Source organism: Janthinobacterium sp. GW821-FHT03A03, assembly GCF_059421435.1.
This window is the reverse complement of record NZ_JBWKUZ010000004.1, coordinates 115344-173014: the sequence shown is the minus strand read 5'-3', so window position 1 is coordinate 173014 and position 57671 is coordinate 115344. Positions and strand designations below refer to the sequence as shown.

Sequence of the window (57671 nt, the reverse complement as noted above, 5' to 3'; positions counted from 1 at the left end):
GCCTGCAAACGCTGCTGGTACGCAATCCAGAAGCCGCTTCCGGCAGGCATGGCTATGCGCGCGAAATGGCGATTGTCGGCTTGTTGATGCTGATTGCTGCGCATACGCTGCGTATCGTCGTTTTACTCTATCAGCCGGTGGCCTTCAATTCCGCATGGATGTCCCAGATCAATATAGTGGCTGTCTATCTGGTACCGCTGGCCGGAACCTTGTTGTTTTTTCCTGCCTTGCTGCTGCTGTATTTCGAGCGTATCAAGCATCAGCTGCTGCTGTCCTTGGAAGCCAAGCAGGAAGCGCTGGAAAACCAGATGCGATTCGTGGAGATGTTTTCGCACGAATACCGTACGCCGTTGGCTGTCATCCGGACCAATCTGGATATTTTGCAAAGTAAACAGCAGGCCAGCGGCCTACATTTCGCTTCCAACCTCGGGAAAATGCAGCGCGCGGTATTGCGACTCGTTGAATTGGCGGAAACTGCGCTGCAGAGGGATCAGCATAGCGAGGGAAAAGACGATATCCTTCGCGAGCCCATCCTGATGCGGGATTTTCTTCAAACTATCATTGATGAGGCCGCTGATTTCTGGAGCGAACGGGCGCCGCGACTCGGGCTTAAATGCCCGCACTCCATCGTCTTTGATGGGGATCGCAAGTTGCTCAAGACTGCAATGCTCAATGTCCTTGATAATGCGATCAAATACGGGGCTAAACAGGGGACCGTCAGTGTTCAGTTGAGGAAAAACAATGGTACATTGCTCATTACGGTGGACGACGATGGCCCGGGTATTCCAAAACATGAGCTGGACCTGGTGTATGGCAAGTATTTTCGTGGCAGTCGCACCGCTTCCGTCGCCGGCAGCGGCGTCGGCCTGTATCTGGTGCGGCGTATCATCGCTCAACATGCCGGCAGCATATTTCTCAGCAACCGTCCCGACGGAGGCACTTCAGCGACAATCACCTTGCCTTTGCCTATAGAGGAGGCGCATAGCGGTGCAATTGAAAATTAATGTGTTATTGGTCGAAGATGATGACGATTTGCGCGACAGCGTGGTGGAATGGCTGGAACTGAACGGCATGCATATCACCGCTGTGCGCAACGCGGCTGAGTTTTATCAGGCTTTGCCAAAATGTGATTTTCAGATCGCCGTCATCGACGTTGGGCTGCCGGATCAGGAAGGGTATGTGCTGGCCGAGTATGTGCGGGCCAATACCAATATGGGAGTCGTCATTTTGACTGCCCGCAGCGCGATAGAAGACAGGCTCAAAGGGTATAAATCTGGCGCAGACCAGTATCTGGTCAAGCCGGTCGATTGCCGTGAACTGTCAGCCGTGATTGTCAGTATCGCGCGGCGCGTACAGAATACTGCCGTCGACGTACCGGACATCCCGGAGCGGTGGACGATTTTTGTCACGCAGTGGGAACTCCATTTTTCCCACGATGTGCAGGTGGCGCTGAGCCTGAAGGAATTGATGTTTCTCGAATTGCTGGCGAGCAAGCCCGGTCTGCCAGTACAGAAAAAGACTATTTTAACCAAGCTGTATCAGCGCGATGACTACCATAGCGGCCGTTCGCTGGATTCATTGGTGCGTCGCTTGCGTGCAAAAATCGTATCACGGACCGGCGTCGATATCCCGATCCGAACCGTGCATTCAGTCGGCTATTGCTTCGCCGGCGAGATTGCTCTTGCTGAGGGCGACTCCCTTCAATGTTCCGTCGTGCCAGCCTAGATACTGCAGACACTTATTGCGCGATCGCAAGAAAATATTGCACCACCCGTGTCGATCATGGCGTCTGTCCCAGGCTGGCTAGGCGGGCCAGCGTCGCTTGCGCATGCATGGTTTGGGCCAGCGAGGCGGCGCTCATGCCGCGGCTGTCCACGGCGTCGATGCGGGCGCCGTGTTGCAGCAGCAATTCCAGGATGGCCAGGCGGTTGAACATGGCGGCCATCATCAACGGCGTCTTGCCGTCCGGGCTGGCGCCTTCCACGTTGGCGCCATGCTGGAGCAGCAATTCGGCGATGTCCAGGTAGCCCTTGTAGGCCACGCTGGCCAGCGGCGTCTGGCCCTGGTCGTTGGGCACGTTGGCGTCGGCGCCTGCTGCGAGCAGCAGGCGTGACGTTTCCAGGTGCCCGTGGTAGCTGGCCAGCATGATCAGGCTGTCGCCTTTTTCGTTGCGGAAGTTGACTGGCACGCCCTGGGCAAGCATGGCGCCCAGCTGCTGCGTATCACCCTCACGCACCAGGGCAAACAGGCCCTGGATGAATTCCAGCGTTTCGGCATCCATCGCTGCCGGGATTTTCCGTGCTTCGGTGTTCATCGTTTTCTTTCCGCCGGGGTAGTCCAGGCTTGCAGTCTACTATGCGGCCGGCGCCAGTGCCTTTTGCCGCGCTGCCAGCGCCGCGCCGAGGAAGAGGGCGATGGCCGAGGCACGGGGGGCGGGGTCTGGCCCGGCATTCGTACACGATCTTAGCTTTGGCTATCTCTATTTGCGGTAGGTTGCGCGTTATCAAATGCAGATACGGCAGACTGACTGTCATGCTCGAGACGTGAAAAGTGGTGGAGATGTGGGACATGGTTTGGACATCGACATGGCTGAGGTCGTGTCTGAATGGCGGACCTCGTATATTGAATATGCCGCATCTCCGTCAGATAACGAGGACGTGGTAGCGGCCAGGCGGCGTGATGCTGATCAGACCGAGTGCCTTTGAACACGTGGGTCAGATAGGTACCTTTGCCTGTTTCATTTTATTAGTCCGAACGGTACCTTGGGCCACCGCGATGTTACGAAAGCCTGTATAGCGTCGATTTTGGCCTCATCGCGCGCCGTGCCGATATCCACCAGGCATTCCTCTCGCTTGCCTGCATACTCATCTGCTGGAGATACATTCAGCGGTTTTGTTAGGCGTTCTTAGTCGTCTCGGCCTTGAGCCATCCCGATAGCTGCACCGAGTATTTGTCTAGTCCGCTAACTGATCGCCGCTCCGCATAGGAGGGCTCAGTGGTTTCCGATCGCAGGTAGCGTCGGACGGTATTGCGCGAGATATCCAGTCGCCTAGCGATTTCTCGTATTGGGATCTGGTCACGAAGGTGCCAGCGTCGAATGAAGCCGAGTAGAGCCACGTCGATCACTCCGATCTCCTGCTGATAAGACAGGTAGAATTGTGCTACTAACGTGGGTCGGATTCCGTTGCAAATTCGTGGGGAAGGTGGGGCAATTTTCAATGCAACTTAACACTCATATGTCAGGATGTAGGTAATGTCCGTGACCCAGACGCGAATTGGCTCTTGTACATTAAACTGCCGCTGCAGATGATTCGGAGCCACCAGCAACGGCGCGCCGCCACGTTTGTACTCGCGCCTGGCGTAACCCGCCTGAGAACGAATCCCAGCCGAGCGCATCAGGCGATTAACGCGATTGATGCCGCATTGTTCGCCCAGCTCTCGCAGATCGTCGCAGACCTAGTGGTAACCGTACACGCTGCCGCTTTCCAGCCAAGATTCCTTGATGGATACCAGCAGGCGCTTGTCTTCCTTGGCACGTTTGCTTTCAGGATTCAGACGCCAAGCATAAAAACCGCTCGGATGAGCCTCAAGCACTTTGCAAAGCCGTCGCACCGGGATTTGCAACGAATTGGCCTTGTAACTCAATAATTAAGGTGTACCTTACGCGGGCGTCTTGGCAAAGTACACTGCGGCCTTTTTCAAGATGTCGCGCTCTTCCGTGACGCGCCTGAGCTCGGTTTTCAGGCGCCGCACGTCGTCGGTCTGGACATCCACTGCCTTGCGCTCTTCCTCTGGGACGCCATAGCGTTTCACCCAGGCGTACAGGCTATGGATGCTCACGCCAAGCCGCACTGCGACCTCGCTAACCGGTTGCCCGCGCTGCGCCACTTGCTGGACCGCAGCAATCTTGAATTCCTCTACGTATCGTTTCCGCTCATACTTTCTCCTTGTGCCCGTAATTATGGCTCAGGAGTGTCTACGATTGTCGTGGCGATTCAGTTAGCCATCCTAGTTTTAAGCAGAAATTTTATGAGGGTGATAAAAAATCAGGCTTTTCCATGCAATATGCAGGACGGAGGCTGTGGACGATGGCACCGCCACCATCACTTTGAAGTCAGACACCGTCCAGGTTTCTAATGTTGATATGATAACTGAGCTCGGTTGGTAGCTGCGTGCGCTGACTTGCGAATTCAATCGGTCAACGCAACAAACTGCTCAAATTCTTGAACTGGTGTCTGGCAGAATACCCTGGTCCCTAACACGATCCATCGGTCTTCCATCTTTCTCGAACCTTGGATCGGGAGAAACTAAGCTACAGGCGGCTATGCACTTTTCAAATCAAACATATATCTTGTTCTTCTATGGATTGATTGTAATTGATGCCAGTGAGTAGGTTGATTGGATTTTTATTGCTCCAATCCGATTGAGCTGAGATTCAATAATCCTGTTTTCGGGGGCTATGTTTATGTAAAAATGTGGAGGTCTGATGGATTTTATTTCTTTGAGCGGCTTATGTTTTTTGTATATCATATCAATGACCTGCGGAAGAATTGATGCATCGTTAAGAAGAGATATTCCTAGACAATTGCTTTCCATAACATAGGAGCTTCCAACATAGAGTCCATCAACTTTTATCAGATACCAGGCCCTGTACGGGTGATTTTTCACAAACTTAATATGTTGGTCAAACGTTGGTATGGAGACGTTGCTTATGTTGTGTTCTCGATTCTTGAGCAATTGAAATAAAATCTCAATTTGTTTTTCGCTGCCAATAATTTTCTCAAGCTTAATAGTTTCTATCGCTTTATTATTCATAATAATCAATCAGTTCTCGTCAGGTAGAAAAAGTTATCATCTTCGTCGATTTTTATGAACCCATATCTTTCAAATATCCTTAGGCTTGCCTTGTTTTCCTTTTTTATTGTGGCTGTTAATTTAATAGTGTTGGATGTTCTATATTTTTCAATGGAGTTCGCAAGAAAATCATACGCTAAGTTTTTTCCGCGCATACTTGGATTGAGGTTGATTGAGACTTCTGCGCCACTCATTTTTTTGTCGGTATCAAACCTGCAGATACCTACTTTTCCTTCGTTGACTATTCCTATGTAAATTTTTCTTAATTGATTGGTTAAGCTGCTTTCAAACCATTTTTTATGTTCCTCTAAAGTCACGACATTGTTGCTTATGAACATCTGGCAGCTAACGGGGTCATTTCTCCATGTGAAAACATCTAAGGAATCATTTATATCAGCATCTTTAATTTTCATTTCGATATAACCTTACTTTTGCATATAGTTCATTGTCGCGGATGAAGGAATTTGAAAATTCAATTTTGTAATAGCCAAAATTTATGTAGGCATTTTTATAGCTAGCCCCATCAACCATTCTTATTCTGTCAAAAAGCTCCTTTATTGAATATTCACTCTTCAATTCATTGTCTTCATAAGTTAGTCGACTGAATGGAACTATGTTGCCATATTGCTCTTTAGGTTTGATGTTTTCTTGGCAAATTTTAATAATGAGCTTTTCAACGCAAACAGAAATTCTTGAAAAAATTTCTGAAATGGTGCCATCAAGAGATACTTCGATGGAATCATAAATAGGGCCGCCATCAAGAATTTCTGTCATTCTTAATGCACATACAGGTGAATTCTCTATTCCTCTTAAAATCAAATTTTGAACTGGACTGCCGCCCCTTCCATAAGGTAATGGAGCTGTGTGAAATACTATACATTCATATCGTTCATATATTTCGGAATCAACTTTCCAGTTCCAATGCGGGAAAAAAATGTATCGTGGATTGATTTTTTTCAAAAATTCCAGATTGAGCTGGTCTTTGGTGTGAATTTCAATTATATTTAAACTTGCATATTCCGCAGTCTTAGGGTGTTCTTTAAACCAGTCTTTAGAAGACGCTACTACATAGTTAATCATCTTTCTATCTTTCGTATGATTTCAAAAGCTTCAGCGTAGTGCAGCCCAACTTGGTTGCCCCTATGTTTGGCTAAATTTTCAAGCCCCTCGAATGAACGTGTGTGAGGGGAGTCACGCATTTCCATTTGGTATTCTTCCAATGCTGCTAATTTCTTTTTCCACGTATTTTTAATATCAACATAAAGATTCGGATAAAACAAATCTGTTATTGATCTGTGGCCATAATCTGTAGCAGAAGCAATTTCGAAAGTCCGAATCTCTTGCCAAACTTCATTAGGTTGAGGTCGAAATGCAGTCAGGGTTGCTTGACTTACAACGCGATGGTCAACATTTAAGTCTGCTGAGCTATGTGTATAAACTATTGTCGGTTTAATAGTGTTTTTTGCTTTTTCAATTACTTTTGCAACTGCTAATAGTGGCACTGTATCCATTGCATTGTCTGGAAAACTTCCGCCTTCTATCCAGGTTAAGCCGAGTATTTTTCCTGCATTAATCGAAGCTTGAGTGCGAATCTTAATTTCTTCTTCATTTTCACCACCCCTCGCACCAACGCCATCTGTCATTGACACTGCATATACAATATCTCCATTCTCAACGTGCCTAGCAATTGTTCCCCCTAATCCCAATGCTTCGTCGTCGGTGTGGGCAATCACTACCAATACTGTATGCCTGTTCATGGTGCTGCTTAATTGTGTATTTCTATTCATTCTTGGTTTACTTTTCTAATCAACTAATGAAGCACCTAAGCAGATAGGTGCTAAAATCAAGAGCAATTTTATGCTGCATGAAGCTTCGTGTCACGTATGATGATAAAAAGATGTCTTTTTGAAATTTTCCACTGCTGGTCTCTGTGTAAGCTTGGCACGAATTAAGCGTTAATTCAGAATAATTTACGTTAGCTGAAAAAGACTAAACACTAAAAAAGTGACAAAAAATGGCACATGGGTTTTCGGTAGCCTACCAATTGATTTACTTGATTCCTTTAGTCACGTAACTACTGAGCGGAAATGATCTCCCGTTTGGCGCTGTAAGATAACTCCGTGTCAATGTAACAGCTAAGCCCCTGATTTTTCAGGGGCTTTTTTGACTGGCAAGTGTCAACAGTCTATAGCAGAGCCAAGTATGTCTTCTTCTGTTTAAGGGTACGTCAACATGATACCTGAATGCAGTGACGATTTAAAATCTGTCCGGATAGGGGACGTAGTCTGTTGACGGCACAAGAAGCGCGGACCCAGCGTGAAGAGGACGCGTGGCGAGCCCTGCGACGACGATCGATGTAGTTTCCGCTTCCGATGGCCAGCAGCAGAGGATGTATTGCTTTATGGTAAAGGGTATTTCATACCAGTGGTGTGACGGGGTCCGTGTAATGCTGCAATGAGCATTGCACCTGCCGCGTAGCGCGGATGTAACGGCGTCGTGCCGCGGCGGCAACGGTCACTATGGTGGCCTGCCGCAGGCTGGCTGTAGTTTGGGGGCAGGTGGCCGTAGCGAGAATATGTTCTATCGTGCAATGCAAGACATCAGCTGGTTGTGCGTCCGAATCGTCGCAAGCCCTGGCTGCTCCCACGGTCGCGGTGCAGCCTGTCCCTACGTTGGACCGCGTACCCTGAATACTGTCGGCAAGTTCGACAACCGCTTTAACTTCATGCGCGGCATTTTTTCCGATAACGTTGACCGCCTGGGGCGCCATTCGAAAAGCATCTTGATTGCGCACCTGCCAATCATGCGCCACGGGGTTTCCATGAGCTGAAATACCTGACAAAAATAGTCAGAAGAAATGTTTCTTTATTGAATTTTCATAAAGCCCACATTATCATATGTGTAAGAAACGCATTCGCCGCCTGAGCACACCTGACGAAACCAGCCGCGCGCGGCCACTTGCGCCCGCCGCTGCGGTTTTGTCCGGCGTGGCAAGGCTGTGTGCGCGTCGCGGGGGGGATGGATGTGCCGGCATTCCATATTGCTGGCAGCAATGCCATTGCTGTTCAGGTTCTGATGCCTGGACTCTGCCGTCCACGATGCTGAATGCATGGGTAAGAGATCGTCCGCCAGACCAGATTGTCTATTGCCCTGAAATCATTATTCTTGACGGGAGACAGGCATGGCGTGGTGGAAGTCGCGGGAAAAGACGAGCGTGGCGGCGACGGGAAAGCGTTCGCGGCTGTTATTGCAGGCGCTGGAGCCGCGGCTGATGTTCGATGGCGCTGCCATGCACAGCGCGCTGGTGGCGCAGCATGCCGACGTGCCCCATCCGGCGCCCGAACGCATGATGGAAGCGGCCGCCGGCGAACGGGCCCAGGAACGCCATGCCGCTGCCGGGACGGCGCCGCCGGCCAGGCAGGTGGTGTTCATCATGTCCGATATCGCCAACTACCAGAGCCTGACGGGCCAGCTGCCGCAGGGCGCGGACGTCGTCGTGCTCGATGGCGGCAAGGATGGCCTGGCGCAGATGGCGCAGTGGGCGGCGCAGCACCACGGCTATGCGGCCATGCACATCGTGTCGCACGGCGAGGCGGCCAACCTGATGCTGGGCAGCACAGCGCTCACCGCCGATAATTTGCAGGGCCGCCAAGCGGAACTGGCCGCGCTGGGCGCGGCCCTCAGGCCGGGCGGCGATATCCTGTTGTATGGATGCAACATCGGCGCCGGCAGCGGCGGCGCTGCCTTCATCGGGCGCCTGGCGGAACTGAGCCATGCCGACGTGGCCGCCTCGGCCGACGCCACCGGCACGGCCCGCCTGGGCGGCAACTGGTCGCTGGAGCGCCAGGCCGGCAGCGTCGAGGCGCAGGCCCTGCAGCTCGACTATCAGGGCCTGCTGGCGCGTCCCGTCAACGGCGTCACCAGTTTCAACTCTTTTCCGGGGGGAATACTTACCAATGGCAGCGCCGATGGCCCGGGGCTGACCGCATTGAATATTGAAGGCTGGGATTTCACCTTGCGCGGGGCCAGCGCCATGGATTGCTATATCGCCGCCGACACCTTGACTTACCAGACGATGCTGATCAGCGGCACGAGCAACAATGGCGTAGCACTCGACTACATGATGGTCAAGCCTGGCGATGGCAGCGTGTTCCGGCTCGATTCCGTGGACCTGGCGGTTGCCGGGCTAACGACGGGCACTGTCGGAACCTTGCAGCTGATCGGCTTTTACAATGGCGCGCCGGTGTCCGGCGCCATCTACAGCCTGACGGTGACGGATGCCTACATTGGCGGGCAACTCGTGACCTTCAACCTGTCGGCGAATAGCGCCTTCCAGGCCATCGATTCCTTCCGCGTGCAGACGGACGGCAGCTACCAGGTCACGGGCGCATTTGGCATTGACAATATCAGCGCCAGCAACTTTCGCATGCCTAACGTGGCGCCCTACCTGGCGCCTGGCGGCGGCAGTGCGGCCTACCGTGCCGGCAACGGCAATGCGGTGGCCGTCGATGGCGGCATCATGGTCGGCGACAACGACAACGCCACGCTGGCCAGCGCCAGGGTGGCGATCACGGGCAATTTCCGTTCGGGCGAGGACTTGCTTGCTTTTAACAACAGCAACGCTAGCATGTACGGCAATATTTCTGCCAGCTATAACAGCAGCACGGGCATACTGAGCCTGACTTCCTCGGGGGCAACGGCGACCCTGGCGCAGTGGCAGGCGGCCCTGCGCGCCGTCACCTACCAGGATACCTCGCTCGCTCCCTACACGGCGACGCGCACCGTCAGCTTCACGGTCAATGACGGCAGCGCTGACAGCTTCAGCACCAGCACCAGCGTCACGCTGAGCGCCGATGCGGCCCCCGTGATCGGCAACTTGCATGGCGACAATCCCACGTTCACGGAAAAGGGCGGCGCCGTGCTGCTCGATAGCGGCATGGCAGCCACCGTCGTCGATAGCGACACGGTCAATTTCAACGGCGGCAACCTGACCGTGCATATCAGCGCCTATGGCCGCAGCGGCGATATCCTGGGCATCGATACGGGCGGCACGGTGGCGCTGAGCAGCGGCACCAGCGCGGGCAGCGTGGTGTCGGTCGGCGGCGTGGCCATCGGCGTGATTGCCGTCAACGGCGACGGCATCAACGGCCGCGACCTGTGCATCACCTTCAATGGCAACGCCACGAGCGCGCGTACCGCCATCCTGTTGCAGGCGCTCAGCTACAACAGCAGCAGCAATGATCCCGGCGCCAGCCGCACGGTCAACGTCAGCGTCAATGACGGCAAGGGCGCCAGCGGCTCGGCCGACGTCAGCGTCAGCATCCGCGCGGTCAACGATGCGCCCGCGGCCAGCGCCACGGCGCTGGCGCCCGTATTTACGGCTGGCGGCGCGGCCGTGCCCGTATTCAGCGGCGCCGGCGTCAGCACCGTGGAGGCGGGCCAGGGCGTCCTCGCGCTGACGCTGAGCGTGTCCGGCCTGCGCGATGGCGCCAGCGAAATCCTGCTTGTCGATGGCAGCAGCATCGCCCTGGTCAACGGCAATGTGGTGACGACGGCAGGCAACGGCGCCACGGTGACGGTCGCCGTCAGCGGCGCCACGGCCACCGTCACCATCAGCAGCAGCGGCATGTCGGCCGCCGCCGCCGCTGCCTTGATCAACGGCGTCAGCTATCGCGATACGGCGTCCGCGCCCACGTTCGGCGCCCGCGTCGTGACGCTGACGTCCGTCATGGACAACGGCGGCACGGCCTATGGCGGCAGCGACACGACAGTCCTGTCGCTCAGCGCCAGCGTCAGCGTCCAGGGCGTGCCCGTGGTTAGCACCAGCGGCGGCAGCGCAGCGTTCACGGCAGGCGACAACACGGCTTCCACGCCGGTCACGGTGGACGGCGGGCTGACCGTGTCGGACCCGGACAGCGCCACACTGGCCAGCGCGACGGTTGCCATCACGGGCAACTTTCATGCGGCAGAGGACGTGCTGGGATTCACGGCGGGCGGCGCCTTCGGCAATATCAGCGGCAGCTATAACAGCGGCACCGGCGTGCTCACGCTCACCTCGGCCGGCGCCAGCGCCACCCTGGCGCAGTGGCAGGCGGCCCTGCGCTCGGTTACCTATACCGATAGCGCGGTCACGCCGAATGGCGCGACGCGCACCATCACGTTCCAGCTGAACGACGGCGCCAGCAGCGGCGCGGCGGCCAGCCGCGCGGTGACGGTGACGGCGGTGGACCAGACGCCCATCGCCACGGCCTCCGGCGGCGCCGCCGCGTTCATCGCTGCCAACAATGGCCTGTCCGCGCCGGTGGCCGTCGACAGCGGCATGCTGTTGTCCGACCTCGACAATACCACCTTCGCCAGCGCCACCGTGTGGATCGCGCAGAACTTCCGCAGCGGGCAGGACAGCCTGGCTTTCGTCAATACCAGCGCCAGCACCTTCGGCAATATCGTCGCGTCCTACAATGGCGGCACCGGCGTGCTGACCCTTGCGTCCTCGGGCGCCACGGCGACGGTGGCGCAATGGCAGGCGGCCCTGCGGGCCGTGACGTACAGCAACAGCGCCGTCACCCCCGACACGGCCGTGCGCGCCGTCAGCTTCGTCGTCAACGACGGCACGAAAAGCAGCGCGCCGGCGCAGCGCGCGGTGAGCGTCGCCGCCACCGCGCAGACGCCCGTCGTGACGGTGGGCGGCGGCAGCACGGCCTTCACGGCGGGCGACAATGCCGCGTCCATGCCGGTGCGCGTCGACGGCGGCCTGACCTTGTCCGACCTCGACAGCACGACCCTGGCCAGCGCCAGGGTGGCCATCACCGGCAATTTCAGGGCCGGCGAGGACATCCTGGCGTTTGCCAATGACAATGCTGTCACCTATGGCAACATCAGCGCCAGCTATGACGCCGCCAGCGGCGTGCTCACCCTCACGTCCGGCGGCGCCAGCGCCACCGTGGCGCAATGGCAGGCAGCCCTGCGCGCCGTGACCTACGTGGACAGCGCCGTCACGCCGCAGACGGCCACGCGCGGCATCAGCTTCCAGGTCAATGATGGCGCGGGCGACAGCAACAGCGTGACGCGCTCCGTGACGGTGGCCGCCGTCGACCAGACGCCGCTGCTGCAGGCCGGCGGCGGCAGCGGCAGCTTCCAGGTCGGCGGCGCGCCGGTGGCCGTCGATGGCGCCATCGTCGTGTCCGACCGCGACAGCGCGACCCTGGCCAGCGCCACGGTCAGCCTGACGGGCAATTTCCATGCGGGAGGAGACGTGCTGGGGTTCACGGCGGGCGGCGCCTTCGGCAATATCAGCGGCAGCTACAACGGCAGCACGGGCGTGCTGACGCTTACCTCGGCGGGCGCCAGCGCGACCCTGGCGCAATGGCAGGCCGCGCTGCGTTCCATCACCTACGCCGAGCTCGCCGCCACGCCGAACACGGCCACCCGCACGATCGCGTTTGCCGTCAACGACGGCAGCAAGACGAGCGCCGTCGCCACGTACGCCATCGCCTTGCAGCTGCCGCCCCCGGCCGTGGCCGGCCTGGACGCCGCCAGCGATACGGGCGCCAGCGGCACCGATGGCGTCACCAGCAATGCGCGGCCCGTGGTGCGCGGCACCGCGGTGGCGCATGCGCTCATCACCATCCTTGTCGATGGCGTGGCCGTGGACACCACCGTGGCCGATGCGGGCGGCGCCTGGAGCTATGCCTTTGCCGCCGCGCTGGGCGACGGCACGCACGGCATCGCGGCGACCGCGACGAGCGGCGGCGTGAGCAGCCTGCCGTCGGCCGTGCTGACGCTGCTGATCGACAGCGTCGCCCCGGCCGCGCCGCTTGACCTGGCGGTGTCGCATGGCGGCAGCGCGAACCGGCCCGTCTTCAACGGCAGCGCCGAGGCGGGCAGCGTGGTTACCGTTTTCATCGACGGCGTGGCGGCCGGCACGGCAAGCGCCGATGCCGGCGGCCGCTGGACCTTCCAGGCCGGCGCGACCCTGGCCGATGGCCAGCACAGCGTGACGACGGTCGCCACTGACCTGGCGGGCAATGCCGGCGCGCCGTCCGCCACGCTGGGCTTCAAGGTGGGGCCGCCGGCCGCGCCGGGCAATGTCGTGCTGGCGCCCGGCGCCGACACGGGCGCCAGCGCCAACGACGGCATCACGCGCCAGAGCCGGCCCGCGCTGGCGGGGCTGGCCGAGGCGGGCAGCGGCATCACCGTGTACATCGACGGCGTGGCCGTGGGGACGACGACGGCCGATGCCGCGGGCGCCTGGCAGCTGACGCCCGTGTCCGGTCTTGCCGACGGCGCGCACACGGTGCGGGTGGTCGCCGCCAATGCCGATGGCGCCAGTGCGCCGTCGGCGGCGCTGATCCTGACCATCGACACGGCGGCGCCTGCCGCGCCCGGCACGCCGGCCATCGTCGGCGGACGTCCGGGCTTGCCGCTGCTGTCGGGCAGCGCGGAAGCGGGCAGCACGGTCATCGTGCACGTCGACGGCGTGGCCATCGGCAGCACCACGGCCGACGCGGGCGGGGCGTGGACCTATCAGGTGGCGTCCAGCCTGGCCGATGGCCGGCACACGGTGCAGGCGCTGGCCACCGATATCGCCGGCAACCGCGGCGCACTCTCGGGCGGCCTGGCCTTCGACGTCGATGCCCGGCCGCCCGGCGCCCCTTCGCTGGCCCTGGCGGCCGGCGCCGACACTGGCAGCAGCGCCACGGACGGCGTCACGCGCGACGCCATGCCGGCCATTGCGGGCACGGCGCAGGCCGGCAGCACGGTCAGCGTGTCCGTCGACGGCCAATTGGTCGGCAGCGTGACGGCCGGCGCCGACGGCGCATGGCGCTACCGCCTGTCGGCGCCGCTGGCCGACGGCCGGCACAGCGTGACGGCCGTGGCCAGCAATGCGAACGGTCCCGGGGCGCCGTCGGCGGCCTTGACCCTGACCGTCGATACGGCGGCGCCGCGGCTGCTGGCCATCACGGCGCGCGATACGCCCGTCCATGGCGCCAGCACCCTGCGCTATGAATTGCAGTTCTCGGAAGCGGTGATCCTGGCGGCCGATGCGCTGGACGTCGTCGCCAGCGGCGGCGCGCAGGGCCGCATCGATTCCATCGTGCAGACGGGGGAGGGACGCTATCTGGTGCAGCTGGCAGTGAGCGGCGAGGGGACGCTGGCCTTGCGCGTGCGCCAGGGCGCGGCGTCCGACCTGGCCGGCAATGTGCTGGCAAATGGCGCCAGCGGCAGCGCCTATCAGCTGGCGCCGGCCCCGCCGCCCCTGCTGCCGGAGACGCCGTCCGCGGCATTGGCCAGGCCTGCCCCGGAAGCGGCCATGGCGGTGGCGCCCGATACGGCGCCGGTGGTCTTGCAGACCGTTGCCGCCCTGGCGCCGGAGGCTTGGCCGGCGCCGCCGGGCGGCGTGCGGCTGCTCGTGCCGGCGCCGTCGTGGGGGCAGGACGCGTTTGCCGGCGGCGGCATGGCCGACGCCTTTCCCGCCACGGGCGGCGCCCGTCTCGCGGCGCGCGACCTGGCGGACCTCGGCACCCGGCCCCTGCGGCCGGGCCAGTCCTTCGAGCTGCGCCTGCCGCCTGCGCTGGCGGGCGCGGCGTCTGTCGCGCTGCAGACGGCCGATGGCCGCGCCTTGCCGGCGTGGCTGCATTTTGATCCGCAAACGGGCCGCATCAGCGGCAAGGCGCCGGCCGGCTGGGACGGCGAACTGGCGCTGCAAGTGGTGGCGCGCGACGCGACGGGCCAGGTCAGCGTGACGCGGCTGCAGCTGAAGGCGGACGCCAAGGCGCCGGCCCGGCCGGAGCAGGAGGGCGCCAAGGACGCCGCCGCGCCGGCCAAGGCGGCGCTCGACGAGCAGCTGCGCCAGCTTGGCCAGCAGGCGTTCGAGCAGCAGGTGGCGGCGTGGCTGGCGGCCGAGGACATGGCGTGAGGCGGCAAGGGACGACCATGGAAATGAAGAATTCGATGACTATTCAGGAAATGTGCATGCAAAAGAAAGAGCAACCCATCCCTGGCGCCGCCCGCTACAGCCTGGCGGCGCTGGTATCGGCCCTGGTCCTGAGCGGCTGCGCCGTGGCGCCGGCGCCGCTGAGTGAAGGAGCGCGGCGCGCTACCCTGGGCGACGACCGCCAGGCCATGTTCGGCGCGCAGCCCGCGCTGAGCGGGCCGGTCAGCCTGCAGGAAGCGATGGCCCGCGCGCTGAAGTACAACCTCGATTACCGGGTCAAGCTGATGGAAGAGGCGCTGGCGCAGCGCCAGCTGGACCTGTCGCACCTGGACATGCTGCCCAAGCTGGCCGCCGGCGCCGGATTCACGGCGCGCAGCCGCGAGCTGGCCTCGTCGTCGCAGAACGTGGCCACGGGCACGCAGTCGCTGGTGCCGTCCGTGTCGACGGAAAAGCAGCAGCATACCGCCGACCTGAGCCTGAGCTGGAACGTGCTCGACTTTGGCGTCAGTTATTACAACGCGCAGCAGCAATCCGACCGCGTGCTGATCTTGCAGCAGCGCAAGCGCAAAGTGACGCAGCAATTGATGCTGCAGGTGCGCGAAGCGTGGTGGCAGGCCGTCGGCGCGCAGCAGCTGCAGGGCCGCATCGACGCCTTGCTGAAGGAGGCGGAACTGGGGCTGGCCGATGCGCGCCAGGTCGAGCAGCAAAAGCTGCGCTCGCCGCTGGAAACCTTGCAGTACCGGCGCCAGCTGCTCGACGTCATCCGCCAGATGGGCATCGTGCGCAATACGCTGGCGCAAGCCAAGCCGCGCCTGGCCGCCATCATGAATCTGCCCACGGGCGCGGATTTTCAGGTGGCCGTCCCGGCCGGCATGCCGGTGCCCAGCCTGGGACTGGCGCTCGAGAAGATGGAAGAAATGGCGCTGCTGAACCGCCCCGAGCTGGGCGAAGCGCGCTATGTGGAGCGCATCGGCGCCCTGGAAACGCGCAAGGCCGTGGCGAAGCTGCTGCCGGGCCTGGAATTGAGCGTCGGCGAACGCTACGACAGCAATAAATTTCTGGTGAATAACTCCTGGAGCGACGCGGGGCTGCGCGTCAGCTGGAACCTGCTGAACCTGTTCAATGCCGGCACCATCAAGCGCTCCGCGCAGGCGCAGCTGGACCTGGCCAAGGCGCAGCGCCTGGCCTTGAACATGGCGGTACTGACCCAGGTGCACGTGGCTTATCTGGACCTGCAGGGCCGCAGCCGCCAGTTTGCGCTGGAAAAGGAGTTGAACGAGGTCGAACAGAGCATTTTTGAACAGAACCGCAACGCCAGCGCCAGCGGCGCGCAAGGCCGCCTGCCGGCCATCCTGTCCGATGCCAATGCCGTGTTTTCCTCGCTGCGCCTGTACCAGAGCTATGGCGACTTGCAGAATGCATATGGACAGATGGGGGCCAGCATGGGCCTCGACCCCTTGCCGGAAAGCGCCGCCAGCGACGAGCTGGCCGTCCTGACGGATGCGTTCCAGGGCGCCGAAACGCAATGGCAGGGCAGAGTGGGCGGGGGCAGCCGGTGAAGCGGACGATGCTGAAAGTGCTGCCGCTGGCCGGCCTGGTTGCGGCGGGTGCGTTCGCCGCGCCGTCGCCGGCGCCGGCCAGCGGCGGCGACGGTCGCGTGCGCGTGCAATTGATGGCGCGGCAAGCCGTGACCCTGTCCGGCGAGGTGGCGGCCAGGATCGCCGCCTTGCCCGTGGCCGAAGGGGCCAGTTTCAAGCGCGGCCAGGTGCTGGTGCAATTCGATTGCGGCACCTACCGCGCCCAGCTGAACAAGGCGCAGGCGACGCTGGAAGCGGCCAACCGGCTGGCCGAGGTGCATAGCCAGCTGGCCAGGCTCAATTCGGCGGGCACGCTGGAAGTGACGCAGGCGCAAGGGCGGGCCAAGGAAGCGGCCGCCGAGGCGAACTATATGCAGGCCGTCGTGGGCAAGTGCGCGATCGCCGCGCCGTTCGCGGGACGCGTCGCGCGGCGCGCGGCGGCCGTGCACCAGTTCGTCAATCCCGGCACTCCCGTGCTCGACATCGTCGATGCGGGGCCGCTGGAACTGCGCATGCTGGTGCCGTCGAAATGGATAGGCACCCTGAAGGCGGGCAGCCGCTTCACGGTTGCCGTCGACGAGCTGGGCACGAGCGTGCCGGCGCGCATAGAGCGGCTGGGCGCGCAAATCGACCCCGTCAGCCAGTCCATCCTGGCCGTCGGCGTGATCGACGGGACGGGCGCCAGCCTGCTGCCGGGCATGAGCGGCTGGGCCAGCTTCAAATAGGGATGCGCATGGGGCAAACGGAGAGTAGCCGCGGCCTGGCCGGCCTGGTCGCCCTGATGCGGCGTGCCCGCGCGGCGCCGGATGCGGCCCAGCTGGGTTTTGTGATGGTCAATGAAAGCCAGCAGCTGCTGGCGTACCGCCAGGCGGCCCTGTGGCGCGAGGGCGTGCAGCGCCACGTGGCCGCCTTGTCGGGCCTGTCGGAAACCGATCCCACGGCACCCTATGTGCAGTGGCTGGGGCGCTTGTTCCGCCACCTGGACGGGGCCGCGGGAATGGGCGAGGGGCGGGTGCTCGATGCGGCCGCGCTGCCGCCAGCGCTGGCCGCCGACTGGGCGTCCTGGCTGCCGGCGGAAGTCCTGTGGCTGCGCCTGGACGGCCAGGGCGCCTTGCTGCTGGCGCGCGCCGAACCGTGGAGCGCCTATGAACAGAAGCTGGCGCAGGAACTCGCGCATTGCTACGGCCATGCGCTGGCCCGGTTTGCGCCGCGCCGCAATGCGCGCGAGCTGGCCTTGACATGGCTCAAGCCGGGGCCGCGCCGGCGCAAGCTGCTGCTGGCCATGCTGCTGGCGGCCTGCGTGCCGGTGCGGCTGAGCGTGCTCGCGCGTGCCGAGGTGGTGCCGCGCGAGCCGCTGCTGCTGCGCGCGCCCTTGTCCGGCGTGATCGACAGCATTGCCGTCGAGCCCAATGCGCGCGTGGCCAAGGGAACGCTGCTGTTCTCGCTCGACGCCACCCAGCTTGCCGGGCAGTTTGCGCTGGCCAGCCGCGAACGCGAGACGGCGCAGGAGGGCTACCGCGTGAGTGCCCAGCTGGCCGTGACCGATGACAAGGGCAAGCTGGCGATGGCGCAGGAACGCGCGCGCCTGGAGGAAAAAAGCATCGTTGCCGACTACAGCGGACGCGAACTGCGGCGCCTGCAGGTGACGGCGCCGGCGGCCGGCGTGGTGGTCTTCTCCGACCGCAACGACTGGCAGGGCAAGGCGGTGGCGGTGGGCGAAAAGGTGATGACCCTGGCCGACCCGGCGCAGGTGGAGCTGGCCGCCTGGCTGCCGGCCGCCGAGGCGATCGAGGTGGCCCCCGGCGCGCGCATCACCCTGTATCCGAACGGCGCGCCGATGCTCTCGCACGAGGCGCAAGTGACCCGCGTCGCCTACAAGGCCGAGGCGGTGGAGGGCGGCTTGCTGGCCTACCGGCTGCAGGCGCGCTTCGCCGCGGGCGCCACGCCGCGCCTGGGGCAGATGGGCACGGCCAAGGTGTATGGCGACTGGGTGCCGCTGATCTACTACATCGTGCGCCGGCCGCTGACGGCCGCGCGCCAGTGGCTGGGATGGTAGGCGCGGCGGGAGCGGCGCGGGAGGGGGCCTTGCCGCCGCTGCGCCAGGAACTGACCCTGCACGCGGGCGTCGCGCAGGCGGACGGCTCGCCCAGCTGGACCCTGCACGACCCCAGCGTCAACCGTTTTTACCAGCTGGGCTGGGCCAGTTTCGAAGTGATCCAGCGCTGGCGCCTGGGCAGCGTGGCGCGCGTGCTCGATGCCGTCCATGCCACCACCACGCTGCAGCTGACGGCCGATGACGTCGATGCCGTGCTGGCCTTCCTGTCGCGCCACCAGCTGCTGGTGGCGGCGACGGCCGAACAGAGCGACGGGCTGTGGCAGGCGCGCCGCGCCAGCCGTCCCAGCGGCGCCATGTGGCTGCTGAAGAACTACCTGTTCTTCCGCATCCCCCTGCTGCGCCCGGAAGCGTTGCTGCAGCGCCTGCTCCCATGGTGCGGCTGGCTGTTCCAGCCGCGCTTCTGGTGGGCCATGGGCGGCGTGCTGCTGCTGGCGCTGGCACTGCTGTCGCGCCGCTGGGACGAGTTTACACATACGTTTTCCGCGTATGCGGGCTTGAGCGCGGCCATCGGCATCGGCGCTTCGCTGAGCCTGGCCAAGATCGCGCACGAACTGGGTCATGCGCTGGCGGCGCGCCGTTTCGGCTGCCGCGTGCCCGCCATGGGCGTGGCCTTCCTCGTCATGATGCCGGTGCTGTACACGGACACGAATGAAGCGTGGAAGCTGCGTTCGCGCCGCCAGCGCATGCTGATCGGCGGCGCCGGCATGCTGGCCGAGCTGCTGTTGGCGGTCTGGGCCACGCTGCTGTGGTGCGTGCTGCCGGACGGCCCCGTGCGCGCCGGCGCCTTCCTGCTCGCCTCGACCACGTGGCTGGCCACGCTGGCCGTGAATGCCAGCCCCTTCATGCGCTTCGACGGCTATTTCCTGCTGGCCGACTACGTGGGCATCCCGAACCTGCACGGGCGCGCGTTTGCGCTGGCCGTGTGGCGGCTGCGCCAGTGCCTGCTGGGACTGGACGATCCGGCGCCCGAGTACTTTGCACCCGCCACCGGGCGCCGGCTGATCATGTTTGCCTGGGCCACCTGGCTGTACCGCCTGGTGCTGTTCCTGTCCATCGCCCTGCTCGTGTACCACCTGTTCTTCAAGGCGCTGGGCCTGATGTTGCTGTTCGTCGAGCTGGGCTGGTTCATCGTCCGCCCCGTCGCCGGTGAACTGCGCGTCTGGTGGCGGCGCCGCGCGGAACTGGCATGGTGCCGCGAAACGCGGCGCAGCGCCGTCATGCTGGCGGCGCTGCTGGCGCTGGTGCTGCTGCCGTGGCGCGGCGAACAGGCCGCGCCTGCCGTGCTGGGCGCGCTGCAGTCGCAGGGCCTGTATGCGCCGGCCGCGGCCGAGGTGGAACTGGTGCTGGTGCGCGAGGGGCAGATGGTGGCGGCGGGGCAAGCGCTGGCGCGGCTGCGCTCGCCCACGCTGCAGCTGCAGCTGGCGCAGGCCGAGGTGCGCGAGCGCCAGCTGGGCTGGCAAGTGGCGCAGCAGGCGTTTCACAGTGAATGGCAGCAGCAGGGCAATGTATTGCAGCGGCAATGGCAGGCGGCGCAGGAACAGCTGGCCAGCCTGCGCCAGCAGCAGGGCCGCCTGGCCGTGCAGGCGCCGTTCGCCGGACGCGTGACGGGCAGCAGCGACGCGCTCAAGCCGGGCACGGTCGTCGCCGAAGGCGAGCACCTGCTGGACGTTATCGCGCCGGCGGGCGCCAGGGGTGAAGCTTATGTGGGGGAAGAGGGCCTGGCCGGCCTGCAGCCGGGGCAGGCGGCGCGCTTCGTCGCCGATGGCGGCCAGCATGGCGTCGTGCGCTGCCGCATCGGCGCCATCGACGGATTGAACCTGCCCGTGCTCGAGCAGCCTTTGCTGGCCTCGACCTATGGCGGCCCCATCGCCGTGGAAGCGCGCGAGCGGGGCCTGGTGCCGCAGTCGGCCATTTTCCGCGTGCGCCTGGACGCCTGCGACAGCGCCCGCGCGCCGCTGCGCGAAATGGCTGGCGTGGCGCGGCTGCAGGGCGAACGGCACAGTTTGCTTGAACTGGGCCTGTCGCGGCTGGCGGCCGTCGTGCGGCGGGAAGGGGGCTTGTAGCGCGCGCGGCCGATGGCTTCGCCGCCATCGGCCGTCGCGCGGCGCTTAGGCCAGCTCGGTGATGAACTGTTCGCGCGCGGGGCGTACTTTTTTCAGGTCCACCAGCCAGTCGCCCGCGCCGGCGCGGTAGCCGAGCGGCAGCATGACGACGGAGCGCAGGCCTTTTTCGCGCAGGCCCAGGATCTCGTCGACCTTGGCCGGGTCAAAGCCTTCCATCGGCGTCGAATCGACTTTTTCCTGCGCCGCGGCGATCAGCGCCGTGCCCACGCCGATATACGCCTGGCGCGCCGCGTGCTGGTAGTTCGTTTCCGCGTCGCGCTGCGGATACGTGGCCAGGATCTGCTGACGGTACGCTTCCCAGCCTTCGTTCTTGAAGCCGCGCACGGTGTTGACCAGGTCAAAGCGGGCGTTGATGCGTTCGGCCGTGTAATTGTCCCAGGCGGCAAACACCAGCAGGTGCGAGGCGTCCGTCACTTGCGACTGGTTCCACGCGTGCGGCTTGATCTGCTCGCGCAGGGCCGGATTCGTCACGACGAACACTTCATACGGGTGCAGTCCGCTGGAGCTGGCCGTCAGGCGCACGGCTTCCAGGATGCGCTCGACCTTCTCTTGCGGCACCGTTTTCGCCGGGTCCATCTTCTTGGTGGCGTAGCGCCATTGCAGTGTTTCGAGCAAATCGGACATGTGAATCCCTTTCAGAGTGAATAGTTCAGATTGAAAATGATAGCGGATTCAGCCATTTCAAGTGCGGCGCCGCAAAGAGAGTTGTATAGATGAGCTGTCGCGTGCCGTTTACAACTCCACCATGGCCAGCTCCGTGTCCGGATAGCGCGCGCCTTGCACGCTGGCGGGCGCGATGGCGGCGCCGATGGCTGCCAGCTCGGCGTCGCTCAGGGCAAGTTGCGCGGCGGCGACGTTTTCTTCCAGGTGGGCCAGGCTGCGGGCGCCGGGAATGGGCACGATGGCGTCGCCCTGGGCCAGCAGCCAGGCCAGGGCCAGCTGGGCCGCCGTGGCGCCGCGCGCGGCCGCCAGGCGCTGCAATTCGGCAACGAGATGCCCGTTGGCCGCCATCGCGGCAGGCTGGAAGCGGGGCAGGCTGTGGCGGTAGTCACCTGGCGCCAGTGCGGCGCTGGAAGTGAGCTGGCCCGTCAGGAATCCCCGTCCAAGCGGGCTGTACGGCACGAAACCGATGCCCAGCGCGCGGCAGGCGGGCAGCACGTCCGCTTCCACGCCGCGGCTCCACAGCGAGTATTCGGACTGCACGGCCGCAATCGGGTGCACGGCGTGGGCGCGGCGCAGGGTGGCGGCCGACACTTCCGACAGCCCCAGGTGGCGCACCTTGCCCGCCCGCACCAGTTCCGCCATGGCGCCCACCACGTCTTCGATGGGCACGGCCGGATCCACGCGGTGCTGGTACAGCAGGTCGATGCACTCGATGCCGAGCCGGGACAGCGATCCTTCCACGGCCCGAACGATGTGCCCGGGGCGGCTGTCCACGCCGGCCATGCGTGCCACGCCCTGGCCGTGCGGCAAGATCTTGAAGCCGAACTTGGTAGCGACGGCGACTTTGCCGCGCAGCTGTTTCAGGGCGCGGCCTACCAAGTCCTCGTTGGCGTAGGGGCCGTAGACTTCGGCCGTGTCGATCAGGGTCACGCCCAGCTCCACGGCCCGGTGCAGCACGCGCAGCGAGGTGGCTTCGTCGGCGCCGCCGTAGGCAAAGCTCATGCCCATGCAGCCCAGGCCGATGGGGGCGACGCGCAAGCCGGAGTGGCCCAGTGTTCTGTGTTCCATTGTCATTTCCTTTCAAAAAAAGATGCAAGGAGTATGGATGAAGCAACAGCATGCGATAAGATGGCTAATCCTGCATGCATTACTGAATATGGCTCATGAATTTTCCTCGACTATGGCTGATCTGAACGAATTGACGGCCTTTGCCGCCGTCGCCCGCCTGCGCAGCTTTCGCAAGGCGGCCCTTGAGCGGGGCGTGTCCGCCTCCGCCCTCAGCCACGCGCTGCGCGCGCTGGAAGAGCGCCTGGGCGTGCGCCTGCTGAACCGCACCACGCGCAGCGTCACGCCGACGCAGGCGGGCCAGCAGCTGCTGGCGCGGCTGGAGCCGGCCATGCGCGAGATCGGCGACGCCTTGCGCGACCTGAGCACCCTGCAGGATGAACCGGCCGGCAGGCTGCGCCTGAACGTGCCCCGTCCCGCCGCCCGGCTGCTGCTGGCGCCCATGCTGGCCGGTTTTGTGGCGCGCCATCCGCGCGTGCAGGTGGAAGTGGTCACCGACGACGGCATGATCGACATCGTGCGCGACGGCTACGACGCCGGCATCCGCTTCGGCGAGCAGGTGGCGGCGGACATGATCGCCGTGCCGGTGGGCGCGCCGCAGCCGTTCGTGGTGGTGGCGTCGCCCGCCTACCTGGCGACGCACGGCGCACCCGCCGCGCCGCGCGAGCTGCTGGCGCATGCCTGCATAGGCCGGCGCTTTCCCAGCGGCCGCCAGTATGCGTGGGAGTTCGAACAGGATGGGGAAGCCGTCAGCATCGCCGTTGCCGGCCCGCTGGTGTTTGACGACGATGAACTGATGCTGCGCGCGGCCCGCGACGGCGCGGGGCTGGCCTACGTGTACGCGGCCGACGCGCGCGCCGACATCGCCGCCGGCCGCCTGGCGTGCGTGCTGGAGGACTGGTGTCCGCGGCCGTCGCGCTATTTTCTGTATTATCCGGGCCGGCGGCAGATGCCCGCGGCGCTGCGCGCCTTTGTCGACATGCTGCGCGCCGGCGGCCCTGGCTAGCCGGCGGCCGGCGGCGCGCCGTGCTCGACCGGCCACTTGACGGTAAACACGCTGCCGCCGGCCTTGCCGCGCGTGCAGGCCGCGCTGCCGCCGTGCGCGCGCGCGATGGCTTCCACCACGGCCAGGCCCAGGCCGCTGCCCGCATGCTGGTCGCCGCCGTCGCTGTCGCCGCGGCGGAACGCTTCGAACACGTGCGGCGCCAGTTCTTCCGCAATGCCGGGACCCGCATCCTCGACGCTCAGGCAGTACTGGCCGGCCTGCGCGCGGGTGCGCACGCGCAGCAGGCCAGGGCGGGCATAGCGGCGCGCGTTGTCGAGCAGGGCCAGCACGATTTGCCGGATGCGCGCCGCGTCGCAGCAGACGGGATGGTCGGACAGGTGCAATTGCAGCGTAAAACCGGCCGCTTCCATTTCCTGCGCCAGCAGGCGGCCCACTTCCTCGATTTCCAGGGTCAGGTCCGTCCACGCCATGCGCAGCTGCATGTGGCCGCTGTCGGCCAGGCTCAGGGTGCGCAAGTCCTCGATCAGGCGGCCCAGGTCCTCGACTTGCGACAGCAGGCTGGAAAACGGCACTTCCTCGGGCTTGAAGACGCCGTCGACGACGCCCTGCAAGGTGCCGCGCAGGATGGTCACGGGCGTGCGCAGTTCGTGCGCGATGGCCGCATTCCACGTTTCGCTTTCCTTGGCCGCCCGCTGCAGGCGTTCGGCCATGCTGTTGAAGTCATCGACCAGCATGGCCGTCTCGCCCAGGGTGCGGTCGCCGGCGAAGGCGCGCGCCGACAGGTCGCCATGCGCCACGCGGCGCACGCTGTCCATCACGGAATTGATCGGCTTCAAGATGCGCGAGGCCAGCTTGATGGCGAAAAAGGCCGCCAGCCCCAGGCCGAAGATGGTGATGGCGAAGATCCACAGCCACTCGACGGTACTGGGCGACCAGTCGTCGGGTTCCGACAGCATGCCGGGATCGATCTTGAAGGCGACGGCGAAAAAGATCCACGAGCCGATCCAGATGATCAGGATGCTGCACACCATCAGCACGCACATCGACAGGATGATCTGCCGGTTCAGTCCTGTGAAGCGCATCAGTCGCTCTCGAGGCGGTAACCGACGCCGCGCAGGCTGGCCGGCATGTTCATGACGCCCGCTTCCTCGAGCTTCTTGCGCAGCTTGCTGACATGGCTGTCTACCGTGCGTTCCAGAGAATTGCTTTCAGGCATGCACGACTCCAGCAATTCCAGGCGGCTGCAGACGCGCCGCGGCGTGCGCGCCAGGTGCGCCAGCAGGCGGAATTCCGTCAAGGTCAGGCTCAGGGGCACGGGCGCGCCTTCGCGCAGCACGCTGGCCACATACGTTTCCTGGTCGATGTCGATGGGGCCGCAGCGCAGCCGCTGGCCGCCGACGGGGTGGTGGCGCACGCGCGAGCGGCGCAGCACGGCGGCCACGCGGGCCACCACTTCGGCTGGGTTGAACGGCTTGATGATGTAGTCGTCGGCGCCCACGCGCAGGGCGGCCAGCTTGTCGGCATCCTGGTCGCGCGCCGTGAGCATGATGACGGGCGTCTCGCCGCGCCGCCGCACTTCCGCCAGCACGGCCCAGCCGTCGAGACGCGGCATCTGCACGTCGAGCAGCAGCAGGTCCGGCGCCAGCGCCAGGTGCTGCTGCAGCGCTTCCTGGCCGTCCAGGGCAAAGGCGGTGCGGTAGCCGTCGCGCTCCAGGTAGCCGGCCAGGATGCGGGCGATCTGCGGTTCATCCTCGGCGATCAGGATCAGGGCGGCGGGCGGGGTGGTGGCAAGAAAGGACGGTTGGCTGGCGCTGTGATGATAGTTCATGCAAATAGTCTAGCATTCTTCTTTCCCTCCATCGAATCTCCACATTTCTTTAACGAAATGTCCACCTTGGCCTTCTATGCTGCGCTTATCTGTCGACCGGACCGCCGGTTGGGATCTGCCATAGAAAAGACCATGCATCCGAACTACCTCTCCAAGAAAAACATGTTGATCGCCGCGGCGCTGCTTGGCCTAGCCGCCTGTTCCAAACCCGCGCCGCAAGAAGGCGCCGCGCCGCCGGCCGCCGTCACGGTGCTCAAGCTGCAGACGGCCGCCGTGGTGCTCAGCGACGAGCTGCCCGGCCGCGTGGCCGCCTTCCGCACGGCCGACATCCGCCCGCAGGTGGGCGGCATCGTGCTGCGCCGGCAGTTCGAGCAGGGCGCCGACGTAAAAGCGGGGCAGAAGCTGTTCCAGCTCAATCCGGCGCCGTTCCAGGCGGAAGTCGATTCTGCCGCCGCCGCCCTGCAGCACGCGGTGGCCACGGCGAACCGCGCCAGCAGCCAGGCGGACAGGTTAAAACCGCTGGTGGAAGCGGACGCCATCAGCCGCCAGGCGTATGACGACGCCGTGGCCCAGCGCGAGCAGGCCGCCGCCACCGTGGCGCAGGCGCGCGCCAGCCTGGCGCGCCGGCGCCTGGACCTGGCTTTTGCCAGCATCGAGGCGCCCATTGCCGGGCGCATCGGCTCCGAACTGGTGACCGAGGGCGCGCTGGTGGGCCTGGCCGATGCGGCGCCGATGGCGCGCATCCAGCAGATCGACAAGGTGTATGTCGACGTGCGCCAGCCGGCGTCGGCGCTGGCGGCCCTGCAGGCGTCGGGGCCGGCCGGAGTGGACAAGCTGCCCGTCACCATCCTGGGCGCCGACGGCCGGCCGCATCCCGTCACGGGGCGCATCCTGTTCTCCGGCATCAGCGTCGATGCGGGCACGGGCGACGCCACCATCCGCGTGCTGGTGGACAATCCGCAGCGCCAGCTCCTGCCCGGCATGTTCGTGCGCGCCCGCATCGCCCGCGCCGTGCAGCCGCATGGCGTGCTCGTGCCGCAGCAGGCCGTGCTGCGCGGCAGCGGCGGCCAGGCGCAGGCCTGGGTGCTCGACGGCGCGAATAAAGCCAGCCTGACCCCGATCGCCGTGGGCGACGTGGTCGAGCACCAGTACGTGGTCAGCGGCGGCCTGAAGGCGGGCGACACCGTCGTCATCGAAGGCCAGGAGCGCCTGCAGCCGGGCGCCACCGCCGCGCCGCAGCCGTGGAAGCGCGCCGCCGCCGCCGCCGTCGCCGCCGCCCCTCCCGCCAGCGCCGCGCGCTGATCCGTACGCATTGAAAGCGTACTTGTTGAAAGCGAACTTGTTGAAAGTCTAACTACATGCCACAATTTTTCATCAACCGCCCCGTCTTTGCGTGGGTGGTGGCGGTCTTTATCGTCCTGTTCGGACTGATCGCCATACCGCAATTGCCGATTGCGCGCTTCCCTTCGGTGGCGCCGCCCAGCGTCAGCATCAGCGCCAGCTATCCCGGCGCCACGCCGCAAACCATGAACGATTCCGTGGTCGGCCTGATCGAGCGCGAACTGTCCGGCGTCAAGCACCTGCTGTATTTCGAGTCGTCCACCGATACATCGGGCTCGGCCTCGATCAACATCACCTTCCAGCCGGGCACCGACCCGGAAATGGCGCAGGTGGACGTGCAGAACCGCCTGAAAGCGATCGAGCCGCGCCTGCCGCAAGCCGTGCGGCAGAACGGCCTGATGGTCGAGTCGGCGTCGTCCGGCTTTTTGATGATCGTCAGTTTGATCTCCGACAATGGCCAGCATGATGAAGTGGCGCTGGGCGACTACCTGGCGCGCAACGTGACGGAAGAGCTGCGCCGCATCCCCGGCGTGGGCAAGGTGCAGCTGTTCGGCTCCGAGCGTGCCATGCGCATCTGGGTCGACCCGGCCAAGCTGGTGTCGTACAACATCGCCATGGGCGACATCACGGCTGCCGTGACGCAGCAAAATGCGCAGATCGCCCCGGGCCGCCTGGGCGATTCGCCTTCCGTGCACGGCCAGCGCGTGACCATTCCCCTGACGGTGCAGGGCCAGCTGCATACGCCGGCCGAATTTGCCGCCATCGTCCTGCGCGCCAATGCCGACGGCTCGAAAGTGACCATCGGCGACGTGGCGAGAGTGGCGCTGGGCGCGCAAAGCTTCAATTTCAGCATCCGCGAAAACGGCCAGGCCGCTTCGGGCGCCGCCATCATGCTGTCGCCGGGCGCCAATGCCGTGCAGACGGCGGCCGCCGTGCGCGAGCGCATGGCCGAACTGGCGCACACCATGCCGGCCGGGATCAAGTACACGGTGCCGTTCGATACGGCGCCGTTCGTGAAGATCTCGATCGAAAAGGTCGTCGCCACCTTGCTCGAAGCCATGGTGCTGGTGTTCCTCGTCATGTATCTGTTCCTGCAAAAGATACGCTACACCCTGATTCCCGCCATCGTCGCGCCGATCGCGCTGCTGGGCACCTTCACGGTGATGCTGATGGCCGGCTATTCGGTCAACGTGCTGACCATGTTCGGCATGGTGCTGGCCATCGGCATCATCGTCGACGACGCCATCGTGGTGGTCGAAGCGGTGGAGCGCCTGATGGCCACCGAAGGCCTGTCGCCGAAGGAGGCGACGTCAAAAGCCATGCGCGAAATCACCGGCGCGGTCGTGGGCATCACCCTGGTGCTGACGGCCGTGTTCATCCCGATGGCGCTGGCCAGCGGTTCCGTGGGCGCCATCTACCGCCAGTTCACCCTGGCCATGGCCGTCTCGATCCTGTTCTCGGCGTTTTTGGCCTTGAGTCTGACGCCGGCCCTGTGCGCCACCATGTTGAAACCAATCGGCCCGCACGACCACGATAAAAAAGGCTTTTTCCTGTGGTTCGACCGCCAATTTGACCGCATGACGGCGCGCTACGAAGCGGGCGTGGTGGCGATGCTGAAACGCGCGGGGCGTTCGATGTTTGTCTACGGCGCCATCGTCGCGGCCCTGGGCGTGGCCTTCGTGCAGCTGCCGTCGGCCTTTTTGCCCGAGGAAGACCAGGGCTACTTCATGACGTCGATCCAGCTGCCGTCCGACGCCACCATGGAGCGCACGCTCGATGTCGTCAAGCTGTACGAACAGCACGTGGCGTCGCGCCCCGGCATCGAGGTGAACCAGTCGTTGCTCGGTTTCAGCTTCTCCGGCTCCGGCCCGAACGCGGCCCTGGCCTTCACCATGCTGAAGGACTGGAAAGAGCGCCACGGCGCCACGGCGCAGGAGGAAGTGGCGCTGGCGCAGGAAGCCATGGCGCAGGCGAAGGAGGGCATGATCATGAGCCTGATGCCGCCCGCCATTGATGAACTGGGCAATTCGTCCGGTTTTTCGCTGCGCCTGCAAGACCGCGCCGGCCAGGGCGTCGAAGCCTTGCAGGCGGCGCAGAACCAGCTGCTGGGCCTAGCCGCGCAAAGCGCCAAGGTGGCGGGCGTGTATCCGGACGGCTTGCCGCCCGGCGCCAGCGTGCGCCTCGACATCGACCGCGCCAAGGCCGAAGCGCTGGGCGTGCCGTTCACGGCCGTGGGCGACATGCTGACGGCGGCCATGGGCTCGACCTATGTCAACGATTTTCCGAATGCCGGCCGCATGCAGCAGGTGATCATCCAGGCCGATGCGCCGTCGCGCATGCAGTTGAACGACGTGCTGGCCTTGCGCATCCGCAATAACGCGGGCGGCATGGTGGCGCTGGGCGAGCTGGTGCGCCCCGTCTGGAGCGAGTCGCCGCTGCAGCTGGTGCGCTACCAGGGCTATCCGTCGGCGCGCATCTCGGGCAGCGCGGCGCCGGGCGTATCGAGCGGCGACGCCATGCTGGAAATGGAACGGCTCGTGAAGCAGTTGCCGCCCGGCTTCGCGCTGGCGTGGACGGGCCAGTCGCTGCAAGAGAAGGAATCGGCCTCGCAGGCGCCCATGCTGATGGCGCTGTCGATGCTGGTGGTCTTCCTCGTGCTGGCGGCCCTGTACGAAAGCTGGTCGATTCCCGTCTCCGTCATGCTCGTCGTGCCTTTGGGCTTGCTGGGCGCCGTGCTGGCCGTGATGGTGCGCGGCATGCCGAACGATGTGTTCTTCAAGGTGGGCATGATCACGATCATCGGCCTGTCGGCAAAGAATGCCATCCTGATCGTCGAATATGCGCGCCAGCTGCAGGCGCAGGGCAAGGGACTGGTGGAAGCGACGGTGGAAGCTGCCCGCCTGCGCCTGCGCCCGATTTTGATGACGTCGCTGGCGTTTGCGCTGGGCGTGGTGCCGCTGATGCTGGCCACGGGCGCCAGCGCCGAAACCCAGCACGCGATCGGCACGGGCGTGTTCGGCGGGATGATCACCGCCACCGTGCTGGCCGTGTTTTTCGTGCCCGTGTTCTTTGTCGTGGTGCTGGGCGCCGTCGACAAGGCGGGCCGCTATTTCAAAAAACGCAATCGCGCCGCAATCAACGCGGTGGAAGGAGAATCGTAATGCGTTGCATATTTATTATGCCCGTGGCCGCGCTGGCCTTGTCGGCCTGTACCCTGACGCCGCCGCTGGCCAGGCCGGCGCCGCCCATTCCCGCCAGCTACAGTGTGGCCGAGGCGTACGCGCCCGGCACGGCCGCTGATCTCGGCTGGCGCCAGATGCTGCTCGATGCGCGCCTGCAGCGCCTCGTCGATATCGCGCTGGAAAACAACCGCGACCTGCGCGTGGCCTCGCTCAACGTGGAAGCCGTGCGGGCCCAGTACCAGATCCAGGATGCGGGCCGCTATCCGGCCATCGGCGCGAATGCGGGAGGCAGGCGCCAGCGCGGCGCCGATGCCACGCTTCAAAACACGTTCACGGCCGGCATCGCCATGAGCGCGTTCGAGATCGACCTGTTCGGCCGCCTGCGCTCGCTGTCTGACGCGGCGTTTGCCCGCTACCTGGCGACGCAGCAGGGACAGCGCGCCGCACACATGGCCCTGATCGGCGGCGTGGCCGACGCCTACCTGGAGCAGCGCCTGGCCGAGGAACAGCTGGCGCTGGCGCGGCAAACGCTGGCTGACTGGCGCCAGGCGCTGGCGCTGACGCAGCGCCTGCACGGCGCGCAGCAGGGCAGTGGCCTTGACGTGGCGCAAGCCGAAGGCCAGGCCGCCACGGCGGAAGCGGACGTGCAGGCGCGCGTCCGGGCCAGCTCATTGGCGCGCAACAACCTGGAACTGCTGCTCGGTGCGCCGCTGCCGGCCGATCTGCCGGCGGGCCGCGCGCTCGACGGCCGGCCCGTGCTGACGCAGCTGCCGCCCGGCCTGCCGTCGGATTTGCTGGCGCGCCGTCCCGACATCCTGCAGGCCGAATACGCGCTGGTGGCGGCAAATGCGGAAATCGGCGCCGCCCGCGCCGCCTTTTTCCCCCGCCTGTCGCTGACGGCGTCGCTGGGCCTGGCCAGTCCGGAACTGGGCGACCTGTTCCGCGGCAGCGCGCGCAGCTGGTCGTTCGCGCCGCAAGTGACGCAGCCGCTGTTCCAGGGCGGCCAGCTGCGCGCCGAACTGCAGCTGTCGCGCCTGCGCAAGGACGTGGCCGTGCTGCAGTACGAGCAGGCGATCCAGGCGGCGTTTCGCGAGGTGCGCGACGGCCTGGCCGGCAGCGCCACGTATGCGCAGCAGATCGCCGCGCAAGAGCGCGTGGTGGCGGCGGCGCGCCAGCGCCTGCGCCTGTCGCAGCTGCGCTATGACGCGGGCCAGGACAGCCGGCTGGAACTGCTCGACGCGCAGCGCCAGTCGTATGCGGCCCAGCAAGCCCTGCTCGACGCACGGCGCGACCAGTTCAAGTCGGCCGTGGCGCTGTACAAGGCGCTGGGCGGCGGGCTGGAAGAGTAGGCGCGACGCGCGGCCGTGCCGCTTCACGGCCGCGCGTCGCGCTCCTTGAGCATCTGACGGAAATAGAAGTACATCGCCACCATGCACAATACGAGGGCGGCGGGGATGACGATGCCGTCGGACAGGTGGGCCAGGAAGGGATCGCAGATCAGCAGGCCGACGAAGATGGCGGCGGCCAGGGCGGCGCCCGCCAGCGGCACCAGATAGTATTTTTGCAAGACGGGCCGCACGCCGCACCAGCGCAGATAGGCAATGCCGGCGAGGGCCAGCGCGATGGCCAGCACGTCGAGCGCAAAGCGCAGCGGCCAGCGGTTTTCGCAAATGAACTTGCACGCGACGCTGTCCGCTTCGCCGGGCGGGCTGCGGAAATGGTCCTGGATGCAGTCCTCCACCAGCTGCGAGACCTGGCAGCGCGAGATGCCAGGAACGGCCGTCTTGCCTGCATCGGCATTATTGGGCTTGGTGCCGGGCCAGAAACCCACGCCGCCAAAATTCTGTTCGAAGTAAATCAGGTCATCTTCAAGCTGCGACCAGCTCTGGCCATCGAAATTGATCACCGGGACCATGCGCCGCAGCACGGCCATGCGGCCGCTGCCATGGATGGCCTGTTCCACTTCCTCGCGCAGGGCTTTCTTGCTGAATGTCGTCGGTTCGCCTAGCAGCACCAGATAGCGCGGCTGCACGAAGTCGTCGGCCGACGGTTCCGCTCCCAGCGTGTGCCGCAGCTTGCTCCTGGCCCAGCCATACAGGGCCGATTGCGTGTTCGGCGGCGCGATCGGCACCATGGCCTCCAGCTTGTCGTAGCGGTAGATGCCGTGGTTCAGTTCCGCGTGCCGCATCATGATGTTCAGCTCGAATCCGCCGACCGTCAGGCGCTGGCGCAGGTCGGCGATGAACTGGTCGTACAGCGTCACCGAAGCGGCGTCGCGCGGATAGCCGTCGAAGTACAGCGTGACGCCATCGCCGCGCACCGGCGTCGCCGTCATGCCGAACGATAGCCAGGGCAGCATGCTCGACGGCAGCCCCGTCATGCGCGTCTCGAGCAGCCTGACGATGTTGGCCGCCAGGCGGTTCAGGATGGCGCCGCGGGTTTTGGACTCGATGCGCGGCCACTGCGCCCAGTCGGTACGGTGGACAACCCAGTCCACCTTGACGCGGTGGCGGCGCGCGGCCGTGATGAAATCCAGCTGCCGCGCCTGTGCGCCCGTAAACAGGTCGGCGATCCTGCGGCCGTCCGACGCCATTCTCAGCTCGCCGTTATTGTCGAAGGTCATGCCGTAGTAGTCGAGGCGCGACATCAGGCTGAAATCCGTCTTCTGCGGGGCGCCGCCCAGCCAGAATGGATAGAAGCGGTAGACTTCCCCCTGCAGATTGTCGGTGTTGCAGCCGCACAGGTCCGATTCGAGCACGATGGGCTTCGATTGCGCGTAGCTGGGCGCCTTGCGCACGACGGCGTCGAACAGCGGACGATACCTGTCGTACAGCGCGGCCAGCGGCGCCGCCTCGCGGTGTTCCACGGTACACTCGCCGCTGGCCGACCACTGCTGCAGCTGCGCCGCCAGCCGCGGGTCGAGGCCCGCCAGCAGCGCCTGCGCGTCTTCCTCGCCCAGCCGCAGGCGTGCCTGGTTCTCCTGTTCCGCCAGCCCCAGGTTGTTGCGGCAGATGCCCAGGCCCACGCGCAGCCGGCCGATCACGGCCAGGTCGAACAGCGAGCGGCGCGGAAATTGCATGCCCACCAGGTCGGGCAGCAGCTTGGCCAGTTGCGGCGGCAATTGGGGCTGTTTCTGCAGCGCTTCCAGCACGTCCTGGCTGAGCTCATAGCCGGCCTCGGTACGGGCCGCCGCCTGCAGTTGCGGCAGCAGGGGGGCTGCGTCGATGCCGTCGGCCTTCAGCGTGGCCTGCACGGCTTCGTCGAATTCGGCCGCCGTCTTGAACAGGCCATCGTCAACCAGCGGATCGAGCGCCCGCAGCACGGCTGGCGTGTAGGCGGGCTGCGCCTCGATCGTGGCCAGGTCCGGCGCCGTCAGTCCGTACCAGTACACGGACAGGGGCGTGGTTTCGGCATCGACGCCGGTGTCCGGCGCTTCGGCGTGATAGCGCGCCAGCACCGGCGGCAGGGCCACGGGATCGACGGCCAGGCGGATGCGGTACAGCTCCGCCTTGTCCGGCTGGCGGTCGATCCAGCGGCCGAAAGCGGCGCTGAGCAGGTCGACGCGCCAGGCGGGATGGCGTTTCAGGCGCCCGACAAACTGCAGCAGCGTGTCCACCGAGCCTTCCGTCACGTTGCCGGCCGGTTCGATGTTGTAGTACAGCCAGAAGCGGCTGATGAAGGACAGCGTGATGGGGCCCACCACGCGGTCTGACAGCGGCTTGCTCGTCTCGGCGTAGGCAGCCTTGTAGGCGGCGTCGCCATCGAAGACATAGGCCAGCGCCTCCTGGATGCGCTGTTGCCGCGCGCGGTCGTAGTGCTGCAGCACCTCGACCGAGAGCAGGCGCGTGGCCGCCACGGGCTGGGGTGGCGGGGCCGGCGGAGTGTCGGCGCAGTGCGCAGGCGCGGCCAGGAGCAGGGCCAGCGCGGCGCAGGAGAGGACATGGTGGAATGGGGATGGTTTCATGGCGGGCTACAGAGTGCGTCCTTCCTTGATGAATTCTTTTTTAATCCCACGCAGCAGGTCGTCCGCACTGATGCGCGCCGCCGGCGGTGGTGGCTGCAGGGGCAGCATGGCATGGCGCCGCGCCGCGCGGATGGCCGCATAGCGCGCCACGTTGGCCAGCGCGCCGCCGGAGAGCACGTGCTTGTCGGCCAGGTCGGCCAGGTCGACGTCGGGCGCCAGCCTGGCCGGATCGGGGAACAGCTGCCGCCACAACCGCGCGCGCTGCAGCGCATCGGGCAGGGGAAAGTAGATGGCTGACTGGAAGCGCCGGGAAAACGCTTCGTCCAGGTTGGACTTGAGATTGGTGGCCAGGATGACGACGCCGGGGAAGTCCTCCACCCGCTGCAACAGGTAGGCGATTTCCTGGTTGGCGTGGCGGTCGTTCGAGGTGCTGCCTTCGGTGCGCTTGCCGAACAGCGCATCGGCTTCGTCGAAAAAGAGGATCCAGTTCTTGTTTTGCGCCTGGTCAAAGACGCTGGCCAGGTTTTTTTCCGTTTCGCCAATGTACTTGGAGACGAGCATGGACAGGTCGATGCGATATACGTCGACGCCGGCGGATTGGCCGAGCAGGGTGGCCGTCAGCGTCTTGCCCGTGCCGGGCGGCCCGTAGAACAGGGTGCGGTAGCCGGGTTTGACCATTCTTTCCAGGCCCCAGTCCTGCAGCAGCTGCCGGCCGCCGTGCAGCCAGGTACGGATCTGCTCGATGTCGTCCAGTACTTCGGGCGCCACCACCAGGTCATCCCAGGCCAGCGAAGTCGTGATCAGCTTGGCCGGGAAGCCGGCGCCAAAGTCGGGCTTGTGGTGCTGGCCGTTGGTAAAGCGGTTCAGGTAGTCCGTTTCCATGGCCAGCGCCGCGCGCAAGGCCGGTTCGCCGTTCTCCGGCGGCACGATTTTCAGCATCCCCTGCTGGGCAAAGAAGTGGCCAGCTTCGAACAGGCGCATCACCTCGAAACGCCGCTGCAGGTCGTCGCCGGCCAGGATGAACACGGCCGTTTCGCAGGTGGGCAGCAAGCCCGTGACCGCATTGCCGCGCAAGCCGCCAAATTCCGTGAACGGGCGTTCGATCAGCTTGTTGTGCGTCAGCAGCAAGTCGAGCACCTGGGGCCGCAGATGGGGCAGCAGCGCCAGCAGCAGCACCATGCGTTCGTCTGCGCTCATGCCGCCGTCGACGGCGCGGCGCACCGTCTGCGCATACACGGACGGGTCGTCCGCCAGGTCCGGCGGCGGGGCCGCAGGCTCGGGGGCGGGCTTGTCCGGCTGGACAAAATAGTGGTGGAAGCGGCATTCCAGCACCTGTTCGAACCAGGTGATTTCACGTTCGAGGCTGCGGGCATTGGCGCGCATTGCCTGCATATCAGCGCCAGTTGACATGGACTGCCCTTTCCATCCAGGGATGCTTGATGATTGAAAAAGACCAGGGCAGCGTGTCGAGCAGCATGTCGAAGGCGCCGGCTTCCACGCTGAGGCGCCAGGCGTCTTCGTGCAGATGCATGCTGCCCGGTCGCTGCAGGAAAGCCTGGCGCAAGCCGTCGGGCGAGGTATTGCCGATTTTTTTCCAGTGCTCGATCATGGCGCGCAACATCATCTCGATGGTGGCGCGCTCCTCTTCCGTGGCGATAATTTCGCGCACCACGGGCACGCTGGCGCTCACGCCGCACAATACCTTGTTCAAGCCCAGCAGATATTCGGGCTGGTCGCACTGGCCGTCGACGACGTACTGCAGCAGGTGCACGGCGCGTTCGGCCGCTTCGGCGTTCCTGAAGCGCGCGCCCTCCGTCAGTCCCAACATGCTGAACAGGCGCGGCATGTAGGGGCCGATCAGCACCAGGCCCGCGTTGGCCAGGTACAGCGTTTCACCTTCGGCCGGCACAGTACGAGGCGCCGCCGCGGACGCGCCCTCGTGCTGCGCCAGCGTCGGTTGCGGCGGCGCGATGCCCAGGCGCGCATGCAGGGCCGCGTGCAGGCGCGCCACCGCGGCGTCGCCGTGCGGCTGCGCCAGGTGGCTGGCCAGCGCGTACGCATAGGGCGCCGCAGAAAAGGGCCGGCCTTGGCCGAAAAACCAGTCGAAGTCAAATTGCAGCGCTTGCAGCGTGCATTGCTGCAGGCTGGCGCCGGGCAGGCACGCGGCGGCCAGGTCGGCGACGTCGCGGGCATGGCGCGCCTGCGCCTGCCGCGCGTCACCCGCCAGCAACTCGACCACGCCATGCAGCAGGGCGGGCGGCAGCGGCCTGGCGGCGGCATTTTCCGCCGCGACCGGCGTGCCGTCGCTGTCGTCGTCGCCTGCCGCAAGCTGCAGCAGGCGGGCCAGGGCGGCGCGCTGCGCCGGCGCATGCCGCCCCAGCGCCCGTGCCAGCTCGCTGCCGAGGGGCCGGTGCAGCGGGCCGGCAGGCGGATTTGCTGGCAGTTGCGCTCGCGGCTCCCGGTGCCGGGCCGGCTCCGGCGGCGCGTGCGCCGGCACGGGACGCGCCTCCGGCGGCCGTGCCGGCGTGGCGGCATCGGGCTGCCCGGTTATGGCGGCTGCCCCGGTTTGCGGCTGCTGCGGCGGAGCATGGCGCGCGTCGAGCGCATCGAGGTCGATCACGCGGCCCGCTTCCAGCGCATCGAGCACTTGCCGCAGGTAGGCTGCGGGCGCCGCGCTGCGGGCGGCGTGGGCATCGACGGCGGCCAGCAGCGTGCCGGCGTGGCGCTCCTGCGCCGGTGCGCCGGCCGCCAGCCGCGCCGCAATCTGGCGCCGCACGCCTTGCATGGCGGCTGGCGCGCGGCCGCCGGTGGCCGTGGCGACAAGTGCCGGCGCCGGCGCTGCCTGGGTCCCCGGAGTCCCCGGCGCCGCGGGGCTGGCTGTGGCGGCCGCGCCGGCTTGCGCGGCGACGGCGTCCAGGTCCAGGACGGCGCCCAGGCGCAGCGTGTCCAGGGCCGCTTGCAGGAAGGACTCCGGGCTGGCGCTGCGCGCCGCCCTGGCGGCAATGGCTTGCAGCATGACTGCGCCGGCGGGCTGGGCGGACATGATCCCCGTCGCTGCGCGCGCGCCGGCATGGCGGCCCGTTTGCTGTCCGATCTGCCGCTCGATCCGCTGCAGCAGGCGGGCTGCCGCTGGCGATGCCGGGCTGGCGTGCGCAAGCCCGGCCTTGTCGGTCTGGCCGGACAGACTGGCCATGTCGGCTGCATGCGCCAGGGCTGGCGCGATGCGGGCGTGGCGGGCGGCGGCGCCGGCATCCGACGATGCGCCTTCGCTTGCCCGCGCCGCCTGCAGGACATGGGCGTAGGCGGCCGGATCGAAGGGGGCGCCCGGGGGCAGGCCGGCCAGATAGGACATGCTGCGTCGCCACAAGCGGCGGGCCTCGTCGTCGGCGCGGCCGGCGCCTTCCGCCAGCCACGCATCGGCGAGCGCCGCTGCCTGGGGCGCCATTGCCGCGGTCAGCGCCGCGCGCAGCGATGGCGCAAACGCCGCCGCCGCGCGCCGCCATGTACCGTTATCGGCGCCGATATGCCTTGCCGCTTCGCGCAGCAGCCCCGGCGGTCCGGCCAGCACGAGCGGCGCAAGGGCGGGCGCATCGGCGCGCAGCAGCGCCTGCGCCATGCTGTCCATGCGCGCGCGGCGCTGTGCCGCCTGGGCCGCGCGCGTGAGGCGCGGCGGCTCAGCGCGGGACAAGCGGCGAGGCAGGATGGCAGCGCCGGAAACGCCGGAAACGCCGGAATCGCGCATGGCGAAGGACGGTACTGCGGTGCCCATCCCGGCTGGCGGCGCGGCCGCAGGCGGCGCGCCGGGCGGCAAGGCGTGCTGGCCTGGCGCCGCGCCGCGGCTGGCGGCGCCGGCATCGGCGGCAATCCGGCGCGTGATGCGGGCCAGCCATTGCCGCCGCCATGGCGCGTGCGGCGCCGGCATGGCGGCGCCACCTGCGGCAGGCGCGGCAGCCTTCATGGCGCCGGGGGCGGCGAGGGCAGCGAGGGCGGAGGCCGCGCCGCCGTCCGGCGCCAGCACTGCCGCCAGGGCTTGCAGCAGCGGTCGCGGGTAGCGCCGCGCCACGTCGCGCCACACGTCGGGACGCAGGCCTATCCGGCCGATGGCGGCCCGCGCTGCCGCCTTGTTGTTGGCCAGCATGGCAGGTGACAGCGATGCATGGTCTGCGGCCAGCAGGGCGCTCACGATGTGCTCCACGGGGACCGGGACGGCGTCCGCTTCCTGCGCTTCCTGCACTCCCTGCGCCTCTTGTCCTGCCTGGGCCTCTGGCGCCTCATGGGGCGCCGTGGCGGCCAGCCGTGCCGTGCCGGAGGCGGTCGCATCGCCGGGATGCGCGGCCAGCTCCAGGATGCTGGCCAGCCACCGCCGGCGCATGGCGGCATCCCGGCCCGCGTGCGGCGCGGCCTGCGCCGGCGGCGCGAGCAGCGCCGTCAGCTCGTCCAGCATGGCGGGCGGGAAGCGCTGCGAGACGCGCCGCCAGACGCTTTCGCGCGGGCCGATGCGGCGCATGGCGTCGGCCAGCTGGCCGGCGCAGGCGGCGCGCAGGGCCGGCCATTCCGGCAGCAGGGCGGCCGCATCGCCGTGCGCCAGCGCGCGCATGAACAGGGCGACGCAGGCGTCGCTGGTGCGTTGCGCGATGGCGTCAAGGTCGATCTGGCGCGCCGCCGCCAGCTCAACGCGCGCCAGCGCCAGGAAGCGCGCCGGACTGCCGCTGGCCGCGGCCCGCGTGCGGACCGCTTGCAGCAGCTGGCTGGCGCTCCCGTCGCCCAGGCCGGCGCCGGCGGCCTGCGCCAGGCGCACGATATCGTTCCATGCTTCGGACGGCCGCGTGGCGGGAACGCGCGCCGGCGCCGCCTCGGCAGGTTCCGGGGCGCGGTCATGGACTGCGCCGGCCGCCGCGCGGGAAGCCAGCGTGGCCAGCACCGCGTCGAGCCAGCCGGCGCGGGTGTCGGCCTCGCTGGCGGCGCGACATGGCACGTCGAGCAGGGCGGCGATGTCATCGAGCATGGACGCCGGAAAGCGGCTGGCGACGGCTGGCCAGGCCGGGCTGGCGGCGCCTTGCACCAGCAGTGCGGCCCGCAACTGCGCCGCGGCGCCGCGCAGCAGCGCATCCCAGTCGGCATAGATGGCCGAGGCGTCGGCCGTTGACAGCGCGCTGGCCAGGCGCTCGCCCGCGTCGGCCGTCGCCGGTTCCGTGGCGGCGGCCGCGCCGCCATCGCTTCTGTCTTGCGTGTCTGGCGCGTCCACGCCGGCGGCACGGCCGCGCTGGAAGTCATCGAGGAGGCCGTGCATGAAGCGCTGGCTGGCGCTGCCGTGCTGCGGTGTTTTTCCTGCTTCCTCCTGTACCTGCGCCATGCCTGGCGCCAGGGGCAGGCCGGTGCCGGATGCTGCGGCGGCTGCCACGCCGCGCAGCACGGTCGCCAGCCAGCGCGCGCGCCGGGCGGCATGCCATGCGGCGCCGGCCGGCGGCGTCAGGGGCCAGGCGCCTGGTCCGGCCAGCACGGCGGCCATGTCGTCGAGCATGGCGGGCGGAAAATGGCTGGCGATGCGCTGCCAGGCGGCGCGCTCACCGCCATGGCTGCACAGGGCGGCGCGCAGCAGCGCCGCATGCTCGCGCCGCAGCGCTGGCCAGTCTGCCTGCACCATGGATGGGTCGGCGCTGGCCAGCGCCCGCGCCAGGCGTTCGCGCAGGGCGTCCGGGCCTTGCGCCGTCGCGGCCGTTGTCACGGGCGGCTGTCCGGCGCTGGCGGTGCCGTGCGGCCGTGTCTCCGGCGGGTCGCGCAGCAGCCTGTCCAATGCCAGGCCCAGATAGCGCTGCCGGTCGCGCGCCCGCGGCAGCCGCATGGCGATGGCCGCCAGCGTGTCGCCGCGCAGGCCTGGAAAGGCGTCGAGCAGCTGCTGCAGTTGCTGGGCCGAGTAGCGGCTGGCGATGAAGCGCGCCGGAGCCTGGCGCAATGCCTGCAGCCAGGCGCGCAGCGCGGCGGGCCGCCGCGTGGCCGGCAGGTGAAAGGGGGCGGCAGGCAGGGCCGGCGCGTCTGGCGCCAACGGGAGCTGGTGCGGGGCGACCATCGCCGCGGGCCGGGGCGCGGCGTTGCCCGCCAGCGCGCGCAGCAGCGCCGCCGCTTCGCTTCGCGCATGCCGCGCTTCCAGATGGACAGCCGCGGCGGCCGCGCGCAACGCCGCGCCGGCGGCCGGGGCGCTGCCGCCCAGCACCTGGCTCAGCACCACGTGCCACGCCTGGCGCCGCTGCATGCGGCCGTCCGCCGTGCCGGCCGGCAGGGCCGCGCTGATGCCGTCGATGAGCTCAAGCCAGGCATCGGCGGCGCCGCGCGCTGCCGCATGGCGCACGAGGCGGCGCAGCTGGGCCGGCGAAAACTGCTGCGCCAGACGCGCAAGCACGCCGGGCTCGCCGGCGGCCTGCCGCAGCATGGCGGGCCACGTCGCGCCGCGATCGTCCAGCAGGCGCGCCAGCAGCTGGTCGGGACCGCCGTGCCGCGCGCCGGCGCCGGGCCCGGCCTCGGCGCGGGCTATTGCCATGTCGCCCGTGCGCAGGAAGTGCAGCAGGCGCCGGCTGTCGCCGCTCATGGCATTTGCCGCCGCCGCGTCCCCGGCCGGCGCGGGCACGGCGGCCGCGCTTGTCGCCGGCGCCGCTTCCCGCAAGGCGTCGCGCAGGGCATTGCCCAGCAGTTCGCGCAGGCGGCGCGGCATTTCCGACGCCAGCAGGTGGGCGGGAATCTGGCCAAGGTCGATGTCGAGCCGCCCGATGCGCCGCCGCCGGCCAGGTTCGTCCGCTTCGTCCAGCGCCTGCGACAGCGCCGGCAGCACCAGCTCGCGCGTCAGCGCCAGCAGGGCGTCGTCGGCCATCGGCAGCAAGCGCGGCGCGTCGCTCTCGAACGTCAGGTCGAGGTGCACGGCGTCGATGCGGTGGCAGGGCGTGGTCACGCTAGATCCAGTGCAGGCTGAGCGCCGGGCGGCGGTGCGGCGCGCGCAGGAACCGCACCAGCGCCGCGGAGGCATCGTCGAGCGCCCGCACGACGGCCCCGGCCGGCGCGCCTCTCTGCTGCCAGTCCAGCGTCTGCGCGCGCAGCGCGTCGAGCCACTTGCGGTAGCGGTTCTCAAAATCCTCCATTTCCACGTCGCCAAGCCAGTAAAAGGCGGGCAGGATGTGGGCCGGCAGGTTCAGGCTGACGGTTTCCTGCGCCAGTTTGCGAAATTCCGGGTCCGCGAAGCGCGCCGTCCAGCCGGGAAAAACGATGCTGACCTGGAAGGCATAAAAGCCGTCGGGCGTGGGCGGATGGCTGGCGCGGCCGGCATCGCGCGGGCGCAGCAGCGTGTGTTCCAGCAGGTGCAGGCCTTCGCAGGCCATGTTCAGCTCGCGCAACTGCCGGCTTTGTTCCGGCGAGAGCGACGTGGGCGCCGCAGCGCCGCTGTTCCAGCCGTGCAGGCAGGCGCTGTGCAGGGTGTCTTGTGTGATGCTCAGCAAGGGCATGCCGGCGGGCGGCGGCTGCTGCGCCAGGCGCGCCAGCAGCGCTGGCAGGGAGGCCGCGGCGGCGCCACCGGCGGCGATGCGCAGGCCGAGGCGGCGCAAGGGGGCCGTCAGCGAGCGGCAGCAGGGAAACTGATGCAGGCCCAGCAGAATGGCGACCTTGCGCTGGGCGCCGCTGACGTTGTCCGTATCCCACGCCGGCTGGTCGTGGCGGAAGGCGGCCGCGCGTTCCTTGCCGAGCCCGGCGATGCGGCTCAGGAAGGCCAGCTTGTTTTCCAGCAACCAGGTTTGCAGCGCCTTGCGCGTGCTGAAGTAGAAATTGAATTTGCGCAAAGCTTGTTGCGTGTAGCGTTCGCCATACATGGCCAGCATGACGTCGAGCACGCGGTCGCGGCGGTCTTCGAACGGGTCGTAGCGTTCGCGTATGCGTTCCAGTTCCTGCGCCAGCTCCGGGACGGGGACAGTGTACAGGCGTTCGATATCGGGCAGCATCCGGTTCGTGACGGGCTGGCTGAAATACGATTGCCCCAGCGTCCCGTCGATGGAAAACAGGTCCCGGATATGGGCCAGGTTGCACAGGTAGTTGGCCATGACCTGCTCGAACACGTACAGGTAGCCTTTCAGTTGCCGGGCGCTGGCCCGTTCCGCGGCGGAGGCGCTGGGGGGCAGGCCGTAGGCATTGATGCCATAGATGGCGGGAAACTGGTGCTGGATCGAGTAATAGGGATCGAGCGCGACGCCGGCGCCCCTAGGGGCGCTGATGAAGTGTTCGAGCGTGGCCTTGCGCTCGCGCAGGGCGCGCGACTCGAATTTCAGCTTTTTCAGGCGGTCCTTCGTCCGCTCGATCAGGGCCGCCATCGGGTCCGGCCCGGCTGGCGCCGTCTTCGCCACGGCATCCGTTTCATCGCTGGTCTTGCCCATGAAATGCAGCCTCAGCAAGGGCGCTTCCGGGTCGCACAGGCGTGGCACCGCATCGGCCGGCAGGTTTTCCAGTTCGCCGGCCAGGTCATTGCCCTGGCTGTCGCACAGTTCCAGCGCATGCACTTTCTGCACGCCGTCAATGCCGCGGATCACGCCGATCAGGCGCGCCACGGAGACGCGTTCGCGTGCGTTGCACAGTCCGCTTTCCTGGATCAGGCCGTGTTCCGTGTACGGACCGGCAAACAAGCGGTCGAAAGGCATGCCGTCGGCGGCCGCATGGTCGTAGTCAATAAGTTGCAATCCGGAAATAACATGGTGCTGGCACTGGAAGAAAATGTCCGCATAGATGTCGGCCGGGTCCCGCAGGCTATGGATTTCGATATCGCCTTTCAGGTAGAAATTGCTCGTTTGCAGCACGTCTATGCGCTCCAGGTCCTGGCACAGCGCGCGTCCGGCCGTGAACGTCTTCCTGATCTCCACCTGCACCTGCGGGGCGGCGTCAGGTTCGCCCAGTTTCAGACGTATGCGCGCCAGCCCGTCGTCCTTGCCGTCCTCGATGAGCCAGACGTCCTCGATGTGCGGGATGCTGTCGTACAGGTGGCGCCGCCAGTCGTCCGCCGTCAGCGCTGCGCTGGGGAAGATATCCTGCGGCAGGTGCAGCGCCTGCCGCCCGAGGTCGATGCTGCCGTCGCCGGCGGCCAGATAATCGCCGTGCGGCAGCGAGGAACGGTAAGCCAGGTCGGTCAGCGCATAGCTGAGCTGGTCGAGCATGGTGACGCCGGGATCGTGGGCGTTGTAGTCGGTCCAGTATTCGCCGCACAGTTCCTGCAGCATGGTCATGCCGGCCTGTTGCAGGGCGGCGAAGTCCAGGCCGTCCGGGTCGGCTTCGAGCCGCGCGATGGTTTCGGGCGCGATCATGCGATGCCCGCCGCCTGGCCGCACGCGGCGGGCTGGCTGTCGAGCTGTTCGCGCAGCGCCGCCAGCAGCCGGTACACGCGCTGGTATGGCTGCTGGCCCAGCGCGGCGACGATCAGTTCCAGGTCGGTGGCGCTGACCAGGTAGCGGGCCGCGGGCCCGTCGCCGCTGGCGCCGGCGGCATTGGCCTGGCGGTTCAGGCGCCCGATCAGTTCAAACACGGCCTTGAACGGCAGCTCGGCCAGCGCCTCGATGACCAGCGCGCCTTCGTCCGCGTGCAGGCGCAGCGCCAGTGGCGGCGTCACGGCAGGCCTCCCTCTGCCAGTGGACGGCACTCGTCCATCGCCGGGTCGAACCACAGCTGGGTCAGGTGGACGCGGATGCGCGTGCGCCGCTCGTCCGGCGTGCCGGCGCTATCGAGCGCGCAGCCGGTGCGGATTTCAAGCCGGTAGGGATCGCCGGCCACGGGCGACTCGCGCGTCCAGCGCAGCTCCAGCCGGCTGCACTTGCTGCCGCAGTGGGCCTGGTGATACGTGATGTCGCCTTTGCCGCCCTGGAAGGCGTTGACCGCATAGGCGTGCATGAGTGCGTATTTGCCCGAGCCTTTCTTGCCGGTGCCGGCCATCACCTCGAACGCGTGGCAGCCCGTCAGGTTGCCGGTGATGGGCTGCCACTGGCCGTTTGCCAGCACGCTGGCGACGGCGCGGCCGATGCGGCCGTCGGCCAACACGCGGCCCTGCAGGTCCAGCTGGAAGCGGCTGGCGTCCGGCTCCGCGCTGTCGGCCAGCGTGGCGAAGCGCGCGCCGCCGGGGGCCGGACTGAGTTCCATGGCGCGGCGGTAGGCATCCTCGGCGTTGTCCGTGTCGCCGCGCTCCTGCAGGCCGCCGGTGCCGAACACCAGGCCGCGCCCCGGGGTTTCCATCCTGACGGACCAGATCGCGCTTTTCTGGTCGATGTCGTGATAGAAGCTGAGCAGCCGTCCCTGGCCGATCTGGCCCACTTTCAGGCCGTCGGTCGGGGTCTTGTCAAATTGCTGGTCGACGATGTTGAGCATCGATTCGATCAGTGCCGTGAAGGCATCCTGGGCCGGCATCGCGCCGTGCCGGAAGTAGCGTTTGAGGGTGTCGCGGCTATGCTGGGCCATGGGTAGCCTTCGAGGTGATGATGAAAGTGGCGCCGATATCGAGCGTGTGCAGGTTGGCCCGCTGCAGCGACCCGCCCTCGTGCGCATGGATGTCGATCAGGTGCTTTTCGATGGGAATGGCCACGCTCCACGGGTAATGCCAGGCGATGCCCTGTTTGCGGCTGTCGGCGGCCGTATCGGACAGGACATAGCTGCCCCTGTCCGTGGGCGCCACGCGCAGCATGGAGCAGGCGCCGACGTCGGCAATGTAATCGAGGCCGATAATGTAGGACTCCACTTCGTGCAGCCTGACGTTCCAGCCGAAATGGATGCGGTTGCCCAGCGCGCTCCACGGCGACAGGAAGCGCGAGATATCCTCGTTCAGGCGCGTCATGTATTGGCCGCCAAGGCCGTCCGCCAGCCCCGGCTTCAGGGTCACGCTGCAGCGCACCTGGATCTGTTCGTAGACGGGGTGCTGCACGGCGATGGTGGCGGCGGGCGGCGCCAGGGCGCGTATCCATGCTTCCACTTCGCGCACCAGCTTGCCGTTCAGCTGCGGCATGTGATGCAGGGCGCTGCCTGGCGCCAGCGGCGGCACGACGACGATCAGGATGTGGCCGGGCCGCAGCCATTCGGCAGGGGTATGGCCCTGCGTGCTCAGGTTGGCAAAGCACTTGACCTTGTAGATCTCGGGGAACTGCTGCAGAATCAGCGATTCGTAGTCGGCCGGCGTCACGGCGCGTCCCTTGTGGCGCAGGCGTTCGGCCAGGCGCGTGTGGCGCTGCGCGCGCGTTTCGGCCAGCTGGCCGCCGCGCGTGGCGATGATTTGCGCTATTTTGCCGAGGCCGGCGATGACCTGGCGGCTGCGTTCGATGCTGGCGGCCGGCAGCGACACCTGCGTGGCCGACTGCATGCTGACCGGGTCGCGGCGCACGCACAGCGCCTGGGTGTAGACCGTGTAGACGCTGCAGAAATTGCTCAGCTTGTCGGAGCCGCTGATGCGCAGCCAGTACAGGCCGGCCGGCATCAGCGTGTGCTGCAGGCTGATGTCGGAGGGGATGTTCAGCGCCACCATGCCCGAGGTCATGAAGCCGCCCGTGCTGTCGGAAAGGATGTTGCGCTGAGGCAAGGGCTGCCATTTGTTGTCGCTCAGATAAGACCAGGCGACGGCGCGCGGCGCGTCCGGCAGCGAATCCTCCTGCAGGTGGAAGAATAGCGTCAGCATGGCCGCCTGGTTGCTGGCCGCCAGGCCGATATGCAAATAGCCCAGTTCTTCATACACGGGCAGCAAGGTGGCGCCGCCGTCGGTGGCGTTGCTGAGCGCTTCCCAGCCGTGGGGGTGCAGGTGAAACAGGGTATTGTTCCAGCCTGCGGCCGGCGCGGCGCCCGGCTGCTGCAGGGCGATGCGCGCCACGGCCTCGTAGCTGGCCGTGATGGCCGCCACCAGCGGCGTATAGGGCAGTTCGGGTATGCCGGCCAGGAAGCGGCCGCTCTTGTTGCGCAGATTGCGTTTCATCGCATGCGCCAGCGCCTGCGCGTATTCGCGGTGGCCGAAGGCGAAGCGGGGCGCCGCCAGCGTGAACTTGAAATAGCCGTGGCGCGACGCCGCGCTGTAGGGGCCGTTGCCGGGCGCCAGCGGCGCCGCGCCGCGCCGCATGCGTTCGAGCACGCCGTCGCAGGACAGGCGGATATGCCTGAGCACGCGGCGGCTGGCCGCGCGCGCATAGTCGGTCTGGAACAGGGGCGCCAGCGGCGCCTGGCTCTCCTGCGGCAGCCACACGCCGTCGGCCAGCACTTCCACCCTGGCCTGGTAGGCTTCGGTTTCCACCGTGTCGGAATAGTCGTGGTAATACGCCTTGAAGCCGCCCGCGTCGTCGGGCAGCTCGGCCCACTCCAGGTCGACATGGAAATGCCGCAGATCCTTGCCGGCCGCCTCGCCGGCGCCGACGATCAGGTAGGAGCCGACGACGGGAATGGGACCGAAGGGCTGGAACGGGGTGGCGGCGCTCAGCTGCCCGATTTGGTTGCTCAAAGACAACTGACGATAGCCGCTGACATGCACGGCGATGCTGGCCGCCGTCAGCGTCAAGCCGCGCAGCAGGCCGTACGGGTGGACGTAGCTGTCCGGATTGAGCCGCAGGCGGACCATGGGCACGGCCGTCTGGTAGCTTTCGCCATGCAGGGCCGGCGCATACGCCACCACCGGCGCGATTTCCAGTCCCAGCTCGAACTCGATCTGCAGCAGCGCGCCTGCCGTGGCGTGGCCCTGGCCCGAGGCGGGCAGCGAGGGGTGGTAGGCGGGCACGCGGATCCAGCCCGACGGCCCCGTCACTTCGATCCGGAACAGGCCGCGCAGTATGCGCTGGCAGATGTCGGCCAGTTCCACCCGGTCGACGGTGTTGCCGGATCGCATCTTTTTATGGCGGATCACGGTGATCAGGCGCAGCAGCCGCCATTTCAGGTGCGGCGGGGCAAATTCCAGGCTGATCTTCACGCGGCGCCTGCCTTCGCGCATCAGCAGCACGTTGCTGGCCAGGGCGAAGCCCAGGCGCGCATCGTGCGCCTGGCCCGCTTCGGTTGCGTTCTTGGGCGCGCCCAGCAGGGGCAGCGCGCGCAACGCGGCGGGATCGGTGTAATCGAGCTGGCCCGGCAGCGGCAGCTGCCGGCTCCAGACATGGCTGGGCCATGCCTGCCTGGCCGCCACGCTGCCGCGCTTGTCCATGTCGGTTTCGGGCGAGATATTGCGGTCGCGGTTGAAGTACAGCGTGTGCATGGCCCCGATGCTGGCGTCGCCCACCAGCAATCCCGCATCGGCCAGATACACGGCCTGCCGCCCGTCGGCATCGGGCCGGGCGAGAAATTCGGTGCCCGGCGCAATGGCGATGCTGCCGCCCGTCGGACAGGGCGCCACCACCAGATAGCAGTGGTCGGGGACGGCGGGCAGCGGCGGCGTGCCCAGCATGCCATCGTAGTAGAAATCGAGGTGTCCGCTGGTAAACCGGTTCAGCCTGGCGTGCAACTGCCGGGCCATGCGGATGAAGGCGATCAGCAGCGCCACGGCCGGTTCGTGCTTGCCGCTCGCCAGCGTTTCCGGCAGCAGGCGCGCCGTTTCCCGCTGCACCATTTCGATGGCCGTAAACAGGGTGTCGTAGCTGCTCTTGATGCGCTCGCGTGGCGTATCGGCCAGCGCCGGTTCGGGCCGCTCCTGCTGGTTCAGCAGCCTGGCGGCCTGCAGCGCCGCCTGGGCGTGCGGGTCAGTGCCCAGGCTGCCGATCACAGCGGCCAGCAGCGTGTGCAGCTTGCGCCCGGCGCTGCCGCGCGCCTGCGCCAGGTCGTTGCGCCAGCCTTCCAGGAAGCGGGCCAGGCGCAAGGTCGGCACCCTTGCCCGGGCGCGCGCCGCCGCGTCCGGCGCCATCCCGGCCGTTGCCCACCAACGGTCGAACCTGGCCTGCTCGTACTGCGGCCGCACGGCCAGGATGCGCGCCATGACGATGGTTTCGTCAGCGCTGAAAAAAGGCTTCCAGCTGCCGTCCGGCCGGTCGTCGAGCTGGTAGAAGCCGACCAGGCGGGCGTGCTCGGTGGCCATCGCCAGCAAGACGGGGAAGGACATCTCGGCCAGCGAAAAATAGCCGTCCTGCAGGGGCGCCAGCGCCCGGCAATCCTGGCTGCTGCCGTCGCGCACGAACAGCTGCGGCTGGGGGCGATCACGGCCTGACATCGGTGCCCTCCACGAAATAGAAGGGATACACCATGTTGCTGCGCGTATTCGTCATGCGTATGGTGTAGTGCAGGCAGATGTCGAGCCGGCCGTTGGCGATGTCCTGCTGGCTCAATTCGATGCTCTCCAGCGTGATGCGCGGCTCGAAGAACAGGATGGCGCGCTCGATCAGCGCCTTCATGGTCGCCATGCTGCCGTAATTGACCAGGTCGAACACGTGCGTCTTGATGCCGCAGCCGAAATCGGGCCGCATCACGCGCTCGCCGGGCGCCGTCGACAGCAGGATGCGCAGGCTCTGGGCGATGTCCTCCTCGCCGTCCACCATGGCCGCCTGGCCGCCCGTGCCGCTGGCGCGCTGGCCCTTGCTGAACGTGGGCGGAAAGGCCCAGCCCCGCCCCAGGAAAGATTGGTCTATGCTCATCGTGGTGCGCTAGCCGCCGATCATGACGGTGGGGCAGCCCAGCGTGATCGAGCCGCCGTGGGCGCAGGGGTCGTTGATGCGCGCCGCCGGCTTGCCGCCGATCTGCACCGTCATCGACCCCATGACGATGGCGTCCGGCGGCCCCACGCACAGGCACTGGTCGCCCACCACGGCAGCCGGCAGCTTGCCGATCAGCACCGTCGGCACGCCCGGGCCGATCACCGGTCCGCCCACATGGGGAATCGGCGCCGGGAAGGCGGGCGTTTGCATGGGACAGACGTGCATATCGGTAAGGCGGGCGGCGGGCGGCATGGAATTCCTTTCAGTGGTTGGGGGGCGGCGCTGTTGCGGCGTCAGTTGATCATGACCATCGCTCCCTTGACGGTGACCTGGCCGGAGGCGGACAGCTCGGCGCTGGCCGAACCCTTGGCCACCAGCGCCACCGAGGCGTTGCTGTTGATGTTCATGCCGCCGAGCTTGATGTCGGCGCTGGCGCTGGCCTCGATATTCGTGCCGGCCGTCAGGCTGATCTTGCCGCCCGCCTTGAGCACGATGTCGGCCGGGCTGTCGAGCAGGATGCCCTTGTCGTCGAGCGCCACCTTGTTGCCGTTCTGGTCCGTGACGACGATGGATTTGGCTTCGTCGGACATGACGATGGAGTTGCCGGCCGGCGTCAGCAGGGTCATGACCTTCTTGTCATCGTCGAACTCGACCTTCAGCATGCCCTTGGTGACGATGGCCTTGATGAAATTGTCCGCCGTCAGGCTGTACGGCGGCGTGTGCTTGCTGCTGTACAGGCTGGCGAGCACCACGGGGTTGGACGGGTCGTTGTTGAAATAGCCGACGATGACTTCATCGCCGATCTCGGGGATGAAGAAGGCGCCCACCGTGCTCGAGCCATAGGCGCTGGCCAGGCGGGCCCAGACGCCGACCGTCTTGTTCTGCAGCACGGGCAGGGCAACCTGAATGCGCTGCTGGCCGGCCGGGTCTTCGTCAAGCTTGGTCACCACGCCGATTTGCAGGCCGCTGGCGCCGGGCGCCAGGCCCGACGCCGCTTCGCCGGCGCCCTGGCGGTCGCCGGACCAGTCGGGCGACAGGCCGAACTCGACGTCGGTGCGCCAGTTGCCGTCGGCGATGTGATGTTCGACGCTGCTGACGAATACCGTGCCGCTGAAGCGCTTGCCCACGCCGGCCAGCGCGATCAGGGCGCCCGGCACGGCCAGCGCGCTGCCCTGGAAACTCATGTTGCCGCGCACCCTGGCCAGGGCCGCCTTGACCTGGCGCGCGGCGGCCCAGGCCTTGAGCGCCGCCGTTTCCAGCGGCACCGGGGTTTGCAGCCGCAGCTGCTTGATGCCGCCCACGGCGGCCAGCGTGGCCGCGTCCAGGTTGCCCTGCAGGTTCAGCGAGACGGCCGATGCTTGCTCCTCGGCAATAGCCTGGGTGGACGGGTCCCAGCTTACGCCGGTGACCTGGCTAAATTGCGTGCGGGCGTCGATTTCCGCCTCGAAGCGCATCAGGTCGATGCCATAGGTGACGCTGAGCACGGGCGTCGCGTCCGTCTGCGGCGCCCGCACCGTCACGGCGCGGTCGTCGGCGATCACCAGCAGGCCGTTCGCTTCGGCGCGCGCCAGCACGAAATCCCAGTCGCTGCTGTAGTACTGCACCAGGCCGTGGTAGCTGGCCGTCGTCGCGTCGACGGTGACGCTGACGGCCTTGCCGGCCGCCTTGCCGCCATAGTTGTCGCCGGCCGCGCTGCCCAGGCCGGGGCAGCCCTGCAGCAGGGTGGTGATGGCGGCGCTGTCGGTGCTGTCGACGTGGTTGGCATTGCTGCGGCTCAAGGTCAGCGGGAAGGCCGGATGGCGGCACTCCACGCAGAGCCTGCCTTCGTTGCCCTCGCCGATATACAGCCCGTGGCGCACCACGACGCCGGCAAAGACCAGCGCCGTTTCGCTGCCGTAGCCGGCCTCGATCTCGATGCTGGCGCCGGGCACGAAACTGTCGCTGTTGCTGAGCGCGAATTCCTGCGTCGGCATGTTGCCGTCGTCGAACAGCAGGCGCGCCTGCGACAGTTTGTTGACGCTCTTCGTGATGGCCAGCGACACCAGGCCCACGGTGGCGGGCAGCGCCGTGCCGTTGCTGCGGATGACGAGCTTGAGCAGGCCACTGCTGGCGAGTTCGGGGGAAGGGGGCGGCGTCGGCATGGTCTCAGCGCAGTGGCGGAAAGCGCAGCTGCGTGCCGGGCTTCAGGTCGCGGAAGTTGACGAGGCCGTTGATGCCGGCAATGGCCATGTAGTAGCCGGGATTGCGGTAGATGCGCTCGCACAGCAGCGGCAGGGTGTCGCCGGCGCGCACCTCCACCAGGTGCGACAGGTCCGGCGAACTGAGGTTGGCACGCTGCATGCTTTCCTCGACCGTCATGTCCGACAGCACGCGCAGCGTGACCTTGGCGCGCAGCGGTTCGCCGCTGGGCTTGAACAGCGTGTAGTCGATGTCCACGTGGGTGACCCGGCCGATGAAGTCCATGTCGCCCCACTGGAAGCACACCAGGTTGGGTTCATGCTTCTTGCCGTCGACGAGATAGATCAGTTTCAGCAGTTTCTTGATCAGGTCGCTAACGCTGCGCATGCCGTACAGTTCCACCACGCCCGTGCCGTCGAACACCATTTGCGGCAGGGTCAGCGCCTCGGGCGCGATCTTGTTGAATTTCAGCCGGCCCGCGGGAGCGCCCAGCGTGCTCGCCTTGCTGTAGTGGATGTGCCGGTTTTGCTGGTAGCCCGATGGATTGATCAGGACTTCGAAACCGCCGCTCGACAGCACGGTGCGGATGCCGCTCGTGCTGGTTTCGACGGGGAAAATATGCAGTTTGCTCTTCAGGCCCGTACTCAATCCTCCCATCTAGCGCTCCTGCAGCTGGCTGATGGCCGCGCGGATCAGGCGCTTGCAGTCGGCCAGGATCTGCTCGCGCTGTGTCGCCGCGCTACTTTCCTCGCAGCAACTATTGCCGGGAATGGCTTGCGCGGCCCCCTGGGGCGCGTCTTCCGCGGCGCGCTGCACCACGCTCGATTTGATGTGCAATTGCTGGATGTCGATGGGCATGGTTCAGATCAGGCGGTTGGAATAGGTATAGCTGAGAGTGATGTTTTCGATCGCCACCTCGTTCTTGGTGGAACCGAAGCTTTCCACCTCCCACTTGACGGGGTAGGCGTTGGCGAACGACCACACGCGGATGGGCAGCTTGTGCGCATCCATCAGCGAGACGATGACGGGCTGGGCCACGATGGGCAGCACGAAGTCGAGCTCGAACACGGAACGGCACCACATGACCAGCGGCGAGTAGGGCGGGGCGATGCCGCGCTTGAGCACCAGGCTGCGCGGTTTCATGCCTTTCGGCAGGGTATGCACGTAGCGGTTCTCGCCGCCCTCGACCACGGTTTCCGTATCCAGTTCAGCGGTAATGCCCGACACCTCCTGGAAGGAGGCGTCGGTCAGGCCCAGCGTGGCGCCCAGCGTCACCTTGAAGTAAAAGGCGGACGGCGGGTAGTCGTCCATGCCGGGCAACGAGGGCAGTTCAAGCTTGAACATGGGCAGGCGCCACTCCTTAGCCGTTGGCGATGGTCAGGCCTTCATGCACGATCTCGATGGTTTCGATCGATGCTTCATTGCCCTCGGCCTTCAGGTCCGTGCCCGTGATCTTGGTCGGCCAGGCATTGGCCAGGGTCCAGACCATGGTCGGCGCGCCCGTTTCATCGAGCAGGCTGATGGTGACGGGCACGCGCTTGATGGTGTTCATCTTGATCTGGTTGAACCAGTCCCAGAACTTGTTGTCGGACTTGAAGACGCCTTTTTTCATGGTCACATTGCCCACTTTTTTCAATCCCGGCATCTTAATGACGGAAAATTCGGGGCTGTCGCCATGCCGGTACTTGATTTCCTCGGACTGGATGTCGAGTCCGCTGACCTCCTGGAAGGACATGACCTGGGAGTCCCATTTCACCTGGAAATAGAACTTGGGAAGCGGCCATACCGCCGTGGATTGTTTCGAGCCATCATCTGCCATTGCTGACCTCTTTCATGTGTCGGTGTTCAAGGGGAAGACTGCCGTTGCCTGCATCAGGATTTCTGCATTTGCTGCTGGAAGGTGATTTCGATGAACTCGGCCGGGCGGCTGACGGCCACCAGGATGGTGACGCGCAGGATGCCTTCCAGGATATCGTCGGCCGTCATGGTCTCGTTCAGCCCGACGGCCACGCTGAAGGCGTCGTCCGGCGAGGCGCCGGCCAGTCCGCCCCGTTTCCAGATGCTGGTCAGGAAGTTGCGCGCCATGCTCTTGATGGTGACCCAGGTGTTGGCCACGTTCGGTTCGAAGACATACGCCTTGCTGGCCAGGCGCAGCGATTCCTCGAGCATGATCATGGTGCGGCGCACGTTGATGTAACGCCAGTCCAGGCTGTTGCCGTCGAGCGTGCGCGCGCCCCACACCAGGGTGCCTTCGCCGATGAAGCTGCGGATGGCGTTGACGGACTTGCCCGTGGTGCTCACGTTCAGGTCTTCCTGGTCGTCGTGCGTGATGTTCACGGCCGGCGCGCTGACCGAGGCCAGGCCCACGTTGGCGGGCGCCTTCCACACGCCGCGCGTATTGTCGACCATGGTGTACAGGCCGGCCATGGCGGCGCCTGGCGGCAGCAGGTTCAGATTGCGCTGCACGGCCAGCAGGATGCGCGTGTACAGGGGGCTGATGGCAACGAGGGCGTTGTGCGTCGATTCGATCTGCCTGGCGCCGTCGTCGCGCTTCGACCAGTCCTCGTCGATATTGTCGAGGATTTGCGCCACCTGCTGCGCCTTCAGTTTCGCGCTGGGACTCTTGCCCGGGTCGGCATACACGACGGCCGCCAGTTCGTGGGTCAGCATGTCCTTCAGGGCGCTGCGCTGCTCCTGGTCGAAATGCGTGAAGTTCAGGTCCTTCAAGGCCACGATGGTGGTATTGACCCAAGGGTAATAGGCGGCGCCGAAGGCCAGGAACTCGCTGCTGACCTGGTTGCGGAAGGTGTCGACTGGGGCTTCCCGGTCCTGCAATTCGGCGGCGCCATTGTAGATGTCGAGGATGGCGAAGCGGTTTTTCATCTTGTAGCCGCAATGCATGAGCATCTGTTGCTGCAGCGAGTAGCAGTCGCCCCCCCCCAGCAGCATGGCTTCCGGGATCAGCAGCATGGTCGGTTCCTGCTCCTTGAGCAGCGCGTTGATGCCGGCTTCGAGCTTGTCCTTGGCCGGATCGGCCGCGTAATCGCCGACGGAGACGATGTAGCAGGCGCCGCCGCCATTCTGGAAGAACAGCTGCATGCTGTGGTACAACAAATGCTTGCCCTTGGTGCGGCTCAGCGTGTAGTCGGCCGCGCCGCGGGCCGCCTCGGCCTTGAGCGCGGCCGCATTCGCCAATGCGGCGGCGGCATCGGCGCGGGCCGCCGCCGCTTTCAGGTCGTCCGCCGCCAGCGCTTCGCTGGCCTGGGCCAGCTTGTCGGCCGCGAGGTAGGCGTCTTCCTTGGTTTTTTTATCCGCTTCCTCGCTGGCTTCGGTCCAGGCCTTCTTTTTCGTGTCCGCGTCTTGCCGCAGGCGCAGCGCCTGGGCGGCATTCGAAGCGAGGACCTGGTCGGCGCCCGGGTAGGCCGTTTCATCGAGCGCGCGTTTGGCGGCCGTGGCCGCTGTCTTGGCGCTCTCCAGCGCCGCGGTATAGGCGGTGGTGTCGGCTTCCTTGGTCTCGTCGGTGCTATTGATGAGCGCGACTTTCGCCGCTTGCAGCGTCGCGAGCGCGTCATCGGCGGCCGTGACGAGCGCTGCCGCCGGGTCCGCCTGCTCTGCCACCGGCGCCGCGACGGCGGAGAAATCGCTGACGCCATCGGCCGGCGTCACGGCAAAGCTGAAGCTGGGCGCCGGCGCGCCGCCATAGCACGCTTCAAACTCGGCCATCGAGGTGATGCGCCAGGGTTTGTTGCTCAGGGGCGCGCCCTTGTGGCTGGCGCGTTCCGTGTGGCCGATGAAGGCCGGCACGGCGGTGGCAACTTCGACGACTGAATTGGGGAAGGCGTTTTGTTCAACGATGTAGACCCCGGGAGTTTTATATTGCGCCATCTTGCGTCCTTTTGTAGGTATGTCGTAGGTAATCAGGGGATATAGATTTCTGACACGAGTACCGCTACCGCACTTCCTGCTGCTATTTCCCTCCCGACGGCGGCCACGCTTGCATTGGGCAGTCGCTTGATGAGAATTCGTTCTCCCAGCTCGCCCTGTTCGCGCAGTTGCAGGCGCTGGGCATGGGTCTGGCGCATTTCAATGGCTTGTTCGCTGACGAAGGTCAAGGCCGGGCCGTTGCCGGGCAGGGCGGTATAACCGCGCGCCGTGAAGCGCAGTTCGCCATCGAGGTCGACGATGGCCGCATGCGGCACGCCGGGGTCGCGCAACAGATAGTATTTCCAGTGCATCTTGCGGGCCTGGAAGCGCACGCAGAACCGCGGCGTGCCGCCGCTCGCCAGGGCGCCGGCCAGCTGGACCGGCGACAGCGCGAGGAAAAAGACGGGCTTGAGCGGGCGAAAGCTGCGCGCGGCCAGGCCGGCCATCTTGTTGGGGACGACAGGATCGCTCCACGCCGACTGGTCGGCATAGTCCTGCGCATGCAGGCGCCAGCAGCCAGGCTGTTCCTGCTGCGCCTGGGCGCTGTGGAAGTACAGGCAGGCGTCGGGCGCGGGCCGGTCGAGCGCCGTGTAGAGGAAAAAGTGGCTGTCGCCGGAAAAAACCTGGAATTCCAGCTCGTCCTGCTGCGCCAGTCCGGCCAGCAGTTCCTCGCGCGCCGCGCTCTGGCACAGCAGGAGCAGGCCGTTGGCGGCTGGACGGGCCAGGATGCCCAGCCTGTCGAGCAAGGCGGCGCAGCGCGCCGTCGCCTCGAAGCGGAAATTGCCATTCGACGCGGCGGGAAAGTAGGCATGGCTGACGGACAGCTGCAGCACAATGGCGTAGGCGTTCATGCGTCAGTGTCCCGCGCTGGTGACGGGCTGCGCCACCGTCGTCGCCTGGCCGGCCAGCGGGCCGGCGCCGTAGCCGATCATGCGCACCTTGTACAGCACGGAGGGCAGGTAATGTCCGCTCAACATGCCCCATAGATTGCTCAGTTCATGGGTTTTGAGGTTTTCCATGTCGAGCAGCAGCTTTTCAATGCGCGCATCGAGTCCGGGCGTGACCTGGTGGTCAAAGACGGGCGTGTGCTGGAAGAAGCCGATGGCGCTGGAAATGAACTTGAGCGCTTCGGGATAGTTCTTGTCGCTGAAATTGGCCGCCACCACCACGTACAGATTGAGAAACAGGGGCTTGCCATACACGGCGGCGCGGCCGGCGCCGTCGTGCGGCGCATAGGATTGTTGCGGCAAAGTATCTTTTTCGATATTCGCCAGGCATATCACGAGCTTGTTGGCTATGTGCGGCGCCACCGAGCCATTTTGCGCCACGATGTTCGAGACGACGACGATATCGTCGGCCAGCTGGTGGCTGCGGCGCAGGAACTGGTTCAGCTGCTCCGCGATGTGCTCGATGGCCGCGCTGATCATGCCGGGCGGACAAAGGTGCAGTGACCCTGCATGGCCAGTCTTGCTCCCGCGCGGCATGCGGCAGTGGCCGGACGGCCGTGCCGCCGTGTGCCGTGCCTGCCGATTTTTCGCGCTGGATGGGAGCTCATGTCTATGCAATAAAAGTATGATTGCATTAGTGTCACACGTTTGAATGTGTGAGATTCTCACCAATTATTTCATTCTATCAACATTCTCGTGCCGCCGCGCCGACAGCCATATGGACGCCGCCGCCAGCCGGTTTGCGAGTGCCGGCATTGGCCGTTTTGCATTTATTCAATAATTCCAGTAATATTGAAATATTGAATCTCCACCCAGGCCGCGGCGCTTCCTGCCCGCAATGCCGCATCGCACGGAAGCCACACCGCATGCTGACCGCTTTCCTCATCTTTCTCGCCACCCTGACCCTGGTGATCTGGCAGCCGCGCGGCCTGGGCATCGGCTGGAGTGCCGTCATCGGCGCCTGTGTCGCCTTGCTGGCCGGCGTCATCCACTGGGGCGACCTGCCCGTCGTCTGGCACATCGTGTGGAACGCCACCGGCACCTTCATTGCCGTGATCATCATCAGCCTGCTGCTGGACGCGGCCGGCTTCTTCGAGTGGGCCGCGCTGCACGTGGCGCGCTGGGGCGGCGGCAGCGGCAGGAAACTGTTCGTGCTGCTGGTCTTGCTGGGCGCGCTGGTGTCCGCCGTGTTCGCCAACGACGGCGCCGCGCTGATTCTCACTCCCATCGTCATCGCCATGCTGCGGGCATTGAAATTTTCCGCCAGGGCCACGCTGGCCTATGTGATGGCGGCTGGTTTCATCGCCGACACGGCCAGCCTGCCGCTGGTGGTGTCGAACCTGGTCAATATCGTTTCGGCCGACTTTTTCAAGATCGGCTTTGCCGAGTACGCGTCCGTGATGGTGCCCGTCAACGTCGTCGCCGTGGCCGCCACCCTGGCGGCCTTGCTGCTCTTTTTTCGCCGGGATATTCCGCGCGACTATGATCTGGCGCAACTGAAACGCCCGGCAGCGGCCATCCGCGACCTGGCCACCTTCCGCGCCGGCTGGCTGGTGCTGGCGCTGCTGCTGGCGGGGTTTTTCTCGCAGGAAGCCCTGGGCGTGCCCATCAGCCTGATCGCCGCCGCGGGCGCCGCGCTGCTGCTGGGCGTGGCGGGCAGGGGGCAGGTGATTTCCACGCGGCACGTGCTGCGCCATGCGCCGTGGCATATCGTCGTCTTTTCGCTGGGCATGTATCTGGTCGTGTATGGCCTGCGCAATGCCGGCTTGACGGCTTACCTGACGGGCATGCTCAACCATTTCGCCCAGTACGGCGTGTGGGGCGCGGCCATGGGCACGGGCGTGCTGACGGCCGTATTGTCGTCCGTGATGAACAACCTGCCGACGGTGCTGGTGGGCGCGCTGGCCATCGACCCGACGACGGCGCAGGGCGCCGTGCGCGAGGCGATGATTTACGCCAACGTCATCGGCAGCGACCTGGGACCGAAGATCACGCCCATCGGCAGCCTGGCCACCTTGCTGTGGCTGCACGTGCTCGATAGCAAGAATATCCACATTTCCTGGGGGTACTATTTCCGCGTCGGCATCGTGCTGACCGTGCCCGTGCTGCTGGCGACCCTGGCCGCGCTGGCGCTGCGCCTGTCCTGAGTTCCGTGTATGGTGGTGTCCGTGAGCAACTTTATACTGGGATGCAATGAAATTACTGCTCGTAGGCGCTACCGGCCTCGTCGGCAGCGAAGTGCTGCGCCTGGCGCTGACGGATGCGCGGATCACGGCCATCGTGGCGCCCGTGCGGCGGCCGCTGCCGCCCCATCCCAGGCTGTCCGC

40 protein-coding genes and 1 pseudogene (2 of these 41 cut by a window edge) are annotated in these 57671 nt (G+C 66.0%); 13 read left to right on the top strand and 28 right to left on the bottom strand.

Annotation, left to right across the window (positions count from 1 at the left end):
* Both AC07VI_RS11620 and AC07VI_RS11615 read left to right on the top strand, forming a co-directional pair.
* Nucleotides 1-1004 carry the 3' portion of a sensor histidine kinase gene (locus tag AC07VI_RS11620; RefSeq protein ID WP_139842657.1) on the top strand. The gene continues 478 nt to the left of window position 1, outside the view, so only the last 1004 of its 1482 coding nucleotides appear in the window; its start codon lies beyond the left edge, outside the window; its stop codon occupies nt 1002-1004.
* Nucleotides 988-1725 carry a response regulator transcription factor gene (locus AC07VI_RS11615; protein WP_086148285.1) on the top strand — a complete coding sequence of 246 codons (738 nt, stop codon included), beginning with the start codon at nt 988-990 and terminating at the stop codon, nt 1723-1725. The genes AC07VI_RS11620 and AC07VI_RS11615 overlap by 17 nt, the downstream gene beginning before the upstream one ends.
* Before the next feature lie 55 nt (nt 1726-1780).
* On the opposite strand, the gene AC07VI_RS11610 is transcribed toward AC07VI_RS11615, so the two are convergent.
* The 7 genes and pseudogenes from AC07VI_RS11610 to AC07VI_RS11580 form a co-directional block, all read right to left on the bottom strand.
* Nucleotides 1781-2314 (bottom strand): ankyrin repeat domain-containing protein, encoded by a 534-nt coding sequence (locus tag AC07VI_RS11610; protein WP_086148284.1) that lies wholly within the window; start codon nt 2312-2314, stop codon nt 1781-1783.
* Between the two features lie 581 nt (nt 2315-2895).
* Nucleotides 2896-3117, bottom strand: a complete 222-nt coding sequence (locus AC07VI_RS11605; protein ID WP_253252006.1) for a helix-turn-helix domain-containing protein — start codon at nt 3115-3117, stop codon at nt 2896-2898.
* Between the two features lie 114 nt (nt 3118-3231).
* A pseudogene (locus tag AC07VI_RS11600) lies at nt 3232-3960 on the bottom strand (IS3 family transposase); the annotation flags it as partial.
* A gap of 399 nt (nt 3961-4359) precedes the next feature.
* On the bottom strand, nt 4360-4815 hold the full coding sequence (locus AC07VI_RS11595) for a hypothetical protein (protein WP_139842655.1): 456 nt from the start codon (nt 4813-4815) through the stop codon (nt 4360-4362).
* Nucleotides 4816-4820: 5 nt separating this feature from the next.
* Complete coding sequence (locus AC07VI_RS11590; RefSeq protein ID WP_086148281.1) at nt 4821-5267, bottom strand: GNAT family N-acetyltransferase; 447 nt, start codon at nt 5265-5267, stop codon at nt 4821-4823.
* Nucleotides 5257-5934, bottom strand: a complete 678-nt coding sequence (locus AC07VI_RS11585; RefSeq protein WP_139842654.1) for a formyl transferase — start codon at nt 5932-5934, stop codon at nt 5257-5259. The genes AC07VI_RS11590 and AC07VI_RS11585 overlap by 11 nt, the downstream gene beginning before the upstream one ends.
* On the bottom strand, nt 5931-6611 hold the full coding sequence (locus tag AC07VI_RS11580; RefSeq protein WP_086148280.1) for a PIG-L family deacetylase: 681 nt from the start codon (nt 6609-6611) through the stop codon (nt 5931-5933). Before AC07VI_RS11580 ends, AC07VI_RS11585 begins: the two co-directional genes overlap by 4 nt.
* Before the next feature lie 1424 nt (nt 6612-8035).
* On the opposite strand from AC07VI_RS11580, the gene AC07VI_RS11575 reads away from it, so the two are divergent.
* The 5 genes from AC07VI_RS11575 to AC07VI_RS11555 are packed head-to-tail and all read left to right on the top strand — an operon-like array spanning nt 8036 to nt 20544.
* A complete protein-coding gene (locus AC07VI_RS11575) occupies nt 8036-14770 on the top strand; it encodes an Ig-like domain-containing protein (protein ID WP_492993798.1) in 6735 nt (2244 codons plus the stop codon).
* A 56-nt stretch (nt 14771-14826) separates the two neighbouring features.
* Nucleotides 14827-16347 (top strand): TolC family protein, encoded by a 1521-nt coding sequence (locus tag AC07VI_RS11570; RefSeq protein ID WP_099375440.1) that lies wholly within the window; start codon nt 14827-14829, stop codon nt 16345-16347.
* Between the two features lie 8 nt (nt 16348-16355).
* The gene (locus tag AC07VI_RS11565) at nt 16356-17090 is read left to right on the top strand and encodes an efflux RND transporter periplasmic adaptor subunit (protein ID WP_492993800.1); all 735 of its coding nucleotides are present in this window, start codon (nt 16356-16358) and stop codon (nt 17088-17090) included.
* An 8-nt stretch (nt 17091-17098) separates the two neighbouring features.
* Nucleotides 17099-18421: an efflux RND transporter periplasmic adaptor subunit gene (locus tag AC07VI_RS11560; protein WP_492993802.1), complete on the top strand. Its 1323-nt coding sequence runs from the start codon at nt 17099-17101 to the stop codon at nt 18419-18421.
* 29 nt (nt 18422-18450) lie between these two features.
* Nucleotides 18451-20544, top strand: a complete 2094-nt coding sequence (locus AC07VI_RS11555) for an efflux RND transporter periplasmic adaptor subunit (RefSeq protein WP_492993804.1) — start codon at nt 18451-18453, stop codon at nt 20542-20544.
* Nucleotides 20545-20589: 45 nt separating this feature from the next.
* On the opposite strand, the gene AC07VI_RS11550 is transcribed toward AC07VI_RS11555, so the two are convergent.
* Nucleotides 20590-21228: an NAD(P)H-dependent oxidoreductase gene (locus AC07VI_RS11550; protein ID WP_099375368.1), complete on the bottom strand. Its 639-nt coding sequence runs from the start codon at nt 21226-21228 to the stop codon at nt 20590-20592.
* A gap of 108 nt (nt 21229-21336) precedes the next feature.
* Nucleotides 21337-22335 (bottom strand): aldo/keto reductase, encoded by a 999-nt coding sequence (locus AC07VI_RS11545; protein ID WP_086148430.1) that lies wholly within the window; start codon nt 22333-22335, stop codon nt 21337-21339.
* Between the two features lie 112 nt (nt 22336-22447).
* Here AC07VI_RS11545 and AC07VI_RS11540 point away from each other — a divergent pair, with 112 nt between their 5' ends.
* Complete coding sequence (locus tag AC07VI_RS11540) at nt 22448-23338, top strand: LysR family transcriptional regulator (protein WP_099375369.1); 891 nt, start codon at nt 22448-22450, stop codon at nt 23336-23338.
* Here AC07VI_RS11540 and AC07VI_RS11535 read toward each other — a convergent pair.
* Together AC07VI_RS11535 and AC07VI_RS11530 are read right to left on the bottom strand one after the other, a co-directional pair.
* Nucleotides 23335-24420: an ATP-binding protein gene (locus AC07VI_RS11535; RefSeq protein ID WP_099375370.1), complete on the bottom strand. Its 1086-nt coding sequence runs from the start codon at nt 24418-24420 to the stop codon at nt 23335-23337. The two genes, AC07VI_RS11540 and AC07VI_RS11535, sit on opposite strands and share 4 nt — an antisense overlap.
* Nucleotides 24420-25166: a response regulator gene (locus AC07VI_RS11530; protein WP_086148544.1), complete on the bottom strand. Its 747-nt coding sequence runs from the start codon at nt 25164-25166 to the stop codon at nt 24420-24422. Before AC07VI_RS11530 ends, AC07VI_RS11535 begins: the two co-directional genes overlap by 1 nt.
* Nucleotides 25167-25298: 132 nt before the next feature.
* On the opposite strand from AC07VI_RS11530, the gene AC07VI_RS11525 reads away from it, so the two are divergent.
* The 3 genes from AC07VI_RS11525 to AC07VI_RS11515 are packed head-to-tail and all read left to right on the top strand — an operon-like array spanning nt 25299 to nt 31038.
* A complete protein-coding gene (locus AC07VI_RS11525; protein WP_193068842.1) occupies nt 25299-26468 on the top strand; it encodes an efflux RND transporter periplasmic adaptor subunit in 1170 nt (389 codons plus the stop codon).
* A gap of 56 nt (nt 26469-26524) precedes the next feature.
* Entirely contained in the window at nt 26525-29668 is a 3144-nt protein-coding gene (locus AC07VI_RS11520; RefSeq protein ID WP_086148424.1) for a multidrug efflux RND transporter permease subunit, read from the top strand.
* The gene (locus AC07VI_RS11515; protein WP_086148425.1) at nt 29668-31038 is read left to right on the top strand and encodes an efflux transporter outer membrane subunit; all 1371 of its coding nucleotides are present in this window, start codon (nt 29668-29670) and stop codon (nt 31036-31038) included. Before AC07VI_RS11520 ends, AC07VI_RS11515 begins: the two co-directional genes overlap by 1 nt.
* Nucleotides 31039-31061: 23 nt before the next feature.
* Here AC07VI_RS11515 and AC07VI_RS11510 read toward each other — a convergent pair whose 3' ends face one another.
* From AC07VI_RS11510 to AC07VI_RS11430, 17 genes are read right to left on the bottom strand one after another with little or no spacing between them, the layout of a single operon-like run.
* A complete protein-coding gene (locus AC07VI_RS11510) occupies nt 31062-33653 on the bottom strand; it encodes a hypothetical protein (protein ID WP_086148426.1) in 2592 nt (863 codons plus the stop codon).
* A gap of 6 nt (nt 33654-33659) precedes the next feature.
* Nucleotides 33660-35045, bottom strand: a complete 1386-nt coding sequence (locus AC07VI_RS11505) for an ATP-binding protein (protein ID WP_086148427.1) — start codon at nt 35043-35045, stop codon at nt 33660-33662.
* Nucleotide 35046: 1 nt separating this feature from the next.
* Entirely contained in the window at nt 35047-40593 is a 5547-nt protein-coding gene (locus AC07VI_RS11500) for a contractile injection system tape measure protein (protein WP_494808793.1), read from the bottom strand.
* 1 nt (nt 40594) lies between these two features.
* On the bottom strand, nt 40595-42976 hold the full coding sequence (locus AC07VI_RS11495) for a baseplate wedge protein (protein WP_492993811.1): 2382 nt from the start codon (nt 42974-42976) through the stop codon (nt 40595-40597).
* On the bottom strand, nt 42973-43278 hold the full coding sequence (locus tag AC07VI_RS11490; RefSeq protein WP_492993813.1) for a hypothetical protein: 306 nt from the start codon (nt 43276-43278) through the stop codon (nt 42973-42975). The genes AC07VI_RS11495 and AC07VI_RS11490 overlap by 4 nt, the downstream gene beginning before the upstream one ends.
* On the bottom strand, nt 43275-44117 hold the full coding sequence (locus AC07VI_RS11485; RefSeq protein WP_086147719.1) for a hypothetical protein: 843 nt from the start codon (nt 44115-44117) through the stop codon (nt 43275-43277). Before AC07VI_RS11485 ends, AC07VI_RS11490 begins: the two co-directional genes overlap by 4 nt.
* The gene (locus tag AC07VI_RS11480; RefSeq protein WP_492993815.1) at nt 44104-47814 is read right to left on the bottom strand and encodes a baseplate J/gp47 family protein; all 3711 of its coding nucleotides are present in this window, start codon (nt 47812-47814) and stop codon (nt 44104-44106) included. Before AC07VI_RS11480 ends, AC07VI_RS11485 begins: the two co-directional genes overlap by 14 nt.
* Entirely contained in the window at nt 47801-48235 is a 435-nt protein-coding gene (locus AC07VI_RS11475; RefSeq protein ID WP_086147717.1) for a GPW/gp25 family protein, read from the bottom strand. Before AC07VI_RS11475 ends, AC07VI_RS11480 begins: the two co-directional genes overlap by 14 nt.
* Nucleotides 48236-48244: 9 nt before the next feature.
* Nucleotides 48245-48547, bottom strand: a complete 303-nt coding sequence (locus tag AC07VI_RS11470) for a PAAR domain-containing protein (RefSeq protein WP_086147716.1) — start codon at nt 48545-48547, stop codon at nt 48245-48247.
* A 41-nt stretch (nt 48548-48588) separates the two neighbouring features.
* Nucleotides 48589-50436: a type VI secretion system tip protein VgrG gene (gene vgrG, locus AC07VI_RS11465; RefSeq protein ID WP_086147715.1), complete on the bottom strand. Its 1848-nt coding sequence runs from the start codon at nt 50434-50436 to the stop codon at nt 48589-48591.
* Nucleotides 50437-50440: 4 nt separating this feature from the next.
* Nucleotides 50441-51130 (bottom strand): CIS tube protein, encoded by a 690-nt coding sequence (locus AC07VI_RS11460; RefSeq protein WP_139842611.1) that lies wholly within the window; start codon nt 51128-51130, stop codon nt 50441-50443.
* A complete protein-coding gene (locus tag AC07VI_RS11455; protein ID WP_086147713.1) occupies nt 51131-51331 on the bottom strand; it encodes a DUF5908 family protein in 201 nt (66 codons plus the stop codon).
* 3 nt (nt 51332-51334) lie between these two features.
* Entirely contained in the window at nt 51335-51817 is a 483-nt protein-coding gene (locus AC07VI_RS11450) for a phage tail protein (RefSeq protein WP_226935607.1), read from the bottom strand.
* 16 nt (nt 51818-51833) lie between these two features.
* Complete coding sequence (locus AC07VI_RS11445) at nt 51834-52292, bottom strand: phage tail protein (RefSeq protein WP_086147712.1); 459 nt, start codon at nt 52290-52292, stop codon at nt 51834-51836.
* Nucleotides 52293-52345: 53 nt separating this feature from the next.
* Nucleotides 52346-54358, bottom strand: coding sequence for a phage tail sheath family protein (locus AC07VI_RS11440; RefSeq protein WP_492993820.1), 2013 nt, complete (start codon nt 54356-54358; stop codon nt 52346-52348).
* Nucleotides 54359-54390: 32 nt separating this feature from the next.
* Complete coding sequence (locus AC07VI_RS11435; RefSeq protein ID WP_099375377.1) at nt 54391-55248, bottom strand: hypothetical protein; 858 nt, start codon at nt 55246-55248, stop codon at nt 54391-54393.
* A 3-nt stretch (nt 55249-55251) separates the two neighbouring features.
* Nucleotides 55252-55824 (bottom strand): Pvc16 family protein, encoded by a 573-nt coding sequence (locus tag AC07VI_RS11430; RefSeq protein WP_086147710.1) that lies wholly within the window; start codon nt 55822-55824, stop codon nt 55252-55254.
* A 386-nt stretch (nt 55825-56210) separates the two neighbouring features.
* On the opposite strand from AC07VI_RS11430, the gene AC07VI_RS11425 reads away from it, so the two are divergent.
* Nucleotides 56211-57491 carry an arsenic transporter gene (locus tag AC07VI_RS11425; RefSeq protein ID WP_086147709.1) on the top strand — a complete coding sequence of 427 codons (1281 nt, stop codon included), beginning with the start codon at nt 56211-56213 and terminating at the stop codon, nt 57489-57491.
* A gap of 46 nt (nt 57492-57537) precedes the next feature.
* On the top strand, nt 57538-57671 hold the start of the coding sequence (locus AC07VI_RS11420) for a Rossmann-fold NAD(P)-binding domain-containing protein (protein WP_086147708.1). The gene runs 496 nt beyond the window's last position; 134 of the gene's 630 nt are visible here — the first part of the coding sequence; the start codon lies at nt 57538-57540; the stop codon falls past the right edge of the window.

What these genes read in the sequence shown, in the direction of transcription:
- AC07VI_RS11610 (WP_086148284.1), bottom strand. Translation starts at nt 2,314, where the DNA reads ATGAACACCGAAGCACGGAAAATCCCGGCAGCGATGGATGCCGAAACG.
- AC07VI_RS11595 (WP_139842655.1), bottom strand. Translation starts at nt 4,815, where the DNA reads ATGAATAATAAAGCGATAGAAACTATTAAGCTTGAGAAAATTATTGGC.
- AC07VI_RS11590 (WP_086148281.1), bottom strand. Translation starts at nt 5,267, where the DNA reads ATGAAAATTAAAGATGCTGATATAAATGATTCCTTAGATGTTTTCACA.
- AC07VI_RS11585 (WP_139842654.1), bottom strand. Translation starts at nt 5,934, where the DNA reads ATGATTAACTATGTAGTAGCGTCTTCTAAAGACTGGTTTAAAGAACAC.
- AC07VI_RS11580 (WP_086148280.1), bottom strand. Translation starts at nt 6,611, where the DNA reads ATGAACAGGCATACAGTATTGGTAGTGATTGCCCACACCGACGACGAA.
- AC07VI_RS11575 (WP_492993798.1), top strand. Translation starts at nt 8,036, where the DNA reads ATGGCGTGGTGGAAGTCGCGGGAAAAGACGAGCGTGGCGGCGACGGGA.
- AC07VI_RS11570 (WP_099375440.1), top strand. Translation starts at nt 14,827, where the DNA reads ATGCAAAAGAAAGAGCAACCCATCCCTGGCGCCGCCCGCTACAGCCTG.
- AC07VI_RS11565 (WP_492993800.1), top strand. Translation starts at nt 16,356, where the DNA reads ATGCTGAAAGTGCTGCCGCTGGCCGGCCTGGTTGCGGCGGGTGCGTTC.
- AC07VI_RS11560 (WP_492993802.1), top strand. Translation starts at nt 17,099, where the DNA reads ATGGGGCAAACGGAGAGTAGCCGCGGCCTGGCCGGCCTGGTCGCCCTG.
- AC07VI_RS11550 (WP_099375368.1), bottom strand. Translation starts at nt 21,228, where the DNA reads ATGTCCGATTTGCTCGAAACACTGCAATGGCGCTACGCCACCAAGAAG.
- AC07VI_RS11545 (WP_086148430.1), bottom strand. Translation starts at nt 22,335, where the DNA reads ATGGAACACAGAACACTGGGCCACTCCGGCTTGCGCGTCGCCCCCATC.
- AC07VI_RS11540 (WP_099375369.1), top strand. Translation starts at nt 22,448, where the DNA reads ATGGCTGATCTGAACGAATTGACGGCCTTTGCCGCCGTCGCCCGCCTG.
- AC07VI_RS11535 (WP_099375370.1), bottom strand. Translation starts at nt 24,420, where the DNA reads ATGCGCTTCACAGGACTGAACCGGCAGATCATCCTGTCGATGTGCGTG.
- AC07VI_RS11530 (WP_086148544.1), bottom strand. Translation starts at nt 25,166, where the DNA reads ATGAACTATCATCACAGCGCCAGCCAACCGTCCTTTCTTGCCACCACC.
- AC07VI_RS11525 (WP_193068842.1), top strand. Translation starts at nt 25,299, where the DNA reads ATGCATCCGAACTACCTCTCCAAGAAAAACATGTTGATCGCCGCGGCG.
- AC07VI_RS11520 (WP_086148424.1), top strand. Translation starts at nt 26,525, where the DNA reads ATGCCACAATTTTTCATCAACCGCCCCGTCTTTGCGTGGGTGGTGGCG.
- AC07VI_RS11515 (WP_086148425.1), top strand. Translation starts at nt 29,668, where the DNA reads ATGCGTTGCATATTTATTATGCCCGTGGCCGCGCTGGCCTTGTCGGCC.
- AC07VI_RS11510 (WP_086148426.1), bottom strand. Translation starts at nt 33,653, where the DNA reads ATGAAACCATCCCCATTCCACCATGTCCTCTCCTGCGCCGCGCTGGCC.
- AC07VI_RS11505 (WP_086148427.1), bottom strand. Translation starts at nt 35,045, where the DNA reads ATGCAGGCAATGCGCGCCAATGCCCGCAGCCTCGAACGTGAAATCACC.
- AC07VI_RS11495 (WP_492993811.1), bottom strand. Translation starts at nt 42,976, where the DNA reads ATGATCGCGCCCGAAACCATCGCGCGGCTCGAAGCCGACCCGGACGGC.
- AC07VI_RS11485 (WP_086147719.1), bottom strand. Translation starts at nt 44,117, where the DNA reads ATGGCCCAGCATAGCCGCGACACCCTCAAACGCTACTTCCGGCACGGC.
- AC07VI_RS11480 (WP_492993815.1), bottom strand. Translation starts at nt 47,814, where the DNA reads ATGTCAGGCCGTGATCGCCCCCAGCCGCAGCTGTTCGTGCGCGACGGC.
- AC07VI_RS11475 (WP_086147717.1), bottom strand. Translation starts at nt 48,235, where the DNA reads ATGAGCATAGACCAATCTTTCCTGGGGCGGGGCTGGGCCTTTCCGCCC.
- AC07VI_RS11470 (WP_086147716.1), bottom strand. Translation starts at nt 48,547, where the DNA reads ATGCCGCCCGCCGCCCGCCTTACCGATATGCACGTCTGTCCCATGCAA.
- vgrG (WP_086147715.1), bottom strand. Translation starts at nt 50,436, where the DNA reads ATGCCGACGCCGCCCCCTTCCCCCGAACTCGCCAGCAGTGGCCTGCTC.
- AC07VI_RS11460 (WP_139842611.1), bottom strand. Translation starts at nt 51,130, where the DNA reads ATGGGAGGATTGAGTACGGGCCTGAAGAGCAAACTGCATATTTTCCCC.
- AC07VI_RS11455 (WP_086147713.1), bottom strand. Translation starts at nt 51,331, where the DNA reads ATGCCCATCGACATCCAGCAATTGCACATCAAATCGAGCGTGGTGCAG.
- AC07VI_RS11450 (WP_226935607.1), bottom strand. Translation starts at nt 51,817, where the DNA reads ATGTTCAAGCTTGAACTGCCCTCGTTGCCCGGCATGGACGACTACCCG.
- AC07VI_RS11445 (WP_086147712.1), bottom strand. Translation starts at nt 52,292, where the DNA reads ATGGCAGATGATGGCTCGAAACAATCCACGGCGGTATGGCCGCTTCCC.
- AC07VI_RS11440 (WP_492993820.1), bottom strand. Translation starts at nt 54,358, where the DNA reads ATGGCGCAATATAAAACTCCCGGGGTCTACATCGTTGAACAAAACGCC.
- AC07VI_RS11435 (WP_099375377.1), bottom strand. Translation starts at nt 55,248, where the DNA reads ATGAACGCCTACGCCATTGTGCTGCAGCTGTCCGTCAGCCATGCCTAC.
- AC07VI_RS11430 (WP_086147710.1), bottom strand. Translation starts at nt 55,824, where the DNA reads ATGATCAGCGCGGCCATCGAGCACATCGCGGAGCAGCTGAACCAGTTC.
- AC07VI_RS11425 (WP_086147709.1), top strand. Translation starts at nt 56,211, where the DNA reads ATGCTGACCGCTTTCCTCATCTTTCTCGCCACCCTGACCCTGGTGATC.